58 protein-coding genes and 2 pseudogenes (1 of these 60 running past the window's edge) are annotated in these 57671 nt (G+C 54.2%); 26 read left to right on the top strand and 34 right to left on the bottom strand.

Going from position 1 to position 57671, the window contains the following annotated elements:
- The 3 genes and pseudogenes from BLP91_RS09925 to BLP91_RS09935 form a co-directional block, all read left to right on the top strand.
- Positions 1–227, top strand: a pseudogene (locus BLP91_RS09925) (transposase); the annotation flags it as partial.
- A 286-nt stretch (positions 228–513) separates the two neighbouring features.
- Positions 514–1623: an aminotransferase class I/II-fold pyridoxal phosphate-dependent enzyme gene (locus tag BLP91_RS09930; protein ID WP_091570339.1), complete on the top strand. Its 1110-nt coding sequence runs from the start codon at positions 514–516 to the stop codon at positions 1621–1623.
- 168 nt (positions 1624–1791) lie between these two features.
- Positions 1792–2085 (top strand): hypothetical protein, encoded by a 294-nt coding sequence (locus BLP91_RS09935; protein WP_091570341.1) that lies wholly within the window; start codon positions 1792–1794, stop codon positions 2083–2085.
- A 186-nt stretch (positions 2086–2271) separates the two neighbouring features.
- Here the strand turns inward: BLP91_RS09935 and BLP91_RS09940 are convergent, their stop codons facing one another.
- The gene (locus BLP91_RS09940; protein ID WP_218119246.1) at positions 2272–2946 is read right to left on the bottom strand and encodes a Bax inhibitor-1/YccA family protein; all 675 of its coding nucleotides are present in this window, start codon (positions 2944–2946) and stop codon (positions 2272–2274) included.
- An 81-nt stretch (positions 2947–3027) separates the two neighbouring features.
- Complete coding sequence (locus BLP91_RS09945) at positions 3028–3462, bottom strand: hypothetical protein (protein ID WP_091570344.1); 435 nt, start codon at positions 3460–3462, stop codon at positions 3028–3030.
- Positions 3463–3587: 125 nt separating this feature from the next.
- Between BLP91_RS09945 and moaD the strand changes: the two genes are divergently transcribed.
- On the top strand, positions 3588–4295 hold the full coding sequence (gene moaD, locus BLP91_RS09950; RefSeq protein WP_091570347.1) for a molybdopterin converting factor subunit 1: 708 nt from the start codon (positions 3588–3590) through the stop codon (positions 4293–4295).
- A 158-nt stretch (positions 4296–4453) separates the two neighbouring features.
- Positions 4454–5452: a ThiF family adenylyltransferase gene (locus tag BLP91_RS09955; protein ID WP_091570584.1), complete on the top strand. Its 999-nt coding sequence runs from the start codon at positions 4454–4456 to the stop codon at positions 5450–5452.
- 66 nt (positions 5453–5518) lie between these two features.
- Here the strand turns inward: BLP91_RS09955 and BLP91_RS17285 are convergent, their stop codons facing one another.
- From BLP91_RS17285 to BLP91_RS09965, 3 genes and pseudogenes are all read right to left on the bottom strand, one after another.
- The gene (locus BLP91_RS17285) at positions 5519–5959 is read right to left on the bottom strand and encodes an NAD(P)-dependent oxidoreductase (protein ID WP_281220544.1); all 441 of its coding nucleotides are present in this window, start codon (positions 5957–5959) and stop codon (positions 5519–5521) included.
- Positions 5945–6439, bottom strand: a pseudogene (locus BLP91_RS17290) (NAD(P)-dependent oxidoreductase); the annotation flags it as partial. The gene BLP91_RS17285 and the pseudogene BLP91_RS17290, both read right to left, overlap by 15 nt.
- Positions 6440–6701: 262 nt before the next feature.
- A complete protein-coding gene (locus BLP91_RS09965; RefSeq protein WP_091570353.1) occupies positions 6702–7268 on the bottom strand; it encodes a thioredoxin family protein in 567 nt (188 codons plus the stop codon).
- Between the two features lie 175 nt (positions 7269–7443).
- Between BLP91_RS09965 and BLP91_RS09970 the strand changes: the two genes are divergently transcribed.
- The gene (locus BLP91_RS09970) at positions 7444–8376 is read left to right on the top strand and encodes a DMT family transporter (RefSeq protein WP_091570355.1); all 933 of its coding nucleotides are present in this window, start codon (positions 7444–7446) and stop codon (positions 8374–8376) included.
- Positions 8377–8528: 152 nt separating this feature from the next.
- Entirely contained in the window at positions 8529–9173 is a 645-nt protein-coding gene (locus BLP91_RS09975) for a MerR family transcriptional regulator (RefSeq protein ID WP_091570358.1), read from the top strand.
- 42 nt (positions 9174–9215) lie between these two features.
- Here BLP91_RS09975 and BLP91_RS09980 read toward each other — a convergent pair whose 3' ends face one another.
- Positions 9216–11681, bottom strand: coding sequence for a glucosidase family protein (locus BLP91_RS09980; RefSeq protein WP_091570361.1), 2466 nt, complete (start codon positions 11679–11681; stop codon positions 9216–9218).
- A gap of 106 nt (positions 11682–11787) precedes the next feature.
- A complete protein-coding gene (locus tag BLP91_RS09985) occupies positions 11788–12285 on the bottom strand; it encodes a SprT family protein (RefSeq protein WP_091570363.1) in 498 nt (165 codons plus the stop codon).
- Positions 12286–12345: 60 nt separating this feature from the next.
- Between BLP91_RS09985 and cmpA the strand changes: the two genes are divergently transcribed.
- Complete coding sequence (cmpA, locus tag BLP91_RS09990) at positions 12346–12477, top strand: cortex morphogenetic protein CmpA (protein ID WP_091570366.1); 132 nt, start codon at positions 12346–12348, stop codon at positions 12475–12477.
- 94 nt (positions 12478–12571) lie between these two features.
- On the opposite strand, the gene BLP91_RS09995 is transcribed toward cmpA, so the two are convergent.
- Both BLP91_RS09995 and BLP91_RS10000 read right to left on the bottom strand, forming a co-directional pair.
- On the bottom strand, positions 12572–13708 hold the full coding sequence (locus BLP91_RS09995) for a S8 family peptidase (RefSeq protein ID WP_245662228.1): 1137 nt from the start codon (positions 13706–13708) through the stop codon (positions 12572–12574).
- 415 nt (positions 13709–14123) lie between these two features.
- Entirely contained in the window at positions 14124–14573 is a 450-nt protein-coding gene (locus tag BLP91_RS10000) for a hypothetical protein (RefSeq protein WP_091570368.1), read from the bottom strand.
- 45 nt (positions 14574–14618) lie between these two features.
- On the opposite strand from BLP91_RS10000, the gene BLP91_RS10005 reads away from it, so the two are divergent.
- Complete coding sequence (locus tag BLP91_RS10005) at positions 14619–15059, top strand: YheC/YheD family protein (RefSeq protein ID WP_342670290.1); 441 nt, start codon at positions 14619–14621, stop codon at positions 15057–15059.
- On the opposite strand, the gene BLP91_RS10010 is transcribed toward BLP91_RS10005, so the two are convergent.
- Together BLP91_RS10010 and BLP91_RS10015 are read right to left on the bottom strand one after the other, a co-directional pair.
- Positions 15019–15855: a M23 family metallopeptidase gene (locus tag BLP91_RS10010; RefSeq protein WP_176757931.1), complete on the bottom strand. Its 837-nt coding sequence runs from the start codon at positions 15853–15855 to the stop codon at positions 15019–15021. The two genes, BLP91_RS10005 and BLP91_RS10010, sit on opposite strands and share 41 nt — an antisense overlap.
- Before the next feature lie 99 nt (positions 15856–15954).
- Positions 15955–18096: a Tex family protein gene (locus BLP91_RS10015; RefSeq protein ID WP_091570376.1), complete on the bottom strand. Its 2142-nt coding sequence runs from the start codon at positions 18094–18096 to the stop codon at positions 15955–15957.
- Positions 18097–18283: 187 nt separating this feature from the next.
- Between BLP91_RS10015 and BLP91_RS10020 the strand changes: the two genes are divergently transcribed.
- The 3 genes from BLP91_RS10020 to fdhD all read left to right on the top strand — a co-directional run bounded on the left by BLP91_RS10020 (position 18284) and on the right by fdhD (position 21340).
- Entirely contained in the window at positions 18284–19144 is an 861-nt protein-coding gene (locus BLP91_RS10020; RefSeq protein WP_091570378.1) for a DegV family protein, read from the top strand.
- Between the two features lie 404 nt (positions 19145–19548).
- Positions 19549–20376, top strand: a complete 828-nt coding sequence (gene nadE, locus BLP91_RS10025) for an ammonia-dependent NAD(+) synthetase (RefSeq protein WP_091570381.1) — start codon at positions 19549–19551, stop codon at positions 20374–20376.
- A gap of 106 nt (positions 20377–20482) precedes the next feature.
- Positions 20483–21340: a formate dehydrogenase accessory sulfurtransferase FdhD gene (gene fdhD, locus BLP91_RS10030; RefSeq protein WP_091570383.1), complete on the top strand. Its 858-nt coding sequence runs from the start codon at positions 20483–20485 to the stop codon at positions 21338–21340.
- A gap of 89 nt (positions 21341–21429) precedes the next feature.
- Here fdhD and sigB read toward each other — a convergent pair whose 3' ends face one another.
- The 15 genes from sigB to BLP91_RS10115 form a co-directional block, all read right to left on the bottom strand.
- Positions 21430–22215: an RNA polymerase sigma factor SigB gene (sigB, locus tag BLP91_RS10035; RefSeq protein ID WP_091570385.1), complete on the bottom strand. Its 786-nt coding sequence runs from the start codon at positions 22213–22215 to the stop codon at positions 21430–21432.
- Positions 22178–22669: an anti-sigma B factor RsbW gene (gene rsbW, locus BLP91_RS10040; protein WP_091570387.1), complete on the bottom strand. Its 492-nt coding sequence runs from the start codon at positions 22667–22669 to the stop codon at positions 22178–22180. The genes sigB and rsbW overlap by 38 nt, the downstream gene beginning before the upstream one ends.
- Positions 22670–22684: 15 nt before the next feature.
- On the bottom strand, positions 22685–23002 hold the full coding sequence (locus BLP91_RS10045) for an anti-sigma factor antagonist (protein ID WP_091570389.1): 318 nt from the start codon (positions 23000–23002) through the stop codon (positions 22685–22687).
- 44 nt (positions 23003–23046) lie between these two features.
- Entirely contained in the window at positions 23047–24066 is a 1020-nt protein-coding gene (locus BLP91_RS10050) for a PP2C family protein-serine/threonine phosphatase (protein WP_091570390.1), read from the bottom strand.
- A gap of 232 nt (positions 24067–24298) precedes the next feature.
- Positions 24299–24649 (bottom strand): type II toxin-antitoxin system PemK/MazF family toxin, encoded by a 351-nt coding sequence (locus BLP91_RS10055; RefSeq protein WP_091570400.1) that lies wholly within the window; start codon positions 24647–24649, stop codon positions 24299–24301.
- Between the two features lie 5 nt (positions 24650–24654).
- The gene (locus BLP91_RS10060) at positions 24655–24906 is read right to left on the bottom strand and encodes a CopG family ribbon-helix-helix protein (RefSeq protein WP_091570403.1); all 252 of its coding nucleotides are present in this window, start codon (positions 24904–24906) and stop codon (positions 24655–24657) included.
- A gap of 221 nt (positions 24907–25127) precedes the next feature.
- Positions 25128–26306: an alanine racemase gene (gene alr / locus BLP91_RS10065; RefSeq protein WP_091570407.1), complete on the bottom strand. Its 1179-nt coding sequence runs from the start codon at positions 26304–26306 to the stop codon at positions 25128–25130.
- Positions 26296–26733, bottom strand: coding sequence for a hypothetical protein (locus BLP91_RS10070; protein WP_091570410.1), 438 nt, complete (start codon positions 26731–26733; stop codon positions 26296–26298). Before BLP91_RS10070 ends, alr begins: the two co-directional genes overlap by 11 nt.
- 425 nt (positions 26734–27158) lie before the next feature.
- A complete protein-coding gene (locus BLP91_RS10080) occupies positions 27159–28199 on the bottom strand; it encodes an oxidoreductase (RefSeq protein ID WP_091570415.1) in 1041 nt (346 codons plus the stop codon).
- A 473-nt stretch (positions 28200–28672) separates the two neighbouring features.
- Positions 28673–29707: an outer membrane lipoprotein-sorting protein gene (locus BLP91_RS10090; RefSeq protein WP_091570419.1), complete on the bottom strand. Its 1035-nt coding sequence runs from the start codon at positions 29705–29707 to the stop codon at positions 28673–28675.
- Between the two features lie 63 nt (positions 29708–29770).
- Positions 29771–31309, bottom strand: a complete 1539-nt coding sequence (locus BLP91_RS10095; protein ID WP_176757932.1) for an NAD(P)H-hydrate dehydratase — start codon at positions 31307–31309, stop codon at positions 29771–29773.
- A 217-nt stretch (positions 31310–31526) separates the two neighbouring features.
- On the bottom strand, positions 31527–31904 hold the full coding sequence (gene acpS / locus BLP91_RS10100) for a holo-ACP synthase (protein ID WP_091570425.1): 378 nt from the start codon (positions 31902–31904) through the stop codon (positions 31527–31529).
- A 199-nt stretch (positions 31905–32103) separates the two neighbouring features.
- On the bottom strand, positions 32104–33222 hold the full coding sequence (locus BLP91_RS10105; RefSeq protein WP_091570426.1) for an ABC transporter permease: 1119 nt from the start codon (positions 33220–33222) through the stop codon (positions 32104–32106).
- Positions 33219–34133 carry an ABC transporter ATP-binding protein gene (locus BLP91_RS10110; RefSeq protein WP_091570428.1) on the bottom strand — a complete coding sequence of 305 codons (915 nt, stop codon included), beginning with the start codon at positions 34131–34133 and terminating at the stop codon, positions 33219–33221. The genes BLP91_RS10105 and BLP91_RS10110 overlap by 4 nt, the downstream gene beginning before the upstream one ends.
- Before the next feature lie 120 nt (positions 34134–34253).
- Complete coding sequence (locus BLP91_RS10115; RefSeq protein WP_176757933.1) at positions 34254–34679, bottom strand: DUF2621 family protein; 426 nt, start codon at positions 34677–34679, stop codon at positions 34254–34256.
- A 320-nt stretch (positions 34680–34999) separates the two neighbouring features.
- On the opposite strand from BLP91_RS10115, the gene BLP91_RS10120 reads away from it, so the two are divergent.
- From BLP91_RS10120 to BLP91_RS10130, 3 genes are all read left to right on the top strand, one after another.
- The gene (locus tag BLP91_RS10120; protein ID WP_091570431.1) at positions 35000–37291 is read left to right on the top strand and encodes a transglycosylase domain-containing protein; all 2292 of its coding nucleotides are present in this window, start codon (positions 35000–35002) and stop codon (positions 37289–37291) included.
- 105 nt (positions 37292–37396) lie between these two features.
- The gene (locus BLP91_RS10125) at positions 37397–38305 is read left to right on the top strand and encodes a DMT family transporter (protein ID WP_091570433.1); all 909 of its coding nucleotides are present in this window, start codon (positions 37397–37399) and stop codon (positions 38303–38305) included.
- A 125-nt stretch (positions 38306–38430) separates the two neighbouring features.
- Complete coding sequence (locus tag BLP91_RS10130; protein WP_091570435.1) at positions 38431–38634, top strand: hypothetical protein; 204 nt, start codon at positions 38431–38433, stop codon at positions 38632–38634.
- A 154-nt stretch (positions 38635–38788) separates the two neighbouring features.
- Here BLP91_RS10130 and lepB read toward each other — a convergent pair whose 3' ends face one another.
- Positions 38789–39271 carry a signal peptidase I gene (gene lepB / locus BLP91_RS10135; protein ID WP_091570436.1) on the bottom strand — a complete coding sequence of 161 codons (483 nt, stop codon included), beginning with the start codon at positions 39269–39271 and terminating at the stop codon, positions 38789–38791.
- A gap of 347 nt (positions 39272–39618) precedes the next feature.
- Here lepB and BLP91_RS10140 point away from each other — a divergent pair, with 347 nt between their 5' ends.
- From BLP91_RS10140 to BLP91_RS10160, 5 genes are all read left to right on the top strand, one after another.
- Positions 39619–39909 (top strand): antibiotic biosynthesis monooxygenase family protein, encoded by a 291-nt coding sequence (locus BLP91_RS10140; protein WP_091570438.1) that lies wholly within the window; start codon positions 39619–39621, stop codon positions 39907–39909.
- Positions 39910–39947: 38 nt separating this feature from the next.
- Positions 39948–40400 carry a hypothetical protein gene (locus BLP91_RS10145; RefSeq protein WP_143003525.1) on the top strand — a complete coding sequence of 151 codons (453 nt, stop codon included), beginning with the start codon at positions 39948–39950 and terminating at the stop codon, positions 40398–40400.
- Between the two features lie 143 nt (positions 40401–40543).
- Positions 40544–41635, top strand: coding sequence for a class II aldolase/adducin family protein (locus tag BLP91_RS10150; protein WP_091570443.1), 1092 nt, complete (start codon positions 40544–40546; stop codon positions 41633–41635).
- Positions 41636–41649: 14 nt separating this feature from the next.
- The gene (locus BLP91_RS10155; RefSeq protein ID WP_091570446.1) at positions 41650–42432 is read left to right on the top strand and encodes an SDR family NAD(P)-dependent oxidoreductase; all 783 of its coding nucleotides are present in this window, start codon (positions 41650–41652) and stop codon (positions 42430–42432) included.
- 2 nt (positions 42433–42434) lie between these two features.
- A complete protein-coding gene (locus BLP91_RS10160) occupies positions 42435–43307 on the top strand; it encodes a diacylglycerol/lipid kinase family protein (RefSeq protein WP_091570448.1) in 873 nt (290 codons plus the stop codon).
- A gap of 530 nt (positions 43308–43837) precedes the next feature.
- Here the strand turns inward: BLP91_RS10160 and BLP91_RS10165 are convergent.
- Positions 43838–45787 (bottom strand): heavy metal translocating P-type ATPase, encoded by a 1950-nt coding sequence (locus BLP91_RS10165; protein WP_091570451.1) that lies wholly within the window; start codon positions 45785–45787, stop codon positions 43838–43840.
- Positions 45788–46087: 300 nt separating this feature from the next.
- On the opposite strand from BLP91_RS10165, the gene BLP91_RS10170 reads away from it, so the two are divergent.
- The 6 genes from BLP91_RS10170 to BLP91_RS10195 all read left to right on the top strand — a co-directional run bounded on the left by BLP91_RS10170 (position 46088) and on the right by BLP91_RS10195 (position 52115).
- Positions 46088–46459: a DUF423 domain-containing protein gene (locus BLP91_RS10170; protein WP_091570453.1), complete on the top strand. Its 372-nt coding sequence runs from the start codon at positions 46088–46090 to the stop codon at positions 46457–46459.
- Between the two features lie 213 nt (positions 46460–46672).
- Positions 46673–47329 (top strand): peroxiredoxin, encoded by a 657-nt coding sequence (locus tag BLP91_RS10175; protein ID WP_091570456.1) that lies wholly within the window; start codon positions 46673–46675, stop codon positions 47327–47329.
- A gap of 374 nt (positions 47330–47703) precedes the next feature.
- Positions 47704–48531 carry a 23S ribosomal RNA methyltransferase Erm gene (gene erm, locus BLP91_RS10180; RefSeq protein ID WP_091570458.1) on the top strand — a complete coding sequence of 276 codons (828 nt, stop codon included), beginning with the start codon at positions 47704–47706 and terminating at the stop codon, positions 48529–48531.
- A gap of 463 nt (positions 48532–48994) precedes the next feature.
- Entirely contained in the window at positions 48995–49234 is a 240-nt protein-coding gene (locus tag BLP91_RS10185) for a thioredoxin family protein (RefSeq protein ID WP_091570461.1), read from the top strand.
- 181 nt (positions 49235–49415) lie between these two features.
- Positions 49416–49964, top strand: a complete 549-nt coding sequence (locus BLP91_RS10190) for a MarR family winged helix-turn-helix transcriptional regulator (protein ID WP_245662231.1) — start codon at positions 49416–49418, stop codon at positions 49962–49964.
- A gap of 468 nt (positions 49965–50432) precedes the next feature.
- Complete coding sequence (locus BLP91_RS10195; RefSeq protein WP_091570467.1) at positions 50433–52115, top strand: sigma-54-dependent Fis family transcriptional regulator; 1683 nt, start codon at positions 50433–50435, stop codon at positions 52113–52115.
- A 50-nt stretch (positions 52116–52165) separates the two neighbouring features.
- On the opposite strand, the gene BLP91_RS10200 is transcribed toward BLP91_RS10195, so the two are convergent.
- The 6 genes from BLP91_RS10200 to BLP91_RS10225 all read right to left on the bottom strand — a co-directional run.
- Positions 52166–53224 carry a zinc-dependent alcohol dehydrogenase family protein gene (locus BLP91_RS10200; protein WP_091570470.1) on the bottom strand — a complete coding sequence of 353 codons (1059 nt, stop codon included), beginning with the start codon at positions 53222–53224 and terminating at the stop codon, positions 52166–52168.
- Between the two features lie 51 nt (positions 53225–53275).
- Positions 53276–54760 carry an aldehyde dehydrogenase family protein gene (locus BLP91_RS10205; RefSeq protein WP_091570472.1) on the bottom strand — a complete coding sequence of 495 codons (1485 nt, stop codon included), beginning with the start codon at positions 54758–54760 and terminating at the stop codon, positions 53276–53278.
- A gap of 205 nt (positions 54761–54965) precedes the next feature.
- On the bottom strand, positions 54966–55562 hold the full coding sequence (locus tag BLP91_RS10210) for a hypothetical protein (RefSeq protein WP_143003527.1): 597 nt from the start codon (positions 55560–55562) through the stop codon (positions 54966–54968).
- 100 nt (positions 55563–55662) lie between these two features.
- A complete protein-coding gene (locus BLP91_RS10215) occupies positions 55663–56562 on the bottom strand; it encodes an ABC transporter ATP-binding protein (protein WP_091570477.1) in 900 nt (299 codons plus the stop codon).
- Positions 56563–56564: 2 nt separating this feature from the next.
- Positions 56565–56939 carry a GntR family transcriptional regulator gene (locus BLP91_RS10220; RefSeq protein WP_091570480.1) on the bottom strand — a complete coding sequence of 125 codons (375 nt, stop codon included), beginning with the start codon at positions 56937–56939 and terminating at the stop codon, positions 56565–56567.
- Between the two features lie 160 nt (positions 56940–57099).
- Positions 57100–57671, bottom strand: the 3' portion of a protein-coding gene (locus tag BLP91_RS10225) for a bifunctional 4-hydroxy-2-oxoglutarate aldolase/2-dehydro-3-deoxy-phosphogluconate aldolase (protein WP_091570482.1). 106 nt of this gene lie beyond the right edge of the window; only the last 572 of its 678 coding nucleotides appear in the window; its start codon lies off the right edge, out of view — the gene reads right to left on this strand; it ends in the stop codon at positions 57100–57102.

Raw genomic sequence — 57671 nt, forward strand, 5'->3', positions numbered from 1 at the left:
GGCGTTTTTCCCTTCCGCATCGGGGATCGCGCAACTGGAAAAAGCTTTACGATGAACGGACGAGCGTGGAACGATGTAACGGTCGATTAAAAGAAAACCTCACGACGAACGATCTTCATGTTTGCGGGATTTCGAAGGGAACCACCCACGTGTACCTGAATGCCATCGTTTTATTAGCGACCGCGCTGGCTGTTAAGAAAACCCAGGCTTCCAAAGAAGTAGCTTAAAAAGAGAATCTCCAAAATTCTGCCCGTATGCCCATATCACTTTAGTAGTTTGCGAAAGTGAAAGACTGGTTTCCCTGAGTGTTATTCTGGTTTATTGAACCAGAAAGCCATTTTGCAAAAGGCTCACATAGTAAAAAGATTGGGATTTTATTCGGAATTTTGTTACCGTAGAACATAAAGACCAAAGGTAGAGGTGAGACCATGCACACTATCACAACCATTGTGAATCACTTTTCTCTCGTTCATCATCCCTTAAAGGAGCCGATGGAGAAAGGAGGCGCCGCCCATGCCTGAAAAACCTCCCTTTTCCAAGGTGGTAGCTGGTCTGCCCCCCACCGTTCCCTTCGTGCCTCCAGAAGAATTGGAGCGAAAAACAGGCACCCGCCTCCAGCTCCGTCTCGGGGCCAATGAAAGCACCTTCGGCATGTCCCCCCATGCCCGTGAAGCGATGGCCCAGGCAGCAGCCGAAAGCAACTTCTACGGGGACGCTCACTGTTATCCGCTCCGCCAAGAGCTGGCCCGCTTATACGGCGTCGACGGCGATCATTTGGTTTTCGCCAGCGGGATTGACGAGCTGCTCGGCTTGATCGCCCGCGCCTTTTTAAACCCGGGAGACGGCGTCACTACCTCTCTCGGCGGCTATCCCACCTTTAACTACCATGTGGAAGGCTTCGGTGGCATCATACACGAGGTCCCTTATCAAAAGGGAAAAAACGATTTGGAGGGCCTATCTGAAACCGCGGTCAAAACCGGATCCCGGATCGTCTATTTAGCCAACCCCGACAATCCAACCGGCACGTGGTATTCCGCGGAGGAGCTGGCGGACTTCCGAGCCAGCCTCCCTGCCGACTGCCTGCTGGTTCTAGACGAGGCTTATATCGAATTCGCCCCGAAGTCGGCCGACCTCCCCATCGATCCTTCCGATCGCGGAATTATCCGGACCCGCACCTTTTCCAAAGTGTACGGAATGGCGGGAGCCCGGATCGGTTATGCCTTGACCCATCCGGAGATCGCCCGCGCCTTCGATAAAATCCGCAACCACTTCGGCGTGAACCATATCGCTCAGGCAGGGGCGCTTGCCGCTTTGCAGGACTCCGACTTTGTGCAAAAGGTAGTCGCCAGTGTGGAACAGGGGCGGCGGGAGTATGAAGAACTGGCCCAATCCTTAGGCTTTACCGCTTACCCCTCCGCAACCAATTTCGTCGCCATCGACGTGGGTTCAGAAGAACGTGCCGTCTCCCTGCGAGAAGCGCTGTGGGAACGGGGTGTCTTTGTCCGAACACCGGGAGCCCCCCCGCTGAACCGCTGCCTCCGCGTCACCGTGGGCACCCCGGAAGAACGCACCCAATTTGCAGCGATCCTGAGGGAAACCGTCCAGGCTCTTTCCAAAAGTTAAATTCCCTTTCATCTTGAAACAAGACCGATGGAACCACCATTTCTTTCAAGGGGAGAAAGATTATCCATCGGCTTCTTTTTTTCCTGTTTGCTGCGATCTTGCTGTAGAATAAAACATGAAGGAGCTGAATCCTTAACCCAAGAATGAAGCCTAAAGGAGGACAACTGGATGGATTTCAGCCAAACCGACCGCGAAACAATCATTCTCGGGCTGCAAAGCCGTGAGGAGCGAATCGTCTACATGATGGAGCAATTGTTGGATCAAATTATCAATGAAAACAAAACCTCCCGGGTCGAAAAACACATCAATAAAATTTATGATGGATGGAGGATGTTACAGGAAACCCGACAGCTGAGGGAACGCATCCAGCGCACCTTATCCGATGGGAAGCCCCCCAAAGAGAGCAAAACCAACAACGTCCACTCCCTCAAGAATGACGACTCCGTCTCCTATTCCCGCTGAAAAAGAGCCGCCCACAGAGTAAAAGGAAAGAAAGCCCCCTTTCCACCAACCGGAAAGGGGGCTATTTCTGATTTTTATTTGCTGTAACTACCGGCAAACCGGACTAAAAAACCACCTCAGCCTCAGTGGGAAACCGGCTTGAAGTGGCTTGATTCTCATTGGGTGATTGGATAGTGGTTTTTCCCTTTAATCTCGGTTGCCTAAAATGCGCAGCAACAGGATAAACAGGTTGATAAAATCGAGGTAGAGGGTGAGCGCACCGAGAATGGCGGTTTTGGTATGGGTGTCCTCGTCCATCTGCTCGTCGCGGATCGCTTTGATCTTCTGAATGTCGAAGGCGGTCAATCCGCAGAAAACGATGACCAGCAGGTAAGTGATCACCCAATACAGGGTGGAGCTTCCCAGGAACCAGTTGACGATGCTGGCTAGAATCAACCCGATCAGGGCCATGATCAAGATGTTGCCCATTCGGGAGAGATCCCGTTTGGTCACGGCACCGTACAGCGCGAAAGCACCAAACATGCCTGCGGTGACAAAAAAGACAGTGGCCAGGGACTCAGCGGTGTAGAGATAGACCAGGGGAGTCAGCGTCACCCCATTTAGCGTCGCATACAGGAAGAAGACGAAGGTGGCCGTTCCTACCGCCATCCGGTGCACCCGGGCGGCCAAGAAAAAGACCAGGACCAGTTCGGCGATAAAGAGCCCGTACAACACCCCGACATTTTCATAGAAATAATGCACCATCTGGTCGTTTCCGATAAGCAGCGCAGAAATGATCGCAGTCAATGACAGCGCGGCAAACATCCAAGAAAAGACCCGGGTCATCAACCCGGCGTGGGACCGACTGACACTGGTTTCCAAAACACTTCCCTCCCTAAAGTGGTACAGCTTTCCTCCATCCGTCTATCAGTATATAAATAGACGGCTATCCCCACAACCGGATCAGTCACCTGGGTCGATTCGGGCCAGTACCTCCTGCAATTGGGTCAATAAATCGTCGATCATCTGGGAACGTTTATCCCACGGAAAATCAGGAACAAGGGTAGAGAGCTCCTCCATTTTCCGTTTATCGTACTCCAGGAACCGGATCATCATATCACAACGGTGAACCAGTTCATCCCAGTCCTCTGTACTGATTCGCACTTCCGTCGCCCTCTCCGAAGTCGTCATGGCCATCCGCTCCTTTTCCTCCCCCGTCGAGTCCAACGGGGTAATATTGATCCGGTAGGCCTCTCCGCTTTTCAAGGCCACTTCCAAGCCCGAGGAAACCACTTCCACTCGCTGGATCAAACGCTCCTCTTCCGGCATCTCCTCCAATTGTTTGACGATCAGTTCAAAGACCATATAGGTGACATCGCTCACATTGACGTTCCCCATGCTTTCTTTTCCCCCTGTCCCTTCGCACGATTGGAATCCGCCGTCAAACACTGGCAGCTTTCTGCTGATTCGGTTACCCTATAAACAAATCCGATCTCTTCGGTTCATCGAAAGGAGGTTATTTCGTGCAAGTACATATTCTGTTATTTGCCGGGGTGGCCGATGCTGTCGGGAAATCCACCGTCCAGCTCGAACTGAGGGAAGGGGCCACCGTGGACCAATTGACTCACCAGCTGGAACAGGAATACCCCGATGCTGCCCCCTTGATCCGACAGTGTATGGTGGCTATCAACCAGGAATATGCCCTGCCGCAGTCGGCCATCCAGCCTGGAGACGAGATCGCCTTGATTCCGCCGGTAAGCGGTGGCGAAGAAACAAGCGACCCGCCTGTCTGTTTTGTCACGGAAGAACCTCTGTCGGCTGACCAACTGATTCGCACAGTAAAAAATCCCTACGCCGGGGCGGTCCTCACCTTCGCCGGCACCGTCCGGGAATATACCGAAGGACAGCGGACGGTCTCCCTGGAATACGAAGCCTACGCTCCGATGGCGATTAAAAAAATGGAGGAGATCGTAAGAGAAATCCAAAACCGATGGCCCCAGGTTCAGGTGGCGATGGCGCATCGAACCGGGCATCTCGCCATCGGTGAGATCAGCGTATTGATCGCCGTCGCTTCACCACACCGCGCCGAATCCTTCGAAGCCGGCCGTTACGGGATCGAACGGTTGAAACAGATCGTCCCGATTTGGAAGAAAGAGATTTGGGAGGATGGATCCATGTGGAAAGGACCCCAGACGGGACCCTGGGATCCTCGTTCCTCCCAGAACGCTTGATCCCTTGAATTCCGTACGGTTTCTCGTTCATTTTAACACAGTCCACCGGTTTTCAGGGACGGAACCGGACTATCGGGACCGATCTTACACCAACGCCCTTATCGATTTTTGAGGAGGCGAGACCTGTGAACGCGAACTCCACCCGTTATTCGAGACAAATGCTCTTCCCCCCGATCGGTGAGGAAGGACAACATCGCCTGTTTCATTCCCGTGTCGCGGTCGTCGGGCTAGGCGCTCTGGGCACCGCCCTTTCCCACCACATGGTGCGGGCCGGCGTCGGCTATGTCCGGCTGATCGATCGGGATTTTGTCGAGCCGAGCAACCTGCAACGACAAATGCTCTTTGACGAAGCGGACGCCGAAGAAGGGATCCCCAAAGCGATTGCCGCCGAGCAGAAACTGACCGCGATCAATTCCCAAACAGAATTAGAGTCCCACGTCGCGGACTTGACCGCCAACAACGCGGAATCATTGCTGACCGGCGTCGATGTGATCTTAGACGGGACAGATAACTTCGCCGTCCGATACCTTATCAACGATGTAAGCGTCAAGCACGGCCTTCCCTGGATTTACGGCGGTGTAGTCAGCTCTCGGGGGATGACGTTTACCATTCGCCCCGGAATAACCCCTTGTCTCCGTTGCCTTTTTCCCGACAGCCCTGCTCCGGGGACGGCGGAAACCTGCGACACCGCCGGGGTGATCGGCCCGGCCGTCCAAGTGGTGGCCGCCTTCCAGGCGACGGAAGCCCTTAAATTGCTGGTGGGAGATATGGAGGCGCTCAACCCCCACCTGCGTCATTTCGAGTTGTGGCACAATCACGATGCCGCTCTCCAAGGCCAAAAACGGGATGATTGCCCCGCCTGCGGCCAACACCGCTATCAGTTTTTGGAAGCTCCCGATCGATCAGACAGCGCTGTCTCCCTGTGTGGGCGCGATACGGTACAGATCTCCCCAGCAAAGCCCCATCCCCTCGACCTGGAACAATTAGAAGCAACCCTCTCTCCGCTGGGAAAAGTGGAACGAAACCGCTTTTTGCTCCGGGCTCAGGTCGATGGGGACCACCGCCTCGTCCTTTTTCCCGACGGGCGCATCCTGGTTCAAGGAACCGATGACCCTGCCCTGGCCCGCTCCCTCGTGGCCCGGTATATCGGAGCTTGACGAAAAATAACCCTCCAGTAGCCAAGGCAATTGGAGGGTTTTTCTGGTGACAAAGGCCGCGAAACATCAGTCCTGCTCATCAGGGACGATATCTACATTGCCCAGGCGTTCCAGAGCGGTGATCAAGGCATGGGTGCCATCCTCGTCACCGCCGTGGGCCTGCACAGAGCGGAGGAGCTGGCTGACCTGGGCGGTTCCCAACAGCGGCAGTTGGAGTCGTTCCGCCTCTTCCAGGACAATCCGCAAATCCTTCTGTTGAAAGCGGACGGAGAAACCAGGGTCGAGGTCCCCCTTCACCACCCGGGGCGCCAGATTGGAAAGGGCCCAGGAACCAGCGGCTCCCTGTGTGGTCACCTGGATCATCGTCTCCAGATCGACACCGGCTTTTTTGGCGAAGGAGAGCGCCTCCACCATTCCCAACAGATTGAGGCCACACATGATCTGATTGCAGGCTTTTACAGTCTGACCTGCTCCTACCGGTCCGCAATGGATGATATTTTTCCCCATGGTCTCCAATAGAGGGGTCACTTCCTGCAGGGTCTTTGCATCGCCACCCACCATAATCGACAGAGTTCCTTCCCGGGCGCCCACATCCCCGCCGCTGACGGGGGCATCCAACATGCGCACCCCTTTTTCCGCTGCACGGTCGGCCAGCTCCCGGGTGGTATCGGGAGAGATGGTACTCATATCGATCAGGATCATGCCTTCCATTGCCCCATCGAGCACGCCGCCAGGAGCTTCCACCACTTCCCGCACATCGGGGGTATCTCCGACGATGGTGATCACCACATCACTGACGGCAGCCACCTCTTTCGGTGAGCTGGCTGTCTGGGCTCCCCACTTCTTCGCCTCTTCCATCCGGGTGGCGGTTCGATTCCAGACCGTGACAGGGAAACCGGCCTGATATAAATTTCGAGCCATCGATCGACCCATGATCCCCAATCCGATGAAACCGACGCGCATTTGACTGCTCTCCATGGTTCTCCTCCTTCGGTCATTCGGTTCTTTTTCTTTCGCTTATCTACATGGTGCGGAGAAGGTCGTATACCCCACACGCCGTTCCCTCTAGACATCAGTCTCCTTCCTTGCCATGGCATACGACATAGAAGGGCGATCGGCCCCGCCCCATCGTCCTACAAATTGAAGGATGTTTTGCCTTTAACCGCCCTTGCACGCTGATTCTCCCTCGGGTCGATGGGTTTCATCTGCTTAAACGTGCTTCTGGGAGATACCGACTACGGGACCCGCATTAGGCACCCAACTGTTCTCGAAAGCGTTCCTCCACACTGCGAGAAACCGTCTGCCACAGCTCTGGTTCCTCCAAGAGCCGCTCTTTAAATCCTCGGTACAATTCCTTCTGCTTCGTTTTAAATTCGGGATCATCCTCAGGTGGCATCTCGCCCCGTATTTCATCGATCAGACGCTGAACTTCCGGGGAGCGAGGGCCCCAGACCGCCTGTTCTCGACCTTGGGAATCAATAAAGATAAAGATGGGGATGGAGCGGGATTTTCCATTGGTAAGATATTGGTCCATCAGCTCCAGGTTTTCATCTCGGATCAGATATCGCATGTCAATGTCCGCCACCTCGGCGACGCGCATCATAATCGGCACACACAACATCGCATCGCCACACCAGTCCGCTGTCAGAACCACCGCCCGCAGTTTTTTCTGCGCCAGGGATTCAAAATAAGCGCGGGCTTCCTCTGACAGGCGAAATTCTTCGTAAATTTTCTCCAGTCCTTCCCGGTTCACCTTCATCGATTCCCGATATTCCGAACCTTTCATGCCTTTTTCAAACCAACGATTTAAGTCCATACTTCCCCCCCTCACAACAGATCTCCTCTCCATTGTAACGGATCGGGATTTTTTTCGGAAACCGAAATCATCCCATTGTCGACTGCCGAGAAAAGAAGTACAATCGATTCTATATGCATATTTTTCGATAAACGAAGGATAAACCAAAGACCGATCCGGGGGAGGAGGGTGTTTCATGTCAAAAAATGTGGTTTATGCAGTGATGACGGTCAATATGATCGTCTGGGGATTGAACACGGTTGCCCTGAAGGTGTTGGTGCAATACCTGTCTCCCCTGACGATGCAATCCCTCCGGATTTGTCTGGCGGGCCTCGCTTTGTTTGGCTTCGTATGGTGGCGCAAAGAATGGCGTCGACCGGTATCTGGCGAATGGCGCTACCTTACAGGTGCCATTCTGTTCGGCGTCGTGGGTCATCACTCCTGCCTGGCCCTTGGCCTGGAACAAACCACCGCCACCAACGCCGCTCTGATTCTGGGCTTGCTGCCTTTGTCCACCAGCCTATTATCCGCTTTGATTCTGAAAGAGCGGATCAACGGAACCCGGGCGGCAGGGATTTTTCTCGGAATGCTGGGAGTGGTATTTGTTGTGGTGCGCGGTGGGAATTTAGGGAATCACCTGGTGGGGGACTTGTGGGTGCTGGGTGCGATGGCGACCCAGGCGCTCAGCTTTATTTTTATTAAAAAGGTGACGGATTCCCTGGACGCCAAACAGGTGACCTGCCTCATGTTCCTGCTGGGACCGGTGGGCATCTTCATCATCAGCCTGTTTCTCCAACCCCGGGGCCTGATGGAGTTGCCTTCCGTACCGGGATGGATCTGGTTGGTTTTCCTCGCCTCCTCCCTGATCGCCACCGCGTTGGGACATGTGGTGTACAATTCGTCGATCCACCGGCTGGGCCCAGGCCATACAGCGATTTTTACCAATATGACTCCTTTCTTTGCCCTGATCGGTTCCTTCTTCTTTCTCGGGGAGTCGATCTATGCCTCCCAGATCGCCGGGTTTCTCCTCATCTCCGCCGGAGTGTTTCTGGGATCGGGCGCGGCAGACGAAAGCCGGCTCCTCCGACCCTGGCTTCGCCCAGCCCGACGGACGGATATGGAGGGTTAGCGGCATAGGGATGAATGGTGATGATAGACTCTCGCAGATCTTCTGCGCGGGTCTTTTTTTATTCCATTTTCCAGTTGGTGAATGGAGTGCCCCGCTGTCATCGCGGACATAACTAAATATGAGATTCTGATGTGCAGAAAGGATGGATACATATGAAGAAGTGGGTAACGATCCCGGAAGCGGAGCGAATCACCGGCATTCCCGACCCCACCATTCGCAAATACATCAAATCCCACGGCCATTTTTTTAAAATCCATATGGAAGGGCGGGTTTACTACATCTCCCGTGAGACCCTGCCTGTCGTCCAACGGGTGCAGGAGATGTATCAGTCGGGGTACAGCATGGATCGGATCGAGGCGATGTTGAGCAAGACCCGATCGATCCCCCTCAGTGTGATCGACCATGGAGTGCCAAGGGACCTCGACTTGAAGCAGGTGATCGAGGAATTGAACCAGACAAACACGCTGATTCAGGATATGATGGAGGAACAAAAACGAACCCGCCGAAGAATGGAAGAGTTGAAACAAGAGATCCAGCGTATGCAGACAGTGGATGAAGAGCGAGCAGGTCAACAGGAAAGGCGGCTGGACCAAGAACTGCGCCATATTCAACAGGGACTGCCCCGATTGGAACAGGAAATGCAGCGCCTTCACCAGGTGGGGGAAGAACAGCATGATCACCGCAACCGCAGGATGGCTCATGAACTGAGTCAGCTCCGCCAAGACCTGTCCCGGGTGGAAGCACAGTTGGATCGCAGGGGAATCTTGTCGGTTTTCAGAAGGAAAAAAGATCGCTAAATAGGGAAGGGACTTTCCCCTTCCTTCTTACATAGATCCTTGTCACTCAGTATGGATCACCAAGGTATGTTGGCTGCCGGTGCTGGTTTGTACGGTCACTTCTTGGCCACGCTTGGTGTTCTTGACATCGTAATCCACTTGTTTTCCGTCCAGGGTGACCGCTTGTACCTCCGCTCCCTGGGGCAAAACATGACTCAGGATAAGCTTCCATCCCGGCGGGGCCTGTTCCACGCGGGTGGTAAACCGCTCGTCGTTCTTTTTAGTGGTGATAGCCATCCTCCCGTCGCCCACCCGCAGGTTGCGGACGGATAAACCTGGCCAAGATTCTGGAATATCTGGCAGCACCGCCATCTGTCGTTGAGGAGCATCGGGGCGTACACCGAGGAAATGATGGACGACCGGCCATTGCACCCCGTAGGCGGACCAAGCCTGCATAAACATAAACCGATCCCGGAAGTCAGTAAAGGGATCGTACTCCGGACTGGGAGCAACCTCCGTCAAGGCACCGGGCATTTCCACATCCAGTTCAGAAGCGATCTGCTCCATATACTTGAGCGCCTGATCATCCCCCAACCGGCCATAGTTGGCCTCCGCATGAGCCATGACAGAATTGGGAAGGCTCCACACTTTCAGCTCTCCTTTTCCATCTGGCCCTCCCCCCTTGCCGGTATGATACAAACCCGTGGTACCGGTAAAGGTGTCGGACTCCAACCGATTCAACGCCGGAATCGCCTGCGCAAGGGAAGCCATCCCGGTTTCCATCGGCACGGCATTGATCCAATGACGCTGCTGCAATTGTTTTTTCCCCTCTATGCAAACGTTGTCTCCATTGGCATCTTGGCCGTCTCCTTCATTGCAGAGGGAATCAGCAAACAGGGATTCTGATTTCATCCACCAGGTGGACACTAGGTTGACCGCCATCTTATCCGCTTTCGTCTCGGCCCAACGGGCGGTGTCCCGATCCCCTTTGCTGTCCGCCATCCGCTTCAAGGCTTGGAGCGCCTGCCAGGTATAAGCGGTCACATCCAACTTTTCTGATCCCATCCCCGGACGCTCCACCATGCCCAGCCCTTCCGGCCATTGGTCATCATCTCGATCCAGTCGGGAAGTGATGGTCTTCATCCCATCTTTGATGAAGGGGTACATTTCATCCCGAAAACCATCATCTCCGGTCCAACGCCACACCAGCTCGACGGCGGTAGCAAACTGTGCCGTCTCATTGGTATTTCCTTCCTGTTCATTGGTACCGAAGTAAACCGCGCCATCTGTGGTCATTTCGTGGATCACTTTGCCGCTCTTCCCGTTCACCGCCCGGGAAACATCCCGAATGGTGCGCAAATGCTCCACTACCGTCTCCCATTGTCCCGATGCGATCAACGCATAGGCGGTGTAGGCACCGTCTGTACCAAAAAACCAGGGATAATCGGGAAATCCGGCCCCGATTCCAGTCAACTCCCGGAACCGTTTTCCCGACTCCGGATCAGCGGTCCCTTGTTTCACATCCCGCACGCGAACATCACGTGTCGTGATCCTGAGATCCGCCAGGTTTAACTTCCCCCAGTCAAAAGCTGCTTCCAACTGGGGATGGGGCAAATCCACTTCCGTTCGGTCCAACAACTGGCTGTACGTCTTCACTTTTTTACTGAGCAGGAGCCGAGGATGCTGTAGCGCTGCTTTTAACGCGCGATCCGCTTGCGTTTCGGATACGTTGGAACCGGCCACGGCAAACCAGAGTGTCTTCTCAGCGCCGGCAGGGATCTCCCACTCCCAGCCCAGACGTGCTCCGTTGCCATTGCCGAATTGGGTGTGGCGCTTCCGTTCCTCGTCGTTCACGGGTCCCCAATAGGAGTCACCGAGGCTGTGCGAAGAAGGCCGACTGCTGAAACCGACCTTAGCCACCCAGTCCGTGCCGGGTTCCCGGAAAGTGACGATCCCCCGCTTCTCGTCATAGGACCCCTGATCGGGACCGTTCGCTTCCTTGGCGTTCTCCGGTTGGCTCGACTCCCAGGGGTAGGCGGCCATCAGTTCGCTGCGCAGGTCCATACCCAGCCGGACCGATCGCGCTTCTTCTCCCGGGTTATGGATCGTCAGTCCTGTCACCACCACCGGCTCGTCTGTCGGAGCAAACTGCAGACGCTCCACTTCCAACCCATCGACCTGGGGATAATCCATGCGAGTGGTCCCGGTACCCGTGGTAAACTTCTTTGCACCGGAAAGCCACTCCCCGTTCAGTGAAAACCAGTATCCATCCAGCAACTTGATCGGGTGGGTCCACACCCCGCCCATTTCGCCGCGGATGTGCCAGCCCATAGCTGGAAATCCACCATCAGCAGAACCGATCACATAGGCCCGGTCTCCCGCGGTCACATAACGCTTCTGGTCCAAATCTTCTTCGGTGGAACGGGTTAATCGATCCGGTTCAGCCGCCGTTGCAGGAGCTGCCGCTCCGGAGGTGGCCATAACCGCGGCGAGCACACCACCTATCCATTTGATCGGACGTCTGTTCATCGTCATCCCCTTTCTTAAGGAAAACGTTTTCCTAAAATGGCATGAAAACCCCTTGTTCGAATATTACCATAGGTCCGACGATGGGAATAGGCTCTCCGTTCAAAATTTACAGCGTTCTCAGCTCCAGGGGGCCTTTACAAGCCCCACAGCGGTAGCGGTCGGGATTCATCCGCTTTTTGCGGTAGGCAGTGCGCCCACAGTGAAGACAGTGGAGGGCGTAGCGGTAAGGACGCCTATGGGAGGCACCGGGAAGGGGCGGTGTGTAACGGAGCCCGTCCACCTCCTTTAACAATCGTTTAAAATCAGCATCGCGGTGACGATATCCTTTTCCCTGGAGATGGAGGTGGTAATGACACAATTCATGCCGGATAATCCCTTCGACCACCTCCGGACCCAATTGATCCAGGTGTTTGGGACTGATTTCGATGCCGTGATCGGCCAATCGATAACGGCCACCGGTGGTTCTGAGGCGAGAATTGAACCGAGCCTGGTGACGAAAAGGTTTTTTAAACCAGCGAAGGGATACCGACTCCACCCACTGTTGAAGCCCCGTATCATCTCCTGGTTGAACCGGAGTTTGACCCGGCGGTTGATCCGGATTCACAGATCCCCATCTCCCTTCATAAGATCCTAGTAATCCACTCTCCTCCGGGGAGGCTTACTTATGCCTTACTGGCTTTGCAAACAACTGCAACGAGCTTTTCACGGGAAGGATCGAAGACAGATCCGCATTTTGAACGACTGTTGGTTTCAATATCAAGAAAAGGCAGGTATAGCCACCGAGAAAAAAGCGTAACCTTTCCTTCTGCAAAGGATACCAAAAACCGGGGTAACATTCACATCGCAACCCTAAAAAGAGTCAGACGGTCGGAACGCCGTCTGACTCTTTTTTAATATCGGACCGCTTCCGCGGCGTCGATCCTTCCCTTGGACCAATATACACCTGTCCCCGAAATCGAATCCGCTGTATTTTCGATGGCAGCCCGAACCTCGGAGGCGTTTCGTCCTTGGGATGCGAGCAGACCCGCCACCCCGGAGACATAGGGAGTCGCCATCGAGGTGCCGCTCAAGGTGCGGTACCCCCCGTCAGGTACCGCGGAGACGATGTCCACCCCTGGTGCGGCTATTTCCACCCACTTGCCGTAGTTGGTGAAGTCGGCTTTTTCATCATTGTTATCGATAGCCGCAACAGACAAGGTTTCTTCGTAGAAGGCCGGATAACTGGGGGTGCTCTCCCCTTCATTGCCGGCTGCCGCAACCACCAGCGCTCCGTGGCTTTTCGCGTATTGCACCGCATTCTGCAGGGTTTCGCTGCCCTTTGTTGCACCGAGGCTCAGGTTGATCACCTGGGCACCTGCATCGACGGCGTCTACGATCCCGCTGGCCACATCATCCAGGCTGCCGCTCCCTTCCTCGTCCAGGACACGTACAGCGTACAGGTTGACCCCGGGCGCCATCCCCGCGATACCAGTTCCGTTGTTGGTGGAAGCCGCCACGGTTCCAGCCACATGGGTCCCGTGTCCGTTTTCATCCATCGGGTCCCCGTCCCCTTCCACATAATCCGCGCCTCTGAGCACCTTGTCCGACAGGTCCGGGTGCTTGTAGTCGACACCGGTATCCAAGACGGCCACTGTCACCCCGCTCTCCCCTTGGGTTATCTCCCAGGCGGAAGAAGCTTTCACTTGACGAAGCCCCCATTGCCGGGAGTACTGGGGATCATCCGGGGCCCCGTAAGCATGAAAGGTGATATTCCGTTCGGCATATTCCACGTAAGGGTTGTTCTGATAAGCCTCCAACACCTTTTCTATCAGGTCACTCTCCACTTGCACCACATCAAAATCCAGCCGTTGATTCCGGTCCAACAGGTGGGCATCCACCTTTTCATGGAGAGTGGACAAAACCCCAGCCGGTGTACGTTCTTTGTATTTGACGATGATTTCTCCGTCAGCCGGCGGCCGATCCCAGTCGGCCATTGCCGAAGGGAGTATCAGAGCCGCCGCCAGCAAAAATACCGACGCTAAGGCCACGATACGTTTAATTTCAACCCTCTCCCTTTTTCTAAGATTGAACAGACCTTTCGCCCGATCCGGTCTCCATCATACATGATTGAATCGAACCTGTATGGGAGTTTCGATGAGACGGTTCGAAAGAATCAACGTAGCTCTCAGCCAGACAGTTTCACAAGATCGACAAACAGGCCCCCAGGCCTCGCTAAACAAACCCGCCAGGCGAAGAATGAAATAAGAAAACGGCAACCAGGCTGAAATATCGTTTATCCCGATGAGCTGAGCATGCAGCAGTCGCTCGGCAAAACCTTCATCTTTGTGACCCACGATATGGACGAAGCAACGGGTGTTATCCCCGACACGGAGCAAAGAAGAAACAAAAGCTGCCTAAGGAAAAGAGGCCAACCTGGCGCGGTTGGCCTCTCCTATGTGTTCATCAATTGGTGGGATCGTATTGAACCCCTTCATCCGTTGTCAAAGGACGTTCCGTTTCGCCGGCGGTCACCAACAGGATGGCACCCATCACCGCATTGCCGGTCATATACATCGCGTGGGCCCGTTCAGGACCGATCGCATATTGGGGGTTTCCCTCCCGAAGCTTTAGAGCGGAGCCATCACCGACGCCGCTTTTTTTCATCATGTTCTCCACGGCCTGACGGCATTCATCCGAGGATAAAACCAGGGGGTACATGCGGGCAAAGGTGGTGGCGATAAATTCGTCCCGATTAGAAGGCGCATTCGGCAGATTCTGTCCCTTCATCTCCGCTTCCACAAAAGCGGTGATCCGAGCCAGCTCTTCAGGCATCTGCCGAAACGCGGCTCCACAGGTGGCGGTCATTCCGGCGATGGTTCCACCCATTTTTTCGGGGATGTTTTGTTCGATCATCTAAGAACCTCCTCTCTCTGCCAGTCACCATTAGTTTTCCAGACTGTGGGCTTTTCATGCGGCGATGAAAACAAGAGACACCTTACCCCGATTTGCCGGAATATAACCGTCACAACAGGGGTTGAGGATCTGTTGAAAGAAGATCTGAGCTTGAACGACGCGCAATTCGAGCGGATGATCCGCGCACTGGAGGAAATCGCCGTCCGGGCCACTCGCGTCATCAGCCACCACCAACCCAAGTGGTGGGAATTCGGGGTCGATCTGGGAACCGAACCCAAAGGAAGGATTTGGATCTATGAGGTGAATTACACTCCCGGCGGTATGGTCTTCAAGGGTACCCAGGCATTTCAGGAGCACGGCTGCGCCAAATCGCCCGCCGCCAGGCGGAGAGGAGAAGGTGAAGGACAAAACCATCCGCCGGATGCTCGGATCCGACGGCTTTTGGTTATTCTTTTTCCCACACCCTTAAAAAGGGGTAAGGGTTGATCGCTTCCCGGGTCGGTGAAAATGTACTTTCCCGTACATACATACCGAAGTGAAGGTGAGGGGCAAACTGACCCGTCGTCCCCTTTGGACCGTACCCGCTGTCACCGACGTATCCGATCACCTGGCCTTTTTTCACCTTCGCGCCGGTTTGGATGTCGTCGGCATAACGGGACAGGTGGGCATAGTAGAAGGAAATTTGGGGATGATCCCCATCCATGATCGTCAACCTCCATCCGCCCAGCTCGTTCCATCCTTTCGCCACCACTCGGCCGTCATTGACAGAGCGGACAGGTGTCCCTTTCGGAGCCATCATATCGGTCCCTTCATGGGTCCGATCCCCGCCGTAGCTGCGGCTAGCCCCCCAGGTATCTCCGTAGGAAACCTCCGCCCCTTTTTTAAAGGGGAAAGCGTAATTTTCTCCCAAGGGAGCAGCCGACCAAGTGTAAGACTCCGCCAGACGGAGGATTTTTTCTCTCTTTTCAGTGGGAAAAAGCTGTTCTATCGCTCGCCTCGCTCCCTTTTCACCGGGACGTTTTTCTCCCGCCGCTTCCCGGATGCGAGCCGCTGTCTGGCGGATGCTCTTGGAGGTGACTTCTTGATAACCCTGGTCCACCTCGTCCACAGCGGCTAGATAAGGCCAGGGGATATCGCTTTCCTTTGCGATTTCCACATATGCACTGGCTAACTTTCCCGGAACGTTCATCTCAGGGATCTCCACCGACCGGGTCAGATCATGAATCAAAAATCCCGCCCCTACCAGGGCGAGCAGTAACAGGATCCGCAGGATCCATTTCAACATCCAGACCTCCTTTTAGGAATCGATCGCCGTGTCATAGTCTCCACAAGGTACAAGTCCCTCTGTCACCATCCCGATGCCGTCACTGGGTAGGCACCTTTAAACCGGCACCATGCTGAGAGCCACCCGCTCCCGCTCATGGTCTACCTCGAGTACCCAAACATCCACCACATCTCCGACGCGGACCACGTCCATCGGATGGTGGACAAAGCGGTCGCTCATTTTGGAGATGTGGACCAGCCCATCGTTTTTCAGACCGATATCAACGAAAGCACCGAAGTCGACAACATTGCGGACGGTCCCCTTTAATTCCATTCCCCGTTGCAGGTCCTCCAATTGCAATACATCGGAGCGAAGGACCGGGGCTGGCAGCTCCTCCCGGGGATCCCGTCCCGGACGCTGAAGAGAGTCGATGATATCCCGCAGAGTGGGCACACCGCAACCCAGTGTCTCGGCCATCGTTGTTACGTCGATTTCGCGGAGGAGACGGTTCAGCTCTTCGGTACCGATCATCGCCGTCGAACTGTTCAGCTCCTGCAGCAAGGCCTCCACCACCGGGTACGATTCCGGGTGGATCGGTGTTTTGTCCAAGGGATGGTCTCCGTCGGTCACACGCAGAAACCCGATACACTGTTCATAGGTTTTGGCCCCCAGTCGGGGAACGCTTTTTAGTTGACTGCGATCGGTGTATCGCCCCTCTTCTTCCCGCTTTTTGATGATATTTTTGGCTACGGTGGCATTTACTCCGGACACGTATTGAAGCAAGGAGACGGAAGCGGTGTTTACATCGACGCCTACGTGGTTCACCACCGATTCAACCACGGTGGTCAGGCTTTGATTCAGTTCTTTCTGGGAAACATCGTGTTGATACTGGCCGACCCCCACCGCTTTCGGCTCGATCTTCACCAGTTCCGCCAAAGGATCCTGAAGGCGACGGGCGATGGAGACAGCACTCCGCTTTTCAGTGTCCAGCTCTGGAAATTCATCCCGTGCCAGCTTGGAAGCGGAATAGACACTGGCACCTGCTTCGTTGACGATTACGTAATAAACCTTGTGGGGCAGTTCCCGGATCAGATCGGCGATAAACGCTTCTGTCTCCCGAGACGCAGTCCCATTCCCGATGGCGATGATGTCAATTTGATACGATTCCACCAAGCGGCGAATGGTTTGTTTCGCCTCTTCCACCCGATTTTGCGGCGGCGTCGGATAGACCACTCCCACATGGTGCATTTTTCCCGTTTCATCCACCACTGCCAGCTTGCAACCCGTCCGGTAAGCGGGATCGACGCCCAACACCTTTTTACCGCGAATCGGCGGTTGTAACAACAGATTGCGAAGGTTTTCAGAGAAAATGCGGATGGCCTGTTCTTCCGCTTTTTCTGTCATCAAGCTCCGAATCTCCCGCTCGATGGAAGGGGCCAGCAGACGTTTATATCCATCTGCCGCCGCCTGTTGCAAGTAACGGTGAGGGTGTCGGGAAAACCACCGCTCCAGCCGTTCCAGGATCGGCTGTTCATTCTCTGACTCTATACGGACCTTCAATATTCCTTCCCGTTCCCCTCGGTTCACGGCCAGCACCCGGTGGGAGGGCATTTTGTGGACCGGCTCCCGATAGTCGTAATACATCTCGTAGACGGACCGCTGCTCCGGGTCTTTCGCTTCCGTGGTCAGCTGGCCGTGCTTCCATTGATACTCCCGCACCCATTTGCGAATCTCGGCATCGTCAGACAATTCCTCCGCCAAAATGTCCATGGCGCCTTGGAGAGCCGCTTCTACATTCTCCACTCCCCGTTCCGCGTCGACATAGGCAGGAGCAACTTGTTCCACCTCCGTTTCCCTCTGAGCCCGGCGCATCGTTTCCGCCAAAGGAGTAAGCCCCCGCTCCCGGGCTTTGGAGCCCCGGGTTTTCCGTTTGGGACGGTAGGGACGGTACAAGTCCTCCACAGTCTGCAAGCGGGTGGCAGCTTCGATTTTCCCTTGCAGATCCTCCGTCAGTTTTCCCTGTTCGTCGATCAGCCGGAGCACCTCTTCTTTCCGTTCCTCCAGCTGGATCAGATATTGATTTCGCTCCTCGATCGCCCGCAGTTGATCTTCATCCAGCTCCCGGGTTTTTTCCTTCCGGTAGCGGGCAATAAAAGGAATGGTGTTTCCTTCCTCCATCAGTTGGACAGCCGCTTCCACCTGTTTAGGTGACAGGTTCAGCTCATCAGCGATGGTATGATATCGTTCCTTCGGTTGCATAGAGGCCTCCATATCCTGTTTGGTTTTCGCTCTCCCATGATATCGTGAACCCCGGACCGGCGCAATTTTCCATCTTCATGGGCTGGTTGACAAGCAACACCTTACGTCAACAACTGTTCTTCGATATAGTAAGGAATAACAGGTATTTATTCCAAGTGATACTCTACATATTAGGATGTGAAATCCCGTGAGCGTCAAAATCATCACAGATAGCGCCAGCGATTTGCCCCGGGAGGCAACGAAACGATATCACATCGACGTGATTCCACTGCTGGTTTATCAAAATGGGGAAGAATTTTTGGACGGGGTGACCCTGCAATCGGAAACAATGTTTCAGGCAATGCGCGCGGGAAAAAGTTTTCAAACCGCACAACCTTCTTTGGGCACCTTTGTGGAAACGTTCACCCGTTATGCTGAAAACGGCGAGTCCTGCATCTACCTGGCCTTCTCCTCGAAGCTGTCAGGCACCTTCCAGACCGCGGTGATGGCCCGGGATCAGGTGAAGGAGAGCCACCCCCAATTGGACTTGGATCTCCTGGACACCCGCTGCGCCTCAGTCGGATTCGGCATGGTTGTACTTAAGGCCGCCCAATGGGCCCAGGAAGGAAAGAGTAAAGAGGAGATCCTCTCCTTGACACGGGATTACGCCGCCCATATGGCCCACATCTTTACGGTGGACAATTTGGAGCACCTCTTCCGCGGCGGACGGCTCAGCCGGACCGCCGCCCTGGTCGGCGATCTGCTCAATGTGAAACCCTTGCTGCATATCAGAGAGGGGAAGTTGGTTCCTTTTGACAAGATCCGGGGACGTAAAAAAGCGATCCGACGCATTATCGAGGAGATGGGCAAACGCGGAGATGATTTGAAATCCCAGAGAATCGGGATTTGCCACGGCGACGACCCTGAAGGGGCAGATATGTTGAAGTCGGCGATCCAGGAAGCCTACGGCTGCGAAGACTTTTTTGTCCACATCATCGGCTGTGCGATCGGCGCCCACGCCGGACCGGGCACACTTTCTGTCTTCTTCCGTTCCCGGGAGACCAACTAAAACCCTACAATCATGATTGGACCTAGAAACGTTGTGATTGAGGCAGGGCCGATACGAGAGGAAGCGTTTACCCGAAAGAGCGACTTTGCATCCACGGACAGCACGAACCGATGGGCTGACGCCCTGAAATAAAGGATGCTTCCTACCCAGCGGAGAATCAGCATGCAAGGACGGTTTAGGGGCACTCACATTCAAAGAATTGACTCACCAAGACGGCTTTGCCCCTAAGATGATTCGGGCGAACAGTCCCCATATCTCTGTAGGAAGCAGGTGAGACGTGCCCTATGGGTGCAGTGTTCGGGTAAATGTCGCCGACTGCTTTTCACAGCTCTTCTAACAAGCTTCGATAGAAGACGATCGATCAGCGGCGGAAAAAACCTTCAAGAAAAGGAGGAATCCTTCCGATGAATTCCCTGCAACGGCATATCATAGACACGCTTCATGCCCAACCGCATATCGATCCGGAACAGGAAGTAAAGCGGCGGGTTGCCTTTATTCAGGATTATCTTCAAGCGACGGGCACCGACGGATTGGTTCTGGGGATCTCCGGCGGCCAAGATTCCACCCTGGCAGGCCGGCTTTCCCAACTGGCCGTGGAAGCGCTGCGGGAGAAGACCGGAGCCGAGGTCCGCTTTATCGCCATGCGCCTTCCCTATGGAGTGCAACAGGACGAAACCGATGCCCAACGAGCCTTACAATTTATTCAGCCGGATGAGACAGTCACCTATAACATCCAAAAAGCCGTGGACGAATCGGTGGCCGCTTATCAACAGGCCACCGGAAACCAACTGCCGGACTTTGTCAAAGGGAATGCCAAAGCCCGCATGCGGATGATCGCCCAGTACGAAGTGGCCGGCGCCCGCAACCTGTTGGTGGTGGGGACGGACCACGCCGCAGAAGGGGTGACCGGCTTTTTCACCAAATACGGAGACGGAGCCTGTGACTTGACTCCCTTGTCCGGCCTCAACAAGCGACAGGGAAAACAACTGCTCCAACATCTGGGAGCCGACCCTCTTCTTTATGAGAAGACCCCCACCGCCGATCTGTTGGATGATCAGCCTGGCCGTTCCGATGAAACGGAACTCCAGCTCACTTATGATCAGATCGATGATTACCTGGAAGGAAAAAATATCGAATCCGATGCTGCGGCCCGACTGGAAAGAAAGTTCCTCCAAAGCCGCCACAAACGAACCACACCGGTCTCTCCCTTTGATACCTGGTGGAAAAACTAAAAGGGCGTTCAAGTAAAGAGCAACACCGGATCGACCCGGGGGATATGATTCCCCCGGCGCCTTATCGATTGAAAATTGACAATTGATTTATAAGGGAGGAGCTTCAATGTACGGTACCACCCGGTCCCGAGCCAGTAAGCGGCCGGTTCAGCAGGTGAAGGGTGACAGCGCCCGTCGCATCCGCGATTCCCTGGCGGTGGAAGAGCCCCTGGAGATTCGATTGGTGTTTCCTCACCTGCCCGATCCGGTTCCGGTCGCCGTCACCATGCGCACACCTGGAGATGACTTTGAGTTGGCCGCTGGCTTTCTGTTTACAGAAGGAATCCTTTCTTCGGCGGAAGACATCCACACCATCACCTATTGCCGGGACCCCAAAGTGGATGGCGATCAGCAATACAACATCGTCAATGTCAATCTCCGCCCCGGAGTCACCCTCGATCAGAAGCAGTTGCAGCGGAATTTCTACACCAGCTCCAGCTGCGGTGTCTGCGGCAAAGCCTCTCTGGAGGCGATTCACGTCAAAGGGGTGCAGCCGGTGAGCGGGACGTTCCAGATCGGGGCATCGGTGATCCACCAGCTGGGGGATCGCCTCCGCCAAGAGCAGATGATATTTGAAAAAACTGGCGGTCTCCACGCCGCCGGCTGGTTCGACTCGGCGGGGAACCTTTTGGCTCTGCGCGAAGATGTCGGCCGCCACAACGCCGTCGATAAGCTGTTGGGCCACGCCTTTTTATCCCGCAAAATCCCGCTCTCCCAGTCCATCCTGATGGTGAGCGGCCGCAGCAGCTTTGAGATCATGCAGAAGGCGGCTGTAGCCGGTGTGCCGATGGTAACAGCCGTCTCCGCTCCATCCAGCCTGGCTTGTGATGTGGCCCGGGAGTTTGGCATCACCCTGGTCGGTTTTGCCCGGGGAGAACAGTTTAATATCTACACCGGCGGCCACCGCATCCTGCCCGACGCCTAAACATAAAAATTAAGCCGGGGATGGCAATCTCCCGGCTCCCTTTGTATAAAAAAACCGCAGGTGAGTCACCAACGGAGGCATCGACGAACTTATATGATTTCCGAGGGTTCCATCTGTATCGCTTCCCGCAACTTGCGAAGCGCTCGGCGCTGCAAGCGGGAGACATGCATCTGAGAAATACCTAGGGTTTCACCCGCTGTCTTCTGACTGACATTTTCAAAAAACGTCATCCGGATGATCTCTTGCTCCCGTTCGGTGAGCACTTGGAATGCCTTTTGCAAAAGCATATGCTGGTCCACCTGTTCATAACCGCCCTCCTGTCGGCCGATCAGATCCAACAGGGTGACCTGGCTCCCGTCTGTACTGGCCTCGATGGGACTGTCGACAGAAACGGCATTGTAACTCTGTCCCATCTCCATCGTCTCCAGCACTTCCTCCGGCGAAACGTCCAGGTATTCGGCAATCTCGTCCACTTGCGGGGAACGCTGCAGTTGGACCGTCAGCTCTTCCACCGCCTTCTTGATCCGGGGACCCAGCTCCTTAATCCGTCGCGGCACATGGACACTCCAGGTCTTATCCCGGATATGACGCTTGATTTCGCCGACGATGGTCGGCACGGCAAAGCTTTCAAAACTTCGGCCGTAAGAATCATCATAACGTCTCAAGGCTGCCAACAGGCCGATCATTCCCACTTGCACCAAATCCTCAAAGGGTTCCGCACCCTTGGCAAACTTGGACGCCAATGTTTCCACCAAGGGGGTGAACGTTTCGATCAGGATGGCTTGGACTTCTTCGTTCCCATCTTGTTGGTAACGGAAGATCAATTCCTGTATTTCGTCATCGGTTCGATTCTGTTTTTGCGGGCGAGTCGACATCCTGATCCACCTCGTCCCTGTTTGTAAACTTGGTAAGGGTGACGACGACACCTTGCCCACCATGAATATCCACACGGTCCATCAGGGTTTCCATCAGGTGGAGACCCAACCCCCTTTCCCTCATGGAGGTAAACGGCAATTGATTTTCGATGGGACCGCAACGCTTCTTCACTGCGGCGATATCGAAGCTGTTTCCTTCGTCTTTGATCTTGATCTCCAGCCGATCCCCAAAGATGTGAAAGGTGACGTCGATGTTTCCCTTATCCTCGCACTCCCTGTAAGCGTGATCCACCGCATTGGTACATGCTTCCGCTACAGCCAGCTTCATATCCTCAATTTCATCGTAATTGAAGCCGAGACGATTGGCAATCCCGGAAACGGTGAGACGGACCACACCGACATACTGCGCTTTGGCAGGTATGACCAACTTGATGACATCCTTGGTTTGATCCATTCCAATCCGCTCCTCCTACACTCCGTCTTCGATATCCAGGATTTCGGTGAGTCCGGTAATTTTCATCAGCCGTTTCAGACGAGGGCTCATGCCTGTGAGGACTAACCGCCCGCCCCCCGAACGAAGCTGTTTATACGCACCGATCAGGACGCCTAAACCGGTACTGTCCATATAATCGACACGGGATAAGTCCAAATAGATCTCACGGTTTTCCTTGCATAAAGGCATCAACTTCTCCCGAAGTTGAGGCGCCGTATAGGCATCCACCTCTCCGGAGACAACCAGGGCGGACACCTGTTCCGACCGTGTTTCTTCCTGAATCGTTACATTCATGGTCTCAACCTCCACATTCAGACTTTACCCAGGTACGAAGCTTTTCAAACGATAAGATCCCGATCATTTTTTCTCCGGATCATCAGAATGGTTTGGTCATCTTTCAGATTGTATTTCGCCCGTTCATACAAATTTTGATAGATGGCTTCCACTGCCTGTTGTGCCGGTTGATCCAGATGGGCGCGGAGCAGTTCCTTCAATCGGTCCCGCCCCAAAAAATCACCGTCGATCCGAGCTTCCGTCACTCCGTCGGAAAAGAGAATAATGGCGTCTCCCGGCTCCAGGGAAAGAGAATATTCCCGGTAGCGGGTATCTTTCGTCACACCCAGGACCAGGCCGCGGGTGGTCATATCTTTGAAGCTGCCTTTTTTCGCATGATAAAAAATCCCCGGCTCGTGACCAGCCGCCGCATACCGAAAGGTGTGGCGGCTGGAGTCATATACCCCATACACCATGGTGATGAACATGCTCGGATCCACATTTCGTTCCACTACGTTATTCAGGCGGCGCAGGATTTCTGATGGACCAGAAGGGTTGTCCAGTTGATCCATAGCGTATTTGATCATCGACATACAAAGCGCGGCAGGGATCCCTTTGCCGATAATGTCCGATAGGGCGACTCCGATCGACGAATCGCCGTGATTGACAAAGTTGTAGTAATCGCCGCTCATCCGGTTAGCCGGAACGCTGATGACACCGATATCCAACTGGGGCAATTGGGGAGGCGCGTCCGGCAACAGGGTCTGCTGCATTCCGACAGCCACTTCGATCTCATAATCCAATTCTTTCTGTTTATTGATGAGGCTGTCATGCTCCCGCAAAGCAATGCCATAGCCGATCATCATCTCGATGAGAAGGTCAAAGGAGAGATGAACTTCTTCCGGAAGATCCGGCATTTGCCGTTTGACGGCCTCTGCATGTAAACTGACCATCTCTTCCGGTGGAATCTTCTGTTCCATCATCCACTTGCTCATCTGCTGAGCCGCATACAACTGGTCCTCCCGCCGATCTTTGAGGTAGGAGGTGAGCAACTCTCGGTATTGCTCCATCATTTCTTCTTTCATCTTGTCACCCCAAATCAGTGGCGGCGGCCCCGGTACACCGCACACAGTTCTCCCTTCGTCCACTGGGAACACTGGGGAATTGGCACGAGGCCCCCTCAACCGGTTACCGGGGAAACACCGGGTCCCGTCCAGTTCCGTTCAATTATACAACATCCATCCCAACTCTTCGATGAGGAAAGCCCTGCTACGCAAAAAAAGAGGTGCCATTTTAAGGCACCTCGTTGGGAACGGATCAGAAGTCGATCAATCCCAAACTGATATTTAACGCCTCATTCACCCGGAACATCATCTCATCATCCAGTTGGGTGATTTTATCGGTCAGGCGCTGTTTATCTATGGTTCTAATCTGTTCTAACAGAATGACCGAATCCCGGTCAAACCCATAGTTTTGAGCATCAATTTCCACATGAGTAGGCAATTTCGCCTTCTCAATCTGGGCAGTAATCGCGGCGACGATCACAGTGGGGCTGAACCGGTTTCCGATGTTATTTTGAATAACCAGAACAGGTCGAACCCCACCTTGTTCAGATCCGACCACTGGTGAGAGATCGGCAAAATAGACATCGCCACGCTTTACAATCAAATGAATTACACCCCGCTAACCAGACGAATGGTCGTATCGTCTGCCTCTTCTTCCGCCTCAAACGCTTCCGAAGCAATGTTGAGATTAATCTTGGCCATCTCCATATAGCCCCGCTGCATCATTTCGCGAATCAGCCGTTTTTTCCGTTCATAGAGATACATCTTCATCGCCTGACGCACAAACTCGCTGCGGTTGGAGTTTTCCTGTTCCACCATCCCGTCTACTTCCTGAAGCAATTGCTGAGGTAGGCTGATCATGATTCTCTTTGTCTCTGACAACGTACGCACCCCCAACAAATCATCACCGTGGGCGATTTTCCCTTTTCAATACTACCATTATGATAAACCAGTTGCAAAAATATACTTTTGAGGCCTTACCCCTTAGGGAAACATCCCCGTAAACACCGCGAGGGACAATATTAAATTTATTCGCCCCGCACACTAAAATTCCTTCCCCGGGGGATTCTTCTTTTATGAAGTCAAACAGCCTCCAGGGGATTCACGATGTCCACCACTTGACCGTTGCTCACATAGATCCGGGGGACTCGGCGGTCGATCATACAGGTGACCTCGTAGGAAATGGTGTCCAGAAGGTCAGCTACTTCATCCACATGAACCGTACCGGAACCCTGGGATCCGTAGAGGACCACCTCCTCCCCCACCTTTACCGGCATCGCTGAGGTCACATCCAACATGGTCTGATCCATACAGATCCGTCCGATGATAGGAACTCGTTTCCCCTGAACCAGGGCAACCCCCCGGTTGGACAACAGGCGGCTATACCCGTCGGCATACCCAACCGGCAGGGTAGCGATCCACTGCTGGCCGTCGGTGACGGCTGTTTTCCCGTAACTGATCCCCGTGCCGGCGGGCGGACGCTTCAGCTGGACAATCCGTGTTTTCAAGGTGAGTGCCGGCTGAAGGCGAACCGCTTCTTGGTTCACCTCTTCCGACGGATAATATCCATACATACTGATCCCCAGTCGGATCATACCGTGACACCAGTCTGGCATATCGATAGCCGCCGCGCTGTTGGCGCAATGGATGAGTGGGATGTGAATCCCCGCTTCCGCCAGCTGATCGATCACGCGAAGGAGCCTGTTATGCTGTTGAACCGCGTACTCCTTGTCCCCATTATCGGCAGTAGCAAAATGGGTAAACAAACCCTCCACTTCCAAATGGGGTTCCCGGACCCACTCCTGGACCAATGGAAGCACCTGATCCTCCCAGATGCCCAGCCGCCCCATCCCCGTATCCACCTTCACATGGACCCGGGCCTTGCCGCCGGCTCGTTTCGCTTCCTGGATCACCGTTTCCGCGCTCTCCCGGTCAAAGACGGTAAGGGCAATATCTTGTTCCAGTGCCGCCCGGATCCCCCGGGCAGGAGTATATCCCAGGGTCAGGATCGGGGCCTGGAGCCCCGCTTTTCGAAGTTCCAGCGCCTCGTCCAAAAAAGCGACAGCCAGATGGGTAGCCCCCGCCGCCAGCGCGGCCCGGGCCACTTGGACCGAACCGTGTCCGTAGGCATTGGCTTTCACCGTCGCCATCAGCCGGCAGGATTCCGGCAGACGATGGCGGAACTCTGACACATTGTGTCGGATGGCGTCCAGATCGATGACCGCTCTGGTATCGCGATAAAATCGGGGCTTATCTTCCATCGGCATTCAACCCGCGCTTATTCAGCTCCAACTGAACATTGAGAGCATCAAGAAATTCGTCACTGACCAACAGCGGCCGCTTCTTCCCTTTGATGCGGTAAATGTAGGGAAAGTCAAAGGATCGCTCCACCTGGGAGAGAGGAACCTCTTCCCTCTTTCCGCCGGTTTCAAACACCAGCCGATCCTGAAACAGGGTATATGACGGCCGACGCAGCGCTCGGAACAGAGCGGGCACCCCGGCCATCACCGCGGCCCCCCACAGCAGGAGAAACCCGATAAATGGAGCGGACCGGATCTCTAAAAAGGGTAGCACCGCCAGCAGCCCCGCTAAAAACAGACCCATCTCGGCCAAACGCAACCCCCGGCTTTTCCGGTACAGCAATACCGTATATGCGGTCGTTTCTCTGTAGATTGGTTGTGATTTCATCTTTTTCCCCTTTATCAAAAAGGAGCCCGCGGTCCCTCATAAACCCGCCGGACTCGCTTCATCCAAAGTTATGATACAATGGCGCAAACTCATTTGCAAAGATGGTTTTTTCTAATGCCTCCCGCTTTTTTGCTTGATGCGGCTAAGCACATGGATTATCCCTTAAATGTTCGCCGTTCACGGTTCGATAGGAAAGTTTTCTTACCAGAAAAAGCGATCTACCGCAAACCGATAGACTGGCGCCTGAAGCAGGATGATCGGCAGAATCATCCACCCCTCCCCCAGGACAGCATAGCGAGACCAGGAACGGAGTGACCTGGCGAGACTTGTGCCCAATGGGTGCATAGCGAGACCGGGAACGGAGTGACCTGGCGAGACTTGTGTCCTGTGGGTACCGTTGCCGGCTTCGGAAATCTATTGGCACCCTACTTAAAGGGAACCATCCGTTTTTCCCGGCTGCTGTCCAGGGCACGCTCGATCACCCGGATCGCCCGGGCAGCTTCCTGTGGCGCCACCGGCGGGCGAGCCTTTGCGAGAATCGCATCCCGGATCCCCTGATAAAACACTTCGTACTGTCCCCGCAGGCTGGGAATCTGTTCCCTCTGCAGCTGATCGCTCTCAAACTTTGTCAGCCAGGCACGCTCCTCCGTCCGGTTTTCTCCCCAACCGGAATCCCCAGGCCGCAACCCCGCTTTTAACGCCTCCTCCTGACGATCCGCCCCATACGTAATGAAGCTGCCATGGGTTCCGTGAACTTCAAACCGGGGACCCGGTTCAGCCACCACTGAACCCGAGTCGAGGATCACCCGCACCCCTTTGTCATACCCCAACACCATGTGAAACCAATCGGGAGCCGCCGCTCCGTCACGCTGAGAACGCACCTCAGCCCACACTGTATCCGGTTCACCAAACAGGGTGAGCGCCTGGTCGATCAGATGGGAACCGAGATCGTATAACGTTCCACCGCCCGCAGCGTCCTGTTCCTTCCACCTCTCTTTCACCGCAGGTCGGTAACGATCAAACCGGGCTCGGTAAGTGTGGACCGGCCCGAGCCGGCCTTCTTCCATACATTGCTTCAAGGTTAGAAAATCATGATCCCAACGCCGGTTGTGAAACACACTGAGCATCCGTTTCTCCCTTTTCGCCATACGGATCAATTTTTCCGCTTCCGCGGAGCGGAGGGTGAAGGGCTTGTCCACCACCACGTGTTTACCAGCCAAAAGCGCCCGCCTCGCCTGTTCATAATGAAGCCGATTCGGGGTGGCCACCACCATCAAGTCGATATTCGCACTTTCCAACAGCTCGTTTTCCTCCACCACCCGGACCCCCGGCAGCTCCGCTTCCACTTGGGCCCTTTTACTCGTCACCACGCCGACCAGCTCCAGCCCTGGCGTCGCCTCGATCAAGGGCGCATGAAACACCGAGCCCGCCAAGCCATATCCGATCAGTCCCACACGAATCGTCAAAAACAGCCTCTCCTCCCCTTGTAAAATCTTTTTCTATCCTACCATTTACGTAAAAGCAGGCAAAACGGGATTTACACAGGAATGATGACACCAAAGAAAGAAATCAACAGCATCCTGCCTGACGGAGAGGATCATCCTTGAACATTAGCCGATATAAACAAGCGATCGCGAAACAGATCCGGGATGGAGGATACCATCCGTCGCGCCGATCCAGGATGGGTGGGACTTTTTTGTACTGGAAGTGAACCGGGACTGGATGTTCCGCTTTCCCCGCCGCTCCGAAAGAATCCAGCAATTGAAAATATCCCGCTGGCTCCGCTATCCGTGGTCAAAAAAAGACCGACAAAATCCGGCCTATGATATAACATGATCCCACTCATTTATTTCCGTCGGATGAATGGATACCATCCATTCTTGTGACAAACCATAAAAATCACCTGCACGGGGTGCAGGTGAAGGTTGGCTGGAAGCCATTATTTTTCTTGTTGCTCGAAGACGGAGCGGGCGATTTTGCCCATCGTCTCTTCAGATAGTTTGCCGATCAGCTGGTATTCGACTCCCTCATAGGTCCAGGACATCCTTTTCTTCTTCCCCTCCGTCTCTAAGAGAACCCCGACGGTATAGTCCAGGCTATAGGGCTTTCCGTAAACCGGAAGACTGGCTTCCATGGCTGCTGGCCGCTTCTGGGTCAGCGTAAAAGGGGTTTTTCCTTTGTAACGCATGATTACCGTTTTGCCGTCAGGGGTGTCCACCGTCGTTTCTTCTGTCAACTGGCTGCCTTCAGGGACCCATGCTGGAGTGACGGTTTCCGGCGCTTTGTTCTCTTGTGACTTCTGCTTCTCTTTCTGGGACATCGTGGGAACCGTGCGGCCCGCTACACCGGTCATATTCCGATCCTTTTCAAAGGCGTCCTTGTCAAAAGAGGCGTTGGGTTCAAAACGGTCAAAGTGGACTTCCACCATCACCTTCTCTTCCTCGTTCAAAACTTCTACTTTTTCCGGATGGTAGTCCTTATCCAACCAGATACGCTGCTTGTTCATGGCCTGGTTTTGGCTGTAATCGGCCAACACTTCAAACTGATACGTTTTTTCCGAAGGAATCATCTTGCGGCTCGTATCATCGATAATACTGTTCAACAAGGACTGGTAGAGATACACCTGCCCGCCGTTTTCCGGCCAGTCACTCTGAAACCGGAAGCTTTTCTCCAGATGGGGGGTCAACACATAAACCCCCTCATCGTTTCGGAGCAGGATCTGGGTGACGTCTTTTTTGGTGTTTTTGAGGGAGACCCGGTAATAATGAGGCTTTTTGTACCAAACCTCCACCTCGTATTCCTGGGGCGAGGTGCCGGAATGGATCACCATTTTGCCTTTGCTCTTGTACCCTTTCATCTTTTCGGAACGTTTGGACAGGTCGCTCACGACTTGATCGGCGCTCTTTTCCCCGCAACCGGACAAGGCAGCTACGACCACCAGGACGACGATCAACACCCATGTGATCCGACGCATGTCATCATCCCTTTCCCCGTGGAAAAGCGTTTCAAGAGATGTGTCGGTCAGGCACGGGCGCGATCAGGGGGTCTGATGGATCGCACGCCCCAACTGGGCGATCACATCGGAAGCGAGCACGCTGTGGGTCGAATCGGTGACAGCCAGACGGCCGGCCAAACCGTGGAGATACACCCCCATCGGAACCGCCTGTTTTACTGGTATTCCCTGAGCGATCAACGCCCCTAGAACCCCGGTGAGAACGTCACCGGAACCGGCTTTGGCCAAAGCTGGATGGCCACTGGTGTTGACCACCTGCTCGCCGTCGGGAGAGGCGATCACGGTAAAGGTGCCCTTCAATACCACAGTGGCCCCGGTTTCTTCTGCCAGGTTCCGGGCGACCCGGTGGCGGGAGGCTTCCACCTCCTGGACCGAGGTGCCGGTCAACCGGGCCATCTCCCCGGGATGCGGGGTGAGCACCGTCTCCTGGGGACGCTCCTTTAACGGGGTAAGATCCCGAGACAGGATGTTGAGCGCATCGGCATCCAAAACCAGCGGGCAAGGGGTACGATGGAGCAAAGCCTCCAACCACGCCCCTTCACCTTCAAACCGGCCCAGCCCCGGCCCAGCGGCAACGGCATCAAAACGGTTCAGGCGCTCCTCCCAGTCCGGCGGTAGCTCGCCGCTAAAGCGACCCTCCGCTTCATCAGGCCAGCCCCAGACCAAAGCCTCGGTCACCTTGGCGGCCATCGCAATTTCCTGTCCCCGGGGAACACCGAGCGTGGCCATCCCCGCCCCGGTGCGCAGGGCTGCCATCCCCGACATTGCCGCAGCCCCCAACATCCCTCGGGATCCGCCCAATACTAGCAGGTGCCCATAGGTTCCCTTATGGCTCCAGGGGGAACGGGGCGACAGGTGATGTTGCCACAGAGCGGGGGTATTTACCTGGGCTCGAGGCGGATGGTGTTCCACCGCCGCAGCTGGAATGCCGATGTCGACCACCTGTAACTCCCCGCAAAACTTGGCCGCGGGAGGCAAATAGTGACACCACTTGGGAGCCGCAAAAGTAACCGTAAGATCGGCCCCTGCTATCTCCCCGAGCACCGCCCCGGTGTCGGTATCCACTCCGCTGGGGACATCGACGGCCAGGATATACCGCGGACGGATTTCCTTCACCATCCGCAGGATACTTTGTACCGGTTCTCGCAATCTCCCCCGCACCCCAGTTCCCAAAAGGGCGTCCACCCCGACATCCGCTCGACCGAGATCCGCTGCCAACTCTTGGCTCCGCGACGGGTCGTAAGCCTTGACCGCAAGGCCCATCTTCCGGCAGACACCGTAGAAAGCTCGCGTCTCCGGCGACATCTTTTCCACCGACCCGGACAACCAGACAGAAACATCCCAACCGGCGGCAGCCAGGTGGCGGGCGATGACAAATCCATCGCCGCCGTTGTTTCCCGAACCGGCCAGGATCACAGCCCGATTCGCCTCCGAAAAACGATCCAACAACGCGCGAGCCGCTTTTTGACCCGCATTCTCCATCAGTACCGCACCCGGCATCCCGAACTGCTCAATGGTATACCGGTCCAGATCGCGCATCTCCTGTGCAGTGTAGAGATACAAAAAGATGTCCCTCCCAACCGCGTTATAACTATATGTACAGCCCTGTCCGGATATGCAGACAAGGATGACGGGCTTAGTACCCCTTCCAGAAATGTTCATCTGATCACCGAAAGAAAGACGGCCGTTCACCCCCAAAGCGAGACCGGGAGCGAAGCGAACCTGGCGAGACTTGTGCCCTATGGGTACAAAGCGAGAGCGGAACAAGTGACCCGGCGGATCACCGTCCCTCGACCACAGCAAAGGCGGCGGCGGTTTCCCGGGTGTGGGTGATCGAGAGGTGAACCCACACTCCATCCTCCCGCCACCCCAGCCGCTCTAACGCCTCAGGGACGATCCGGACGTGGGGTTTTCCCTGGGAATCCCGTTGGATCCGTATATCCTGAAACCCCACCACCCCTCCGATTCCTGTCCCAGCCGCTTTAGCTACGGCCTCCTTCGCCGCGAACCGCCCGGCCAGCCACTCCACCATCCGACCGGGATGCGTCGGCTGCTCCGACTTTTCTTCATCGGACAAAATCCGTTCTGCCAACCGATCCACTCCGGTCCGACGGATCCGCTCGATTTCCGCCAGATCGGTACCGATCCCCAGGATCATTGGAACCTTCCTTTCTTTCGTATGGTATCTCCCATACGGGGAAAGCGTCGCCCCCCATTTTCCCCCCGCGAACAACTGGCTGCCGCTCGAAAGATTCGCCAATGGAAAATCAGCATGTAAGGGTGTACAGGGGAACTTTCACCTATCCATTTTCTTAAAGTCGACTAGCCCCTGCCTTCGTTTTGCAACGTTTCCAACCTTATTTCACATCCCAGCGGAAGGTGAGCGCCGCCACGGTAAAGGAAACGATCAGCCAAGCCGTCAGCACCGCCGCCGGCAGCCACAGCTGAGGCAGGGCTACCCCTTCATTCATCACCGCCCGCAGGGCATCCGTCAGGTAACCGATCGGGATTGCCTTCACCAAGGGCTGCAACAGGCCGGGCAAATCCCGCAGCGGAAAGAAGATACCGCCAACAAAGATCATGGGAAAGGAGACCAATCCGGCGATGGGAGCTGCGCTCTCCGGTGTCCGGGCCAGACTGGCGATGATAAATCCGATCGACATAAAGGTGAGCGTTCCCAGGAGAATAAACAACAGCAACAACAGCCAGGATCCATAGACGTGAACATCAAAGATAAAATATCCCACCAGCAACACCGCCACCGCCTGCAGCCCGTTGAGGAGCACCCGGGCAGTGATCTGTCCGGCGATAAAGGTGGAGCTTTTCAGCGGGGTGCCCTGCATCCGCCGCAAAATTCCCCGTTCCCGCCAGGAAGCGATCGTGGCCGCCACGCCATTCAAGTTGTTGCTCATAATCATCAGAGACAAAATACCGGGGACAAGAAAATCGATATAGCCCAGGGGACGGGTCTGGATGTTGATTTCCTCGGTTTCAACCGGCGGTTGATAAGCAACCGCTTCCTTATTCAGACGGTCCACCGCCTCCTGAATCACGGTAGAACCCACCTGGGAGACGGTCGGGTTGCTTTGATCCATGTACAACTGGACAAAGGGCTGGCCATTCCCGTCGGTCTCTTTCCCCGCAGCGGCCAATCGCTCCCCCAGGCCTTGTCGTAGGACCACCAGGATATCGGCGTCCCCCTTTTTCAACTGGGACAAGCCTTTGTCGCGCGATATCTCTTTCACTTCCAACCCTTCTGTAGCCGACAATTTTTCGATGACGCTTCGGGAACGATCGGTATCATCCTGATCGGCCACCGCCACTTTGAGCTGAAACTGGCTCGTTCCCCCGTTTCCCAAAAAGGTACCCAGGGCCAACATCATAAAAACAGGAAGAATCAGCGACCAAATAATCGTATTTTTATTGCGAGCAAAGAGCAACAATTGCGCCCAGGTTAATCGCCAGTATGCCTTCATGCGTCTGTCAGCCTCTTTCCGGTCCGTTCAAGGAATACATCCTCCAAGGTCGCTGTCCGGGTCCGGAGGCCGTTTAAGGCTAGTCCCGCCTGATCCGCCAGGGAAATCAATCCCGACAGCGTCCCCCGCAGATCATCAGTCAAAAGAAGGATGACTCCTTCCTCCGATTGTTTCACTTCCTTCACTCCTTCCAGCTGCCGAAGCTGGGCATCGGCGGCGTTCCGTTCCGCCGCAAATTCCACGATACTGTCGGAGCCCAGCTTCCGAATCAGTCCAGTGGGGGTGTCCAGGGCGATCACTTGTCCCGCATTCATAATCGCCACCCGATCACACAGATATTCCGCTTCTTCCATATAGTGCGTCGATAAAAAGAGTGTCTTCCCCTCTTCTTTCAGACGCTGAATGATCTCCCACAGGTCCCGGCGCGCCTTGGGATCGAGGCCAGTTGTCGGCTCATCCAAAAAGATCACCCGAGGGCCGTGAACGACAGCCAGAGCGATGGCCAACCGCTGCCGTTGTCCCCCAGAGAGATGTTTGACCAGGGTCTTCCGCTTCTCTTGCAGGTTAAACGCCGCCAGGAGTTCTTCCACCGGGCGCATCTCCTGATAAAAGCTGCCGTAGAGGAGGATACTCTCTTCCGTCGTCAGGTGGTCAAACAACGCCGTCGACTGAAGTTGAACCCCGATCAGCTCTTTCACCTTGGCGGGGTGACGGACGGCATCCACCCCGAACAGACGGATCTCCCCGGAATCAGGGCGTCTCAAGCCCTCTATCATTTCCATCGTCGTCGTCTTACCCGCGCCATTGGGGCCCAACAGGCCGAACACTTCCCCTTCAGCCACTTCAAACCCCACATCATCCACCACCCGTGTTTCACCGTAACGCTTGACCAAATGGTTTACTCGTATCATGCCGACCTCCGTTGTTCCATTTATTACCCTGTCCAGTATAGCACAGCCCCTCAGTGACCATAAAAAACAAATCGGCCACCGGTTGTGCGAAAAACAGGCACCACCGGGCGGTGATGCCTGTTATTGGAACAGCTGGCGATAGGGGGTCCAATCGATCTGTTTACGCTCCAAGGTTTGGACCAGCCACTTGTGATCCCGCTTCGGCGTAGCCATGATATAGCCTCGCACGATCAGCGATTCAGTAATCCGATCCGCCTTCTCCTCCACCGCTAACTGCCCGATTTTGCCGGCGATGGTTCGCTTCGCCGTATCCCGGAACATCTGCGGCACCGGTTGAACCAGCTCTTCCAACAGCGCTTTCTGCTCTTCTGACCACAGGTGCCGGGTCTTCTCTATATAGTAGTCCTGCCAGTCGAGATCTGATTTCCCGTCTTCTTTCGGCATTCCCTTCATAAACTTGCGGAACATGAAGTAGCCCCCGGTAGCCAAAAACCAGATCATGAATAAAAACCAGGGGATCATCACCCACAGGATCCAATCCGGCATGATTCCTCACCTCTTGCCCCTTCCGGATAAGTTCATCTGTTCATACATTGGACAACGATCCGTTTCCTCTCGTCAGCCGGCCCCTGTCGACAGCATCGTTGTCCATTTCCACATGCACCGCTTCCTATTGTAACACGAAGCCCCTTACATTGCCGCCTGTCAATCGTACCTGGCGGCTTTGATCACAAACAAATGCCTCGATCGGGCACCCCGTCACACCATCTTGTCGTACATGCCTTTTAGGATGATTTTTCGTCACAGAATTCCTTTTACTGGACAACCCAGATGATATATATTGTACCTTGGGAGGAGAGAATCGGATGAACCTGCAAAAGCTTAAACCTGTGGGTCGTATGTTTTGGAAATCGATGATGACCAAAAAGTGGTGGATTTTGGTCCTCTCGACCACGGCCTTGTTTATTCTGGGCGGTTTCGCTACCGTGTTGATGACGACTAGCATGTACGATCTCGAAAGCCTCGAGAACATGCAGTTTGCCACCACCATCTACGACCGCAACGAGAAAAAAGTGACAACCCTCGGAAGTAACCAGAGGGAATATGTCGACTTGGACAAGATAAAAACCGAAGATCTGGCCAAAGCCTTTGTGGCTGTGGAAGATGAACGGTTCTATGAACATAACGGAGCCGACCTGAAGGGGCTGGGTCGCGCCCTCGCAGTAGACATCCTGACGATGAGCCCCAAGGAAGGCGCCAGTACGATCACCATGCAGGTGGCGCGAAATGTGATCCTAAACAACCGGGAAAAGACATTTTTGCGGAAAGTGAACGAAATCGCTCTCGCCTATAATTTGGAACGAAAATATACGAAAGAGCAGATCCTGGAAGCTTATCTGAATTACATTTATCTCGGCAACGGGGTGTCTGGTGTTCAGATGGCATCCAAAATCTATTTCGGAAAAGATTTGACCAAAGATGAGCTGGAACCCCACGAAATCGCACTGCTGGCGGGACTTCCCAAAGCGCCTGAGGGGTACAACCCCTATAAAAATCCGGAAGAGGCCAAACACCGCCGCAACGTGGTTTTAAATAAAATGGCCGAACACGGCCTGATCACCGAGGAAGAGAATAAGAAATATCAAGAGATGGACCTGGGCGTCGATCGCGACTATCTCAAAAAATATGAGAAAGAGGAACAGTACACGGCATACAAGGAATACGTTTTTGAAGAGGCGGAAAAGCGTTACGGGCTTAACTCTCAGGAATTGGCCAGCGGCGGTTACAAAATCTACACGGGATTGAACCGAAAAGCTCAACGCACCCTGGAGCAAACCTTGAAGAAGGACTCCGCCTACCATCACAATAAAAACCTGGATGCCGGCGCGACTATCATCGACCCCAAAACCGGGGAAATCGCGGCCCTGGGCGGAGGACGGCATTACATGCGTGGCTATCCCAACCGAGCTCTAGCCACTCTGCAGCCCGGCTCTTCCATCAAGCCGCTGACCACCTATGCACCAGCCATCGAAGACAAAGGTTACAACGGTAGTACCATCGTTTCCGATGCCCCTTTCACTTATAAAGGTTGGTCACCGGAAAACTATGATGACCAGTACCACGGAAATGTCCCCCTGCGCGAAGTGGCGGGACAATCGATGAACGTGTCGACGGCCCGGCTTCTGGTGGAAGTGGTCGGTGTGGACAACGCCTTCGATTACGCACAAAAACTGGGACTCAACCTGAAGCCTGCAGACAAGACACCGGCTCCCCTGGCCCTGGGCGGTTTGACCGAAGGGGTAAGCACCCTGCAGATGGCGCAGGCATACAGCACCTTCGTCAATGACGGAAAATATACCCAGGCTCATGCGATCTCCAAGATCGTCGATGCCGATGGAAATGAGCTGGAACCGAAGGAGGAAATAGAGAAAAACATCGAGGTCTTCTCCGAAGACACCGCCTGGACCATGACCCAGATTTTGAAACACGCAGTAGATAACGGCACCGGACAAAGCGCGCAAATCGCCGGACGGGATGTGGCCGGTAAGACCGGCACCACACAAAACAGCAAAGAAGCCTGGTTTGTGGGATACACACCGAAATATGTCATGGCCACCACCGTATTTAACCATGACGGCGGCCAGGTGGAGCTCTCTGGCGGCGCATATCCCGCCCGCATTTTCCAACAGGTGATGAGTGAAACGTTGAAAGGTACCGAACCCAGCCGTTTCCAACCCCCTTCCGGAAATGGTTCCAACAAAGGGGGCGGCTTGCTGGACAGCATCTTCGGCGATGATGAAACGGATCAACCACCGGAACAGCCGCAACCGGAAGAACCGGCGGAACAGCCAGAGCCTCAAGAACCGAACCAGCCCGGGGATGAAGACGCTGACGGTCAACCTGGCGAAGGAGGCGGACCAGGCGGAGACGGTCCCCCCAACCCTGGAGATGGCGGTGACAACGGCGATCAAGACGGCCAAACCGGCGGAGAGATTGGCGGTGACGGCGGAAACGGTGGGGATACCGGGGGTACAGATCCGACCGGTGGTGACAACGGCACTGACGGCGGGGATACCCCCGGAGGAGACACCTCCGGCGATCCAGGCGGTAATGCCACTGGTGGAGACAACCCGGAAACCGGTGACCGCACACAATAACCCGTACCGATTGGTTCTTCAGCCGAGCCCCCCTCATCTGACGTGAGGGGGGCTCCCTTACATATCAGCACCGGGTCAGAAAATCATTTGAGGAGGGAAGAGCAGATGAATACCAAGGCTTTTTCTATGGCATTGACCACCATTGTGATCTGGGGATCCACCTTTGCCGCTATTCGCGCCAGCTTGCAGGGAGGCTATGCCCCCGGTCATCTGGTGTTGGTTCGTTATCTGATCGCATCGGGGTGCTTTCTTCTCTACGCCCTGTGGCCCGGAGTTACCTTTCGCTTGCCGAGAAAAGAAGATGGCTTCCGGATTCTCATCCTCGGTTGGATCGGGATCAGCATCTATCACGTGGGAGTCACCTTCGGCGAACAGACGGTATCCGCGGGTACCGCGGGGATGTTGATCGGTTCCGCACCGATCTTTACCGCCGTCATCGCCGTTCTCTTTTTAAAGGAGCGATTGGGGTTATGGGGCTGGGCCGGCCTCGCTATCGGTTTCACCGGAATCGTGTTGATCACATGGGGAAGTGCCGGCCCCACCCTCCACTTTTCCCCCGGCGCTTTCTTCGTGTTAACGTCAGCCCTAGCCGCATCTATATTTTTTGTCTTTCAGAAACCTTTGTTACACCGCTACCGCCCCGTGGAGTTGACGGCCACCTTCACTTGGGCGGGGACGCTGCCCTTTTTCCTGTTTTCACCCGGCCTGTTTGAATCGCTGCAACAAGCCACCCTGGAAGCCCATCTCTCCGCCCTGTATGTCGGAGTCTTTCCGGCTGCGATCGCCTACGTCACCTGGGCCACGGCTCTCTCCGCAGGCAAAGCCAGCACAGTGACCAGCATGATGTACCTCGAACCCGCCGTTGCCATTGTCATCGCGTGGATTTGGCTTGCGGAGTGGCCTAGCACCCTTTCCCTCATCGGCGGCATCATCGCCCTCTCCGGGGTGATGATCGTCAACGGTCTGGGAAAGAGAAACACGCAAGCAAGGAATGACACCAACGTTTCGCCTTAGGGAGCGGGTGCGCCCGCTCCTTTTTCATTTTTTAAGCTGCTCTGGTATAACCGGGACATACTATTCAAAATCCTCAGATATATAGGGCCCGAAACACCGATATCAAACTGGGGAGGGCTGAGGGTATGAGACGACACGTTCTGCTTCTGATGACCTTGTTGTTGATTTTGTTGCCGCTCTTATCTGCTTGCGGCGGGAAACCGGCAGCCGACGGAAAGCAGGAAATCACGTTGAACGCGCAGACAGAACCACCATCCTTGGATCCGGCGCTGGCCACGGACACGACTTCGGGCTGGGTGTTGGAACACCTCTTTGAGTTGGATGATTGATCCAATCTGAGGCCAATGCCAGCCAAAAGCACAAACAATATGTACAATTTTTTATTTGTGTCGAGCAGTTCGGATATCGTGTTTCGCGGTTGCAACCAGATGGCTTTCAAATATTCCATGTTTTGCAAGGCTCTTAAACCTCCTCAATTCATCCTTAGTAAGCAATGAGCACCCCTTTGATCCGTTCCTTGGATATGGGGCCCATTTCACGGCTGTCATAGCTCCCTTCCCGTTCATCCCCTAAAACGAACACCGACCCATCCGGAACTTTAATCGGACCAAAATCCTGTACTGGCTGTTTCATGGCCAAATATTTCTCCTCAGCCTGTTTTCCGTTGATATACAGCTTCTGGTTTTTGGCTTCAACAGTGGACCCCGACAGGGCTACCACCCGTTTGATGAAAATGTTCTGACCATGATGAAAAAGAATGATATCACCCACGTCGGGGGCTTGATCCCATTTCAAGGACATCACCATCTGACCATGCTTCAATGCGGGTTCCATACTATCCCCATAAACTCGATAGAAACCGAACAATTGGAAAAATAAGATGACTAGTACAATGAAGGAAAGGAGACTGATAAGGATCCATTTAATGAATGACCGCCAATTGAAGCTCAACACAATATTCCCCACCTCATCTAGTAGAAATTAAGTCTATTCTTGCAATGTCAAGTGTTTTATCGAAATGGATCATTCTTTTATACATTATCTGTAACGAAAGCCCCCCGGGGGTACATACTTACGTTTCCTGTTGTTCTTCATTGCCCACTAAGCGGTCGATGACCTCCCGGCAGTATGGGATGATCCCCTTTGAAAGCTAAAAAGACTGCCCACAAGAATACAAGCATATGAAAAATCGATGCAATTTCCGCCGTCAACAAGGAAAAATCTTGTATTCGTGACTTTTTGGGGAGAAATCATAGAATAATGGTCCAAATTTCAACCGGCTTTGTTAAAATGGGTGTGGGAGGGTTGTCCATATGTATCAAGTCAACAACCGAATCCGGGTGGACTCCCGGGACCACATGGGTGAACTGGTGGAACGGTTCCGCCAGGCTCCGGAACGGATGAAAAAGGTGCCTGGCTTCGTCTCTTTCCGCCTGTTGCAAGCGGAAGACGGAACCCATCTGGTGGCCGAGACCGTATTTGAGAGCAAAGAAGATTTTATCCGTTGGACAGAGAGCGAGCATTTCGCCCAGGCGCACGGCGAACGAAAAGAACAACAGACCCGCAACCCCGCCACCGAAGGGTTTGAAGTGCTCATTCCCTGAAGGGGTCCAACGATTATTGCTTAGAAATGGGGATGGATATGGATATTAAGATTGCACTCTTCATCCACGTACTCAGTATTGCCAGCTGGGTAGGCGGTCTGACGGTAATGGCCGTCTGGCTGCGCAAATCGACCAAGTTGCACGACCAGGGTCTCTCCATGACAGAGAGTTTCCAAAACGTACACAACCTGAACGTGCGGATGATGGTTCCCGTCGCTGTCCTCACCCTGCTGACGGGTCTGTACATGCTCGTGCAGTGGGGACCGGATAAGCCGCTCTACCTCCTGATCAAAGAGCGTTTTGGCAGCTTGGTCGTCCTGCTCTATGTGATCGGGCTCCCGATCTACGGAGGGCGGCTCCTCAAAAAGGGAAAAACGGAAAAAGACCCCGCTGCCTTGGCCGGGACCGTCAAACGCTACGCCAATCTGTTGAACATCACCCTGCTTCTGCTGGTGTTCATCATTTTGGTGGTTACCCTGAAATTTCAATAACCACCGCTTTCTTCCGCCGTTCACGGCGGGTTTTTTTTTGACATCATCGGTAAAGGTGGGCTTATCTCCGCTCCAACCTGGATAAATCACCCTTTATCTGTAAAATATAGAAACCGCATTCTATGTTTTGGGAGTGTGAGATGATGCAAACATTTTCCTTTGTGGGGGAAGGACTCCACAACCCCAAACTTCAATCCTTTGCCCAAGGTTTGCGAGAAGAGATGGAAGCCCACGATTATCAGTGGGACGGGGAGGCTTCACCGGATGTCCAGTTGGTGTTCAATTTTGTCAACCCTGACTCCCCCCGCCACTTCCGCCGGAGCGGCAAGGGGACCTTTGTGGTGACGGTGATGGAGAGTCCTCAGCCGAAGACTCAACACTTGCTACATACGGCGTATCCGGTTCTGATCCGCTCTTTGGGAAACCTGCTGATTCACCTGGATACCTCCGATGACCGATTGCAGGCCCATTTTATCACCCTGGAACAAGGATGTTATCCGATCCGGGAAAGCTTTGGGGATCCGGATTACTTCCGCAATATTTTTCAGCGCCTGCAACCCCTCGCTACTTCACAGCTGGTGATCGATAACACCTTTTATCCCGACTTGCCGGAGTCTCTGTGGGAGGGGGACGAGGTGACAAGACACATCCATCAGGCGGGCAAAAAACTGGATGAATGGAACCTCCTACCGACCCCCTTCCCCATCGAAGAGGTGCTTCCCGCTAAAGCTTACCGACATATCCAACGGCTGTACGGCATCGGCGGGCTCAGCTACGGAAACCTGAGTGCTCGTCGAGAGGGAAACCAGTTTTGGATGAGTGCCCGGGGAGTCAACAAAGGCAACCTTCACGAAATCGGAAGGGATATCCTTTTGATCAAAGGATTTGATGAGGATCAGCCGGCCATGGAAGTGAGTGTCCCTCCCAAAATCGAACCCAAGCGGGCTTCAGTGGATGCGATCGAACATTGGATGATCTACTCCGAGCATCCAGAAGTGGGGGCGATCATCCATATCCATGCCTGGATGGAGGGAATTCCGTCGACGGAGATCAATTATCCCTGCGGTACTGTCCAATTGGCGGAGGCGGTGGCCGACCAGATCCGAAAAGCGGAAGATCCCGCCAAGGCTGTCGTCGGCTTGAAAAATCACGGCCTCACGGTCACCGGCCGAGATCTCGATGATATTTTTCAACGGATTGAAGGGCGGATTCTGCCACAGGTTCCGATGGAATGAGAGGAGGGGAGTAGATGTCTCGAGTGGTCCTGATTACCGGCGGTTCCAGCGGCATCGGAAAAGAAATCGCCCGGCAACTGACGATGAGAGGCGATATCCCCCTGTTGCTGGGGCGAAATAAGGCGAACCTGAAGAGAGTACAGGAAGAGTTGAAGCGGGGGGATTTCTTTGTCTGTGATGTTACCAAACAGGGGGAAGTCGAGGCTGTCGTCTCAAAGGTGATCAAAAGATACGGTTCCGTAGATGTGTTGATCAATAACGCGGGCTACGGACGCTTCGGCGGAGCGCTCGACTTTTCTCCTGACGAATACCGGGCCATGATGGAAACCAACTACCTGGGGGCGGTCCAGATGACCTTAGCCATGCTCCCCCACTGGCTGCAACAGGGCGGAGGAAAGGTGGTCAATATCGCCTCCATCGCCGGGCTGTCCGGCACGCCCAATCTGGCCGCCTATGCCGCCTCCAAATTCGCCTTGATCGGCTTTTCAGAATCGCTCCATCTGGAGTACGCCCCGTTGATTCAGGTTGGGGTCTTGTGTCCGGGACCTGTCAAAACTCCCTTTTTCCGCGGCGAAGACCCGGGCCAACTGTTTCCCCCTGCGTTGTCCCGGAAGCTGCTCGATACCCGTGTTGTCGCCCGCCACGCCCTGCGCTTGATCGAACATCCACGGATGAAAGTGATTCCCGCAAGCTTACGTTGGGCGATACGTGTTCGCAGCTGGTTTCCGGGATTGTATCACCACATGACTCACAGGTTATACAGCCGGTGGCAACAAAATCACAAGCTCGAGGTGTGAGCATGTACGTCTTAATCGTCAACCCAACCTCCGGAAACGGGCGCGGCCAGCGAGCAGGGACCCGAGTGGAACGCTTGCTGTCCCGAATGGGATTCCCCTACCAGGTACAGATCACCCAATCTCCCGGTCACGCAACGGACATCGCCCGCAGCATGCTTCAGGAGAAGGAACTGCAGGCGGTAATTGCCATCGGAGGAGATGGTACCGTCCATGAGGTGGGCAATGCCCTGGCCGGAACGAAGATCCCCATGGGGTATGTCCCAGCGGGCTCAGGCAATGATTTTGCCCTGGCCCACGGAATTCCCACCCGACCGGAAGCCGCCGTAAACCGCATCCTGAAGGGAGAAGTGCGTCGGATCGATACCGGACGGATCGGAGGTCGCACCTTTGTCGGCTTCGCCGGAATGGGATTTGACGGTCAGGTGGCGGATCGGGTGAATCGGTCCGCCTTTCACCGCCGACTGGGCCGATTGGCTTACCCCCTCGGTTTTTTGCAAACCTTATGGAATTACCGACCGACCCGCCTGCAATTAACGGTGGATGGCAAGCGCCATGATATGGACGGCGTATGGATCGTCGCTGTCTGCAATCAGCCCAATTACGGCGGAGGGATGAAGATGTGTCCTACCGCCAGTTGTCATGACGGGCAGCTTGATTTATGCTGCGTACACGACCTAGGACACCGTCAATTAATAAGGCTCTTCCCCCGCGTATATAAAGGCCGGCACATCGATCACCCCTCCATCCAACTTCATCGTGGCTCCCGGATCACTCTGGAATCCGACCCTCCCCTCCTGGTCCATGCCGACGGGGAAGTGATCGGCAAAACCCCTCTCACCATCTCCGTCTTCCCGCAATCCCTGTCTATCTTGTGAAGGGTCGTCACGATAGAACCCTTCGAAATGGCAGCGGAAACCTCCGTGCTTCCCCCTATTTTTTCGGTCCATTTTTATCAACGCGGGCAATGATTTGTTGAAGAAAATTGTGAATCCCCTTTTTTACTTCCTTCGGTAAAATGAGATCCTCTTTATGGCAGCGGTCATCCTCCCGGTTTTCTGTCACACTGATCCTCCTTTACTTAAAAAGCAGGCTGACATGGGAACAGACAGCCCGCAATATGACATACCATCGTTTCATGTCAGTCAAATCTAGGTTATCACTGAGTAATCCGATGTAGCTAGACGTTCGACGAATAGCCGCTCCTTGTGCGAAGGAAAGGTCTGTCCGAAAGAGCGACTTTGCACCCGAGGGCAAGACCCTGCCCGTAGCGAGACCAGGAAACGGAGTAACCCTGGCAAGACTTGTGCCCGATGGGTGTATTGCGAGACCAAAAACGGAGTACTTAAGGCTCACCTTTTTCTTTAAAACAAAAGGCGATCCCCACTGGGGACCGCCTGTTATGATCTTATCGCAACATCCGCAGTCCATTTAAAATGACCAGCAAGGTGCTGCCCTCATGGCCTACCACTCCAAGAGGCAGGGAGATCCCCTGGATAAAGTTGGCCGCGATCAGACAACCGATCACTGCCAGCGCAAAGACAAGGTTCTGCCGGGTAATCGACCAGGTGCGCTTACCGAGGGCGATTGCCTGCGGCACTTTGTGAAGGTCATCATTCATCAACACCACCCCGGCTGTCTCCAGAGCGACATCGCTGCCCGCCGCCCCCATAGCGATCCCGACGGAAGCTCCTGCCAACGCCGGGGCGTCATTCACCCCGTCTCCAACCATCGCTGTCGGGCCGATCTCCCGTTCTAGCTCCTTGAGGGCTGTCATCTTGTCCTCGGGAAGGAGTCCATAGCGAACCTGATCGATCCCCGCCTGCCGGGCGATCGCCTCTGCTGTTTCCCGCTGGTCTCCCGTCAGCATCACCACACGGAGACCCAGTTGCTGCAAGCGTTGGATCGCCGCCTGGGCTTCCGGACGGATGGTATCCTTCAGCGCGATCAGCCCCACCGGGCCAGTGTCATCCGCCAAACAGACCACCGTCTTCCCGTCACTCTCCAGAGATACCAACCGGGAGCGGTCGGCATCCTCCGCAAGGATCCAGTCCGGCTTCCCAATACGCCATCTGGTCCCGTTCCACTCCGCTTCCACTCCCCGCCCTGTTTGGGAATCGAATCGTTCAGGACGATCCACGGTCATTCCTCGTTTCTTCGCTTCCCGCAGGATCGCCTGGGCGATGGGGTGTTCCGACAGCGACTCTAAAACAGCGGCCGCTTTCAACACCTCGTCTTCATCCCGATCCCCCAAAGGCACCACATCGGTCACCGCCGGTTCTCCACAGGTCAGTGTACCGGTCTTATCAAAGGCGACCGCTTTAATTCCTGAAAAGCTTTGAACATGAGCCCCGCCTTTAAACAGAATTCCTTTGCGGGCGCCGTTGGACATGGCGGCCAGCACCGCCGGCATAATCGAAGCGACGACGGCACAGGGAGAAGCCACCACCATAAACACCATCGCCTGATACAAGGTATCCCCCCAGCTCCAAGAAAAGAGGAGGGGCGGAAGTACCAGCAAAAGTCCAGTTACCGCCAACACCGCTTTGACGTAAACCCCTTCAAATCGCTCGATCTTGCGCTGGGAAGGGGGTTCCTGCTCCTCCGCTTCACGGACCAGCTGGAGGATACGGGAGAAGGTGCTTTCCTCAATCGGCCGATCCACTCGGAGGGTCAGCGAACCGGTTCCGTTGAGGGTTCCAGCAAAAACTTCACTGCCCTCCTCTTTTTCCACCGGCACGGATTCCCCTGTGATCGTCGCCTGGTTGACTTCCGACAGGCCCTCGGTCACCGTTCCATCCACGGGAATCTGTTCCCCCGGTTTGACCAGCACCATATCTCCCGGTCTCAGCTGATCGATGGAAATCTCCCGCTCCTCTCCCTGAACAACGATACGGGCGGTCTCCGGTTTCAGGGACATCAAAGCCGACAAATCCCGGCGACTTTTCTGTTCCGAATAAGCCTCCAGCGCTCCGCTCAGGGCAAAGATAAAGATCAAAAGCGCCCCTTCCATCCAGTAGCCGATACTGGCTGCTCCGGCGGCAGCCAACAGCATCAACAGATTGACATCCAATTTTCGTTCGTGGATCCAGGCTAAGATCCCTTCCCGTCCTTTGGCAAATCCACCAACAACATAAGCCGCGAGATAGAGAGCTTCGTCGGGGATCAAGTGGCCGGAACCCAACCAAGCCAACAGGATCAGCAGACCGCTGATCCCTGCCGCCACTGCTTCACCATGGACGCGGACAAAGCTGAACCAGCGGTTTTTCTCTCTATCGCCTTTGTTTGAGCGGGATGCGTCCGCAGCGGATGTGCGCATCGCCGGTTCCACTCTCGTCATTCCTGTTTGATCGATCATATCGAATGCACCGCCTTTCGCCAATCCCGTTGAGAATAAAATTCATTGTCTAAAGCCCTATAAATGAGAGAAGCTGTCTGCCGACAGCGGCAAACAGCAGGATGGACTGATTTTTCAAGGGTCGCATTTGTCCCGGCGCTCTTATTTATAATTATTATAATGTAAAAGTCATTATTTGTTAACCCCTTTTTTAGACTTGGATTCCTTTTTGTCAATGGGGTGAACCTAGGTGCGTTCCTTCCGGGAAAGCTTTATACTGAACATGGAATCGAGCAATGTCGTTAAATAGGGGGGACCAACATGAAGGTCTTTATCTTATTAGGAGCGATCAATATGTTTGTAAGCATCGCTCTAGGTGCTTTTGGCGCCCACGGTTTGGAAGGAAAAGTGTCGGAGAGAATGTTGTCCAACTGGCAGACCGGCGCGCAATACCACATGATCCACGCCCTGGGACTGCTGTTTGTAGGGCTGTTGGCCGGTCGCATCGGAACCAACCCCTTGGTGACCAATGGTGGTTGGCTGCTTTTAGCCGGGATCATCCTGTTTTCCGGCAGCCTATACATCATGGCTTTGACGAATATCACCAAGCTGGGCATGATCACACCTTTCGGTGGTGTCTCCTTTTTGATCGGCTGGACACTGATCGCCACCGCCGCGGTGAAAGAACTGTGATTCAAACCATCCCCGCCTTTTTGGCGCGGGTGGTTTTTTATATGCCTCTAACGGCAAAAAGGATTCTTTCGCCATAAGATTGGGGGGGGATCTTGACACTTTAGGTATTTAAAAAAAGTGCCACCAGTTGTACAATAGGAATTGGCATAATCACAAGTAAAGTGATAGGATTACTTGTGAGAAGTCAAAAACACAATGAGGAGGTCCTCAACCATGGAACAAGTGGAAGCGCAAACCCCCACCCTCCCTAAAATCGGGGATCCAGCACCGCAGTTCACCGCCAAAACCACCCACGGAGAAATCAGCCTGTCCGACTTCGAAGGGCAATGGGTGGTTCTCTTTTCCCATCCGGCCGACTTCACCCCGGTCTGCTCCACGGAATTTATGGCCTTTGCCCGGAAAAATGATGAGTTTGAAAAGCGCGACGTGAAGCTGATCGGACTGAGTGTCGACAGCCTGCCGTCCCACCTGGCCTGGGTGACCAACATTAAAGAGAAAATGGGTGTGGAAGTCCCGTTCCCAGTGATCGCCGACCTGAATACCGCCGTTTCCCAAAAATACGGCATGATCCATCCGGGAGCCAATGAAACGGCTACTGTCCGCACCGTGTTTGTGATCGATCCGAAACAGACGATCCGGGCAATCATCTATTATCCCCTCAATGTGGGTCGCAGCATCGACGAAATCATCCGGCTGGTCGATGGCCTGCAAACCGCCGACAAATTCAGCGTGGCCGCACCGGCCGACTGGAAGCCCGGCGAACAAGTAGTCGAACCCGCTCCCGCCAGCGTGGAAGGAGTCAACCAACGTCTCCAAGGGGATCTCACCGGCACCGACTGGTACTTGAAAAAGAAAAACCTGGAGGGCTAACTCCCTTCCGAGCCACAACCCCGCTGGATTGGCGGGGGTTTTTTATAATCCAACGAGCGGCCCTGTACAGGAGATAGAAACAGAAGATCACTCCACCGCTCACGTACAACATCATGGAAGGTAGTCGAACGGCAAGCAGGCCGAATGGGGGCGCTTGACAAAGTTATACGGGTTCGGTATAATAATTCGGAGCTTATCTGAAAGGAAGCCCATGCAATGCATTTCTTTATGGCGATGCAATTCAACGGCGGCATCTTTTTCATTCGTTTGCGGTAACAAGAGGCGCAGAACAAAGAGGCTTGGTCGCTCTTCGACCACGCTTATTTGTGCTGCGCCTTTTTCGTTCCATAACGAATGAAAGAGGTGCTTTTTTGATGGGCAAAAAACGGAAAACCTCCGTCTGTCATAGAGAGTTCGGTCAACATTTTATGCACAACCGTCGAACGATCCAGGAAATCATCCAGCTGGCCGACTTGAGGCGAAAAGATCATGTTGTTGAAATCGGTGCCGGGACCGGCGCTCTGACGATACCCTTAGCCGAGAAAGCGGGTGATGTGCTGACAGTGGAAAAGGATCCCCTATTGGCGGAAAAGCTGAGCAGAAAGATACAGGGGCAATCCAACATCCGCCTGATCCAAACCGATTTTCTTCAGATGAATCTCCCCCGAAAACCTTTTTGTGTAGTGGCCAACATTCCCTATTCCATCACCACCCCTATTTTGCACAAATTGCTCGATCGGCCAGCCATGCCATTGCAACGAGCGGTGTTGGTGATTGAAAAGGGGGCGGCCATCCGCTTTACAGGGACTCCGATTCGCGATCCTCGCACGCTGACCTGGAGGATGTGGTTCGACATCAAAAGGGAGCGAACCATCCCGCCTGATCACTTTTCACCGCCCCCTCGCGTTGATTCGTCCATCCTCCTCATCCGCAAAAAGAAACATCCCGGGATCGCACCCAGCCATCGCACCCGGTTTTTGGCCTTGGCCCGAACCGGCCTGCGTCATCCTCACGCTCCCCTGTCCCAGGCGTTCACAGGCGTGTTTACACCCCCTCAGATTACCCGCCTGAGCAGAAATCTCGGCATCGACCGAGATACGCCGGTGCAATCGTTAAACGAGCGACACTGGGAATTTCTCTTTCAAACGATGCTCCACTACGTGCCACCCTTCCGGTGGCCGAAGAAAACCAACAGATCCTGAACAGACCCCCCCGCCTTAGGGCGGGGGGTTGTCATTTTTGGTCAGCATATCGAGTTTTAGAACAGGAAACATTCCCGCGCATCGCCAACCCGACCCGGTGACAGCCACAGGGATTATGGAGCTCTCAAGCCCGTTGAGCCACCTGTCCAACTACCCAATTCCCCTCTACAGAGAATGGAAAACCTCATTAAAGAAACGACTGCTCGGCCAGTCCTCCTCTATTGAGAAACGAGTATTTGGACCGAATAAAGATTGAAAAACGGGTTTTTTCCCGCAAACGTCGGTACTTCAGACTGCACTGAACCTTTATTAGCGATTCCCGTCAGTCAGATGCGTTGGATGAGGTGCGGATTTCACCGGTACCATATTGCTTGCGAAATCAAGGTTGATAGTGTTTAAGCCTTTGATCTATAATACAAATATGTAGCAAAGCTACATATAATTTGACTGAGGAGGATTATGAATGACAAAAGCAGTTTTTTATCATGCTGGTTGTCCGGTCTGCGCAGATGCTGAACAAGTTGTACTTGAGTATCTCGACAAATCAAAAATCGATACGGAAATCGTACATCTGGGTACCGATGGAAATCGCATTGAAGAAGCAGAGAGAGTTGGTGTTAAATCGGTTCCTGCCTTGGTGATTGACGATAAGGTATACCACATTAATTATGGCGCAAGCTTAGAAGATGTAAAAAAAGGATAATGCTGAAGTAGGAGGTGTCGGATGAGACACCTCCTACCTTTTTAAACCTAACTTTTATCTGATCATGTTTTCATGTAAAATAGACGAAAAATGAACATGTAAGGTATGAAATGATATGATATTTGATCCTCAGCATCGAAAGAGTAATCGTTCTGCTCGTATAGGGATGGCTCTATTCCGCATGTCGCAGGCAATAAAAAAAGTGACGCAGGCAGAAAGCAATGCACTGGGATTTTCACCTGTACAAATTCAAGCGTTGCTTTTTACTTATTATACACGTAGCGATGTGGCAACCATTGGCAACTTCGCCAATTCAATCGGCACAACTCATGTGACTGCAGTGAAAATTGTCAATGGCCTGGTTAGACAAGGGTTGATTACCAAGACTCAAAAGCCCGAGGATCGTCGGGTAACCTTGCTCTGCCTTACTGAAGAGGGGAAGGAGACCGTTTCGAAACTTAAACATTGGGGGCACTCATTGGAAGAAGCGCTTCATCCTATTTCAGATGAAGCGTTAGCGAATTTTGAGCTTGGTCTCGGCGCTATCATTTCCGCCATGGAAAAACGCGGCCATCTTGTTGTATCAGAACCCTGTTTGGGCTGCATACATTTTTGCCCGAATACAGGTGATGCCGACGCACCTCATTATTGCAAGCTTATTCAAAAATATCTTTCCCACGAATCCTCTCTCCAAGCATGCCCCGAACATACTTCCTCTTTCGAAATCTGAAAGAGAAATGGGTCAACGTTAACCTTTACAGATTATGATTTTAGATCAAGTCCAAAATGCTGTACGCCTCTTTGGAAGTATTGTGAAAAAGTGAGAGGCGGCATTTACTCGGAGCCACTCCGGTTGCTGTCCGGCAAGAGAGTCCCGATCCTCTTTACCACTGACTTCCTTCTCTCTCTCCCTCTGCTTGCCACCCAATCGATCCTATAATATTATAAATATTAAATTAATAGATTTTTCCAACGGGGAGGGATCCATCTGTTTGTTGAACGGATCCATGCGAGGGATCGGTATCTAGCAACTGATGAAGTTCCTTCCACCACGCGGCAGGCGATTGCCGAGTCGTGGGCACGGAGCAAGCGTCACCATGTCGATCCGCAACTTCCGAAAGCCCCTCGGTCGCTATCCCAACGAGCATTGGATAAGCTGCGACATTCGAATGCCCTCGGCAGAGCTTTTCAAGCGGTGATGCCCCAAATCGATGCCTGTTTCGATGAACACTATGCCGTCGCCTTGGCGGACGCCCAGAGTCGCATTCTGTTTTTACAGGCGCAGGGCCGCTTATTTGAAGCGGTATCCTCGGTCAACTTTGCGCCGGGAGGCGATTGGAGCGAGGCAACCTGCGGAACGAATGCCATCGGTACCGCTTTGGCCCAGAAGAAACCGATCACCATCTTCGATGCGGAACACTTTTGCGAGTCGTGGCAACCTTATTCCTGTGCGGGTGTTCCCATCCGCCACCCCTTGAGCGGTCAGATGATCGGGGCTTTGGATTTAACCACTTTCACGGAAAAATTCCCGGATAACGCCCTTCCCTTGACAATGATGTTATCCAAAACCATCGAAACCGAACTCTACTATCGAGTTCGATTGGAACAGGCCCAGTTGGAACAATGTTTCACCGCGTTTCATCACGACATCAAAAAGGATACGCTGTTGGCGATTGACCGGGACGGAAGGGTGGTTCGTCACAACCGCGATCCCGAGAAATGGACGTTTTCGTGGAAGTCATCCTTCGACTGGGAGACGTATTTCATCGAGTTGGAAACATACAACGCCGAAGTGATCACCCAGCCCCTCCCGTTTTTCGCGAAGCGACCGATCGGAAACGTTCGTCTGATTCGTCAGGAACAACACCTCATCGGTGTCCTGGTCCAGATCCCCTGTGAACGAAAAGACAGCCGCAAATTCTATACGGGAGTGCAACCACCTTCTAACTCCGACACGGTGGGACGGGATCCCCGGTGGATCCACCTTGTGAACAGAGTGGAACGGGCGGCCCAGCAGGACGTCCCCATTTTATTGCTGGGGGAGAGCGGAACGGGAAAAGAAGTGCTGGCTCGACGGATTCACCAGCACAGCGCCCGCAAGGAGGGGCCGTTTCTTCCGGTTAACTGTGCCGCCCTCCATCATTCCTTGGCCGCCAGCGAATGGTTTGGCTACGGAGAGGGGACGTTTACAGGCGGGCTTAAACAAGGCAAGCCAGGCTGGTTTGAAAACGCCGATGGCGGTACCCTCTTTTTGGACGAAATCGGGGAACTACCTCTCCCTGTCCAGGCGATGTTGCTTCGCACCCTGCAGGAGCATCAGGTCACGCGCATCGGGGAAGCAAAGCCGCGGGATGTCCAAGTCCGGGTCATCGCCGCCACCAATAAGGACTTAAGAGAGGCCGTCCGGAAAAAGGAGTTTCGCTCGGACCTCTATTTTCGCTTAAACACGATCACCTTTACGATTCCGCCCCTCCGGGAACGGCCCGACGATATTCCCCTGTTGGCAGAACATTTGATGCGCCAGGTGGAAATACGACAGCGAATGGACATCGTCCACACCCTCTCGCCGGAGGCGATAAAGGATTTGAAGCGATATCCATGGCCCGGAAACGTGCGGGAACTGAAGAATGCTCTGGAACACGCCCTCGTGTTTGCAGACGGGCCGGTGATCCGGCCGGAACATCTGCCGAATTCCGTGAGGGAAACAGAGGGGATGATAACCACGGATAGAGAAATCCCCGTACCTCCTTCGACCGATGAAAAGGAATACTTGAAGCAACTACTGGCCTCGACGGAATACAACCTATCCAAAACCGCACGCATCCTGGGCATCGCCCGCGGAACCCTGTATAAGCGGTTAAAAAAATACGGCCTGCGATAAACGGCAAAATAAGTCCCCCTGTTCGCTCAATGCGGCAGGGGGATCGCACTTTATTTAAACTGGGTAATCACGTTGAAGCCGTTCGTCTGAAATTGTGTCATATCATCGAAGATCCGGTTCACTTCGGACAAAGCCACTTCTTTTTCCACCAGCCGTTTGGGGTTTAACCTCCCGGAGGAAACCAGGTCCAGCAGCCCGCGATAGTCGGGGTGGGGGTTTCCGAAGCTGCCCACAAAATCGATTTCCGAAGCGGTGATCAGATCCACGGGCAAGGAAACGTTGCCCCCCTCTTGCGAGGTGGTTAAGCCCACCTGAACATGTCGTCCGCCTTTTCGAAGGGAAAGGACAGAATTTACCACCGTCTCCTTGATCCCGAGAGCGTCCAGACCCACTTGCGCACCACCGCGGGTGATCTCCTGAATCGCCTCTGGAACATTTTCCTTGTGGGCGTTGACAGTGAAAACCGCTCCTTCTCGTTTGGCCATTTCCAGCTTCCGATCATCGATATCGACTGCAATCACCTGGGCGCCGAGGGCGTTCGCCACTTGGATTGCCGATAAGCCGACACCTCCGGCCCCCTGAATCGCCACCCAATCCCCGGGTTGAACCTTCCCCCGCACAACGCCGTGGTATCCGGTCATAAAGCGGCATCCGACCGCTGCCGCCGTTACGCTGTCCACCTCTTCCGGCAGATGGATCAGGTTGAAGTCGGCTTCCCGAATCAGAATATATTCCGCATAGCCGCCGTTCAGCCCGGTGACAAATCCATAAACCTGAACGTTGGAACAAATATTGGGCACGCCGCGCTGACAATACTCACACCGGCCGCACCCCATGTGAAAGGGGGTGGTAACGGCATCCCCTGGACGGAAGTTCTGGACATCCTTTCCCACTTCTTCGACCACCCCGCCGATTTCGTGCCCCGGCGTGATCGGCAGTTCCGGGAACAGTCCGATCCATGCAAAATCCCCCTGCCAACCGTGCCAGTCGCTGCGGCAAATCCCGCAGGCTTCCACTCGGATGATCGCATCCCCGGGACCCGGTTGCGGATCGGGCAAGTCCTGAATCTCCAGCGGCCGATGGTGTTCAATAATCCGCGCAGCTTTCATAAAACAAAGCCCCTCCTCGGCATATGCTTGAAAACCCGTTTTGGCCACGATTCAATCCATGTTGATCCAGACACTTTTCACTTCCGTGTAGTGATCCAAGGCGTAGGAACCCATCTCTCGCCCGATCCCCGATTGTTTAAAACCTCCGAAAGGAGAAGCGGGATCCAACACGTTGTAACAATTGACCCAGACGGTGCCGGCTTTCAACTTACTGGCGATGTAATGGGCGTTTTTTACATTTTCCGTCCAGACGCCAGCGGCTAGGCCGTAAATCGTCCGATTGGCCCGCTCAATCAGATCATCCAGATCCTCATAGGGCATCGCCGCCACCACCGGGCCAAAAATCTCTTCCTGCGCGATCGTCATCTCGTCATCCACCATAGAGAAAACCGTCGGCGAGACGAAGTACCCCGGTTCACGAGAGCGCTTGCCGCCTACCACCACCTCGGCCCCTTCATCGATCCCCTTTTGGATATAACCGGTCACTCGGTCCAACTGTTCTTCGGAGACCAGCGGACCCATCTCTGTGTTGGGATCCAACCCGACCCCCTGTTGAATGTTGCCTGCATGGGAGGCCAAATCGGCAACGACGTTGTCGTACATCTTTTTCTGAACAAACACGCGGGAGCCCGCAGTACAAACCTGTCCCTGATTAAACATGATCCCGTTCAACGCCCCGGGAACCGCTCGGGAGAGATCCGCATCAGGCAACAGGATATTGGGAGACTTTCCCCCTAACTCCAGCGTCACGTTTTTCACGGTGTCCGCCGCCGTTTTCATGATCAATCGGCCCACTTCCGTCGACCCGGTAAAGGCCACTTTGTCTACATCGGGGTGTTCGACCAGGGGTTGTCCCGCTGTTTCTCCAAACCCGGGAAGAATATTGACCACCCCCTCCGGAAAACCAGCCTCCTGAATCAGTCGGCCCAGATAGAGAGCAGACAGCGGCGTCTGCTCCGCCGGTTTTAACACCGCGGTGCATCCCATCGCCAACGCCGCTCCCAATTTCCACACGGCCATCACCAGCGGAAAATTCCAGGGGATAATCTGGCCAACCACACCGACCGGTTCGTGGCGGGTATAGTTGAAGAAAGGCCCGCTCACCGGAATGGTCTGGCCTGTCACTTTGGTGGACCAACCGGCAAAATACCGGAAGTGTTCAACTGCGACAGGAATGTCGACATGTTGAGTTTCCCGGATCGGCTTTCCGTTATCCAAGGTTTCCAACTGAGCCAGCTCTTCCTGGTGTTCCGCGATCAGATCGGCCAGTTTGTAAATCAGCCGGCTCCGCTCCGCGGCGCTCATCCGTGACCAAGGGCCCCGATCGAAGGCCTCCCGCGCTGCCTTCACCGCCCGATCCACATCCCTCGCACCAGCTTCATACACCGTGGCCAAGGTTTTGCCTGTCGCAGGGTTCGGGGTGTCGAAGGTTTTTCCGTCGGCCGACTTCACCCAGTCCCCACCGATAAATAATTTTTTCGTCCCTTGCAAAAATTGGGCTACGCGCGGATGGATCTCCACAGCCACTGATTCCATCTGACCCGACTCCTTTCCCAGGATGATGGTGCGCCAGATATTTCATGCAATCACTGTGCCAAAACCCATGCCGCTCAAAAACCGCGTCTGATCGGAATTCTCCCGACGAAGGATGAACACTCTGTCCAAGGAGATGCACAAACTGTTCAGGGGTGTGAACAATCTGTGCAAAAAAGAGCCTGGTGAAAATCACCAGGCCTCTTCCCTATTTCATCTTAATACGGACGCTTCTGGTCGTCGCCCGCACGATCCATAACATGACAGCGATCAGTAGGAAGGTACCCATCAATGATACAGAGGGCGGAAGGTCCCGCAGGTTACTGAGACCAAATGGGCAGTTCAGAGGATGTTTCTCTTCACCCTCCCAAAACATACTGGAGAATAGTACCATCACAATGGCGATGGCGATGTACAGCATTCCCCCTATCCCCCCGAAACGGTAAAAACCAGCCCCGATCAACCAACCGGCCATAAAGTACACCAGGAGATTCAGGGTGAAGACGGTTGCGGTCAAATACCAAGGCGCTTCCGCACTTATAATAAATTCCGTTTCGATGACTGGAAAAAGGATGTTTTCAACCAGGGTAACGAACCCCGCGCTGATCATTAGCATCAAAGAGACGAGGACTGATGAGATCCCTGAACCGAAGAAGTAATCCCTTCTCGTCACCCCTTGTTTGGCAAAGAAGGGGAGGAAGCCAGATACATGAATGATCCCGATCACCAACATAAAGATTTTGGAGGGATGATAGGCGAAGGTGAAGAAGGTGACCTGGTCTATATTCTGTTGGTTAATTTCCACCTCTCCCCCCATTATCTTGAAGGCCACATACACGATGACAAGGATGGGGACAAACCATGCCGACCATGATAATAGTATCCAGGTGATGTCTCTCGCAATTTTATTTCGAAGTTCCATCGATCTCCACACCTTTCTCCCCACTCGTCAAATGAATAAACAAATCTTGCAACGAAACGGGACCCACTTCCAACCCTCGTTGACTCGCTTCTCTCCGCTTTTCCTCCGTCAACTCTCCGTACACCACCACGGATTTCGTGCCCCCTAATCGTTGGGTGCTCAGTTGGGTCATATCGCTGCAGAAATCCTCCACAACCTGGTCAGGTCCGGTGATGGAAGCACCCCGTTCCATCAGCCGGTCCATCGGCTCCTGAAGAAGCACGTTCCCCTTGTGGATGATAACCACTTCCTCAAACAGGTACTCCATTTCGGAAACAAGGTGAGTAGAGAGGATAATGGTACGGGGGTGTTTGGCATGATCCTCCAACAACTTTTTGTAGAAGATCTCTCGCGTAGGGGCATCCATGCCCAGATACGCCTCATCGAAAATGGTGATCGGAGATCGATTGGCCAACCCGATCGTGACATTTAGCGCAGCTTGCATCCCTCTGGAAAGCTTTTTCACCTGTTTTTCCAGAGGCAAGTTGAATAACTCGACGAGTTCGTCGGCATATTGGCGATCGAAATGGGGCCGATAACGTTCGGCAGCCTCCAGCATCCCCTTTACTTTTTCCGTTTCCTCACTGTAGTCCGTTTCATAGACCAAAGTGACTTGTGACATGACGTCTCGATTTTCGAAGGCTTCTCTCCCACCGATGCGGACCTTCCCTTCGGTCGGTTCCCTAAAGGAAGCAAGCAGAGAGAGAAGGGTGGATTTCCCCGCCCCGTTTCGACCGATGAGACCATAGATTTTGCCACTTTCAAGATGTAAAGAAACCCTCTTCAGCGCCTCAAAACTGCCATACTTCACCGTTACTTGATTCACATCCACATCGTAACTCATCGTCAACCCCTTCCTTTCCTTTTCAACTCTTGGATCAGTTGGACCATTTCCTTTTCTGAAAATCCTAATCGGTCCCCTTCCTGTATCAGTGGCACCACATATTGATCGACAAAAGCTTTTTTTCGCTCTTCCAATAACTTCTCTTTCGCCCCTTCCGCAACAAACATCCCCACGCCCCTTTTTTTGTAGATCACCCCCGCATCGACGAGCTGATTGATCCCCTTGGCAACGGTCAGGTGATTGATTTTATAAAACTGAACGAGCTGAGTTGTGGAAGGAATTTGGTCGTGCGCCTTCAGCTGATCGGTGACAATTTGGTCTTCGATCCGCTCTTTGATTTGCAGGTACAGCGGTTTATTCTCTTTCAATCGACTCAATCGGAGATCACCACCTTTGACGCATCCACACCATTTCACCTAAATGGTTATATAGTTGTGTATATGAGTATATAAGGAAAACGTTCCATCGTCAATCGGCTTTTGTTGAAAAAAACCGCCTCGGAAGATGCCTTCCGAGGCGGTTACGATCCTTCATTGTTCAATGATCCAATGCTCGACGAAATCCTCTGGCCTTCTCTACGATGTGCTGGTATTCTCCCTCCTGCCAGTCCTCGCGACGGACCAGGCTGGAACCGACGCCGACGGCGACTGCTCCACTCCGAATGTAGGAGGCGGCATTGTCTGCATCGATGCCGCCGACGGCTACCAGCGGAACTTGGGGCAGAGGACCCTTCAGATCTTTGAAGTAGGAGGGGCCGGCGGCGCGGGCGGGAAACACCTTGACCAAAGCAGCACCGGCGCGGTCCGCCTGGGCCACTTCCGTCGGGGTGAAGGCGCCGGCGATCACCGGCAAGCGATGATCCACCCCGTACCGGATCACTTCGGGATCCATATGAGGGGTGATCAAGTATTCCGCCCCCGCCGTCTGCGCTCGTTCCGCCGCCTCCGGCGTCATCACCGTGCCCGCTCCCACCGAGACACCCGGCAGCTCCAGCGCACGCAGGTCCTGAATCGCCTCCTCCGCTTCCGGCGTGTTCAGCGTCACTTCGATCAGACGGACGCCGCCTTCCGTCAAGGCTCGGGCCACATCGCCGACCTTGTTCCGCGGCA

The organism is Melghirimyces thermohalophilus (assembly GCF_900102685.1).
Lineage (GTDB): Bacteria > Bacillota > Bacilli > Thermoactinomycetales > DSM-45169 > Melghirimyces > Melghirimyces thermohalophilus.

Bases quoted from the DNA above. Each gene is read 5' to 3' on its own strand.
- BLP91_RS10160 (WP_091570448.1), top strand. From the start codon at position 42,435: ATGTACGTCTTAATCGTCAACCCAACCTCCGGAAACGGGCGCGGCCAG.
- rsbW (WP_091570387.1), bottom strand. From the start codon at position 22,669: ATGGATCAAACCAAGGATGTCATCAAGTTGGTCATACCTGCCAAAGCG.
- BLP91_RS10130 (WP_091570435.1), top strand. From the start codon at position 38,431: ATGAGACGACACGTTCTGCTTCTGATGACCTTGTTGTTGATTTTGTTG.
- alr (WP_091570407.1), bottom strand. From the start codon at position 26,306: ATGGAAGATAAGCCCCGATTTTATCGCGATACCAGAGCGGTCATCGAT.
- BLP91_RS10105 (WP_091570426.1), bottom strand. From the start codon at position 33,222: ATGAAGGCATACTGGCGATTAACCTGGGCGCAATTGTTGCTCTTTGCT.
- BLP91_RS10060 (WP_091570403.1), bottom strand. From the start codon at position 24,906: ATGATCAGCCTACCTCAGCAATTGCTTCAGGAAGTAGACGGGATGGTG.
- BLP91_RS10090 (WP_091570419.1), bottom strand. From the start codon at position 29,707: ATGCGTCGGATCACATGGGTGTTGATCGTCGTCCTGGTGGTCGTAGCT.
- BLP91_RS09930 (WP_091570339.1), top strand. From the start codon at position 514: ATGCCTGAAAAACCTCCCTTTTCCAAGGTGGTAGCTGGTCTGCCCCCC.
- BLP91_RS10150 (WP_091570443.1), top strand. From the start codon at position 40,544: ATGCAAACATTTTCCTTTGTGGGGGAAGGACTCCACAACCCCAAACTT.
- BLP91_RS10215 (WP_091570477.1), bottom strand. From the start codon at position 56,562: ATGAGTTACGATGTGGATGTGAATCAAGTAACGGTGAAGTATGGCAGT.
- BLP91_RS10155 (WP_091570446.1), top strand. From the start codon at position 41,650: ATGTCTCGAGTGGTCCTGATTACCGGCGGTTCCAGCGGCATCGGAAAA.
- BLP91_RS10145 (WP_143003525.1), top strand. From the start codon at position 39,948: ATGGATATTAAGATTGCACTCTTCATCCACGTACTCAGTATTGCCAGC.
- BLP91_RS17285 (WP_281220544.1), bottom strand. From the start codon at position 5,959: ATGGGGAAAAATATCATCCATTGCGGACCGGTAGGAGCAGGTCAGACT.
- BLP91_RS10165 (WP_091570451.1), bottom strand. From the start codon at position 45,787: ATGATCGATCAAACAGGAATGACGAGAGTGGAACCGGCGATGCGCACA.
- BLP91_RS09955 (WP_091570584.1), top strand. From the start codon at position 4,454: ATGCTCTTCCCCCCGATCGGTGAGGAAGGACAACATCGCCTGTTTCAT.
- BLP91_RS09965 (WP_091570353.1), bottom strand. From the start codon at position 7,268: ATGGACTTAAATCGTTGGTTTGAAAAAGGCATGAAAGGTTCGGAATAT.
- erm (WP_091570458.1), top strand. From the start codon at position 47,704: ATGGGCAAAAAACGGAAAACCTCCGTCTGTCATAGAGAGTTCGGTCAA.
- BLP91_RS10195 (WP_091570467.1), top strand. From the start codon at position 50,433: ATGCCCCAAATCGATGCCTGTTTCGATGAACACTATGCCGTCGCCTTG.
- nadE (WP_091570381.1), top strand. From the start codon at position 19,549: ATGAATTCCCTGCAACGGCATATCATAGACACGCTTCATGCCCAACCG.
- BLP91_RS10190 (WP_245662231.1), top strand. From the start codon at position 49,416: ATGTCGCAGGCAATAAAAAAAGTGACGCAGGCAGAAAGCAATGCACTG.
- cmpA (WP_091570366.1), top strand. From the start codon at position 12,346: ATGCCTTACTGGCTTTGCAAACAACTGCAACGAGCTTTTCACGGGAAG.
- BLP91_RS10000 (WP_091570368.1), bottom strand. From the start codon at position 14,573: ATGATCGAACAAAACATCCCCGAAAAAATGGGTGGAACCATCGCCGGA.
- sigB (WP_091570385.1), bottom strand. From the start codon at position 22,215: ATGTCGACTCGCCCGCAAAAACAGAATCGAACCGATGACGAAATACAG.
- BLP91_RS10050 (WP_091570390.1), bottom strand. From the start codon at position 24,066: ATGAAAGAAGAAATGATGGAGCAATACCGAGAGTTGCTCACCTCCTAC.
- BLP91_RS10125 (WP_091570433.1), top strand. From the start codon at position 37,397: ATGAATACCAAGGCTTTTTCTATGGCATTGACCACCATTGTGATCTGG.
- BLP91_RS10070 (WP_091570410.1), bottom strand. From the start codon at position 26,733: ATGAAATCACAACCAATCTACAGAGAAACGACCGCATATACGGTATTG.
- BLP91_RS10045 (WP_091570389.1), bottom strand. From the start codon at position 23,002: ATGAATGTAACGATTCAGGAAGAAACACGGTCGGAACAGGTGTCCGCC.
- BLP91_RS10120 (WP_091570431.1), top strand. From the start codon at position 35,000: ATGAACCTGCAAAAGCTTAAACCTGTGGGTCGTATGTTTTGGAAATCG.
- fdhD (WP_091570383.1), top strand. From the start codon at position 20,483: ATGTACGGTACCACCCGGTCCCGAGCCAGTAAGCGGCCGGTTCAGCAG.
- BLP91_RS10115 (WP_176757933.1), bottom strand. From the start codon at position 34,679: ATGCCGGATTGGATCCTGTGGGTGATGATCCCCTGGTTTTTATTCATG.
- BLP91_RS09980 (WP_091570361.1), bottom strand. From the start codon at position 11,681: ATGAACAGACGTCCGATCAAATGGATAGGTGGTGTGCTCGCCGCGGTT.
- BLP91_RS10015 (WP_091570376.1), bottom strand. From the start codon at position 18,096: ATGCAACCGAAGGAACGATATCATACCATCGCTGATGAGCTGAACCTG.
- BLP91_RS09945 (WP_091570344.1), bottom strand. From the start codon at position 3,462: ATGGGGAACGTCAATGTGAGCGATGTCACCTATATGGTCTTTGAACTG.
- BLP91_RS10205 (WP_091570472.1), bottom strand. From the start codon at position 54,760: ATGGAATCAGTGGCTGTGGAGATCCATCCGCGCGTAGCCCAATTTTTG.
- acpS (WP_091570425.1), bottom strand. From the start codon at position 31,904: ATGATCCTGGGGATCGGTACCGATCTGGCGGAAATCGAGCGGATCCGT.
- BLP91_RS10170 (WP_091570453.1), top strand. From the start codon at position 46,088: ATGAAGGTCTTTATCTTATTAGGAGCGATCAATATGTTTGTAAGCATC.
- BLP91_RS10185 (WP_091570461.1), top strand. From the start codon at position 48,995: ATGACAAAAGCAGTTTTTTATCATGCTGGTTGTCCGGTCTGCGCAGAT.
- BLP91_RS09970 (WP_091570355.1), top strand. From the start codon at position 7,444: ATGTCAAAAAATGTGGTTTATGCAGTGATGACGGTCAATATGATCGTC.
- BLP91_RS10200 (WP_091570470.1), bottom strand. From the start codon at position 53,224: ATGAAAGCTGCGCGGATTATTGAACACCATCGGCCGCTGGAGATTCAG.
- BLP91_RS10175 (WP_091570456.1), top strand. From the start codon at position 46,673: ATGGAACAAGTGGAAGCGCAAACCCCCACCCTCCCTAAAATCGGGGAT.
- BLP91_RS09935 (WP_091570341.1), top strand. From the start codon at position 1,792: ATGGATTTCAGCCAAACCGACCGCGAAACAATCATTCTCGGGCTGCAA.
- BLP91_RS09975 (WP_091570358.1), top strand. From the start codon at position 8,529: ATGAAGAAGTGGGTAACGATCCCGGAAGCGGAGCGAATCACCGGCATT.
- BLP91_RS10140 (WP_091570438.1), top strand. From the start codon at position 39,619: ATGTATCAAGTCAACAACCGAATCCGGGTGGACTCCCGGGACCACATG.
- BLP91_RS10110 (WP_091570428.1), bottom strand. From the start codon at position 34,133: ATGATACGAGTAAACCATTTGGTCAAGCGTTACGGTGAAACACGGGTG.